Raw genomic sequence first — 57,671 nt, 5'->3', positions numbered from 1 at the left:
CAGGTCGCGATGGCTTTCGACGGCGAGCGCGAGGAGGTTCGCCTGAATCCGGCACTCGAGGGCCTGCTGGGACGCGAGGCCGTCAAGGCGTGGCGCGTCGCAGCCGACGAGGTGCTCGGACGTTCCGCGTTGAAAGCGGCCGACGTGGTCGATGCTTTCGGCCTGCTGGCCGACGTGGAAAGCCGGAAACTCGGTTCGCTACCGTTGCCGACCCTCGACGTGCCCGTCGGCGCGACACGCATCGTCTGCGCCGGCGTGCTCTTTCACGTCGACTTCGCCGGCCAAGCCATCGGCGAGGATCTGCGCCAGCTCAAGCAATTGTCGCCCTCCGGCACGGCGCTCGAATCGATGCTGCGGCTCAAGGACAAATCCGCCTACCAAGCAACCGAGACAGCGCAGACCGAACTCGACCGATTCCTGACAGTGGCAAGCGATCCATCGCAAGAAACAGCGATCCTGCAGGCGCGTCAGGGCCCCGGACTACTGGTCGAAGGGCCGCCCGGTACCGGCAAGAGTCAGACAATCGTCAACATGGTCGCCGACGCGATCGGACAAGGACGCAGCCTGCTGATCGTCTGCCAGAAGCATGCCGCACTGGAAGTCGTTCGCAAGCGTCTCGTCGCGGAAGGCCTCGGCGATCGCATCGTGATGCTCAACGACGTCAACAAGGACCGCGAGCCAACAATCCGAGCAGTCCGCGAGCAACTGGATGCGATCTTTCGAAGCACCGTGTTCGACCACGGATTGATACGCCAGCGTGAACGCATGGCCGCGAGAATCGAGGCCCTCGAGGGCGAACTTGATCGCCGGCATGCAGCACTGCATCGCATCGACGAATCAACCGGTCTCAGCTATCGGGCACTGCTCGGTGAACTGATCCAGCTCGAAGCCGGCACACCGCCCGTCAGCGTGCCGCAATTGCGTACACGGCTTGCCACGCTGGATATTTCGGCGCTGACAACGCTGGAAGAACAATGCGCACCGCTCGCCCGCTACTGGTTACCGTCGAAGTTCGAGGGCAGTGCACTGGTGCAATTGAAGTCCTTCGCGACGGATGCCGCCACGCTCCAAACGTTCAATGCCATGTTCGCGGAGTTCTGCGGGGCAGAGCGCCTGCGAATCGAGACGCTCGCCACGCATCCCGCGCGATTCGATGTCGACGACCCCGCCCCGTATCGGGCGTGGCTCGATGCCAACGCCGGCCGCCTTGTCGCGCTGGACGATACGCAACGCAAGCGGCTTGCACAATGGCTGCCGTTGTTTCGACCGGCCGATCATGCCGATGCTGAAGGCCATCGGTACTACACGGCGCTCGGCGGCCTGCATCGCGATCTGTTGGCCGTCGAGACCAGCGGCTTCGATGCCGTGCTGTCGGATACCGTTGCACGCTTGCCGGATCCGGAGCTCCGCAAGCTCGAGACTCAGGCGGCGTTGGCAACTCGCGCCCCGTCTCTATTGCGTCGCCTTAACCCGGTCACTTATCTGCGGCGTGGTCGCTTGATGAAGTTCGTCGCCGGCTGCGGCGCTCCCGCGACAGACGAGACGCTTCGCAAGCTGCTGGCGGCTAGCCGGCTCGAAAAGGCCTGGAGGCCGCTGCGCGACACATTGAACACGATCAGCCGGGCATTGCATCTAGAGACGGTTGAGCCTACCTGCGGGCCGGCACTCGCCGATGCCTGCCTGACCCGCTTGCGCCAGCTCGAGGAAATCCGCGAACTCGCACAGCATCTTGCAATCGCGCCACGCGGCGACGAGTTCGACTCGGCCGTGATGACTGGAGCTCGAGCACCCGTCGAACAGTTGCTCGACGGTTTCGAAACCGCGTTTGTGCGCCACAATGCGCGCCAACATAGTCTGAGCGCACTGAGGCCGCTCGATGAGTGGCTCTCGACAGAACTCGTCACCGCCTGTCGGCAGGCGATTTCCGACAACATCAGCTATCAGGCGCCGTTGAACCGAATCAGCGATGCGTTGCCGACATTGGCCGCATACCAGCAATTCCGGACCCGAGCACGGCATGTCTCGACCGAAGCGCTCGACGTGTTTGCCATCATGCGCGACCACGAAGACGCTCTGACGCGCCTGCCTCCTGAACACCTCGACGATGCAGTGCGGCGCATGATCAACCGCGAGGCGCGGCTAGGATGGAAGCGGCGCATGGAGCAGGACAATCCCGAGTTGCTGCTCGACCAAAGCGAAACGACCGCAAAGATCGACGCGCTCGCGGCTGCCGATGCGGAAATGCGTCGGCTGAACCGCGAGATGCTTCGCAACGGTATCGATCACGGCAGACTGGGCTCAGCGCGTGACTGGGAAGATGTGACGCGTTTGACCGGCCGGCGCTCCCGGCGCCTGCGCGAATTCATCGAACTCGGTACGGGGTTGGGCCTGATGGCGCTGAGGCCAGTCTGGTTGATGAACCCCGATGTCGCCAGCCGCGTACTGCCTCTGAAATCAGGGCTGTTCGATTCCGTCGTCTACGACGAGGCATCGCAGATGCCGGTGGAATACGCCATTCCGACGCTGTTCCGCGGCAACTTGTCGATCGTCAGCGGCGACGAAAAGCAAATGCCGCCAACTGCGTTCTTTTCGAGCCGAACGGATAGCGACGAAACGGAAATATTCGACGGCGAGCAACCCGACGATGCAGCGACGGAAGACGAGCGTGAGCGCTTCGAAGACACCTGGAACCGACGCGAGATCAAGGACTGTCCCGACCTGCTGCAACTGGCACGAAGCGCACTACCCGTGTCGACGCTGCAGATTCACTATCGTTCGTCGTATCGAGAGTTGATCGGCTATTCAAACGCCGCGTTCTATGAGAACAACCTCAGTGTGCCGGTCCGCCATCCGGATGCCACGGTGCGCGAGGTTAAGCCGATTGAACTCGTCCAGGTGAATGGTCTTTACGAGCAGCAGACCAACAGCGACGAAGCGGATCGCGTGGTCGCCTATCTGGCGCAACTGTGGCAACAGCCCTACGATCAGCGCCCCTCCGTCGGCGTGGTCACGTTCAACCGCAAGCAAGCAGACCTCACACTCGAGCGCCTGGAGCAGCGTGCGGAAGTGGATGAGGCATTCCGCGATGCCTATCGTGAGGAACTCGACCGAACCGATCGTGGCGAGGACATGGCCGTATTCGTGAAGAACGTCGAGAATGTCCAAGGGGACGAACGCGACATCATCGTCTTTTCCACGACCTTCGGGCGAAACGGCCAGGGAACCTTCCGACGCATGTTTGGCGTGCTTGGCCAGAGCGGTGGCGAGCGGCGCCTCAATGTGGCAGTGACGCGTGCCCGCCATAAAGTCGTGCTCATTACGTCGATGCCTATCCGCGAGATCTCCGACATGCTCACGACGCAGCGCAAGCCGGCGATTCCGCGCGATTATCTTCAGGGTTATATGGAATACGCACGCGCAATGTCGAACGGTGAGCTTTCCGCCGGCCGTGCATTGCTTGGCCGCATGAGTAGCGAACGAGCGCATGCGAAGCTGCGGCAGACGGGTGCCGTCGACGGATTCGCGGAAGATGTGCTTGCCTATCTGCAGGGCCTCGGTCTATCACCGGTGTCAGCACAGGAAGGCGATGCTTTCGGGCTTGATTTTGCGATCGCAAATCCGGAAACCGGTCTTTATGCGATCGGCATCGAGTGCGATGCACCGCGTCATCCCTTGCTCGAACATGCACGCGCCCGGGAAATCTGGCGGCCGTCCGTGCTGGGACGAGCCATTCCGACACTGCATCGCGTCTCGTCGCAGGCCTGGTACCACGAACCGGAGTCAGAGAAGGCACGCCTGAAAACAGCCGTAGAGCTAGCCCTTGGCCAGGAGGTAATAGCATGAGCGGCCCGAAAGTAGTCCGGATCGTGACGCGCGAGGAAATCGTCGCGATCTGCGAGGGACATTTGCAGCGCCTTGACCAGACCATCGCCACATGGATTGCCGAAGGCCAACGTATCGGCAAGCTGTCGGACGAAGAGATCGCGACGACCCAGGCTCGCCGTGAAATGCTGGGAGCATTGGTCGCCGCCGACGCGTTTATGGATTTGCAGAAGCAAGTGCCCGACGAGATTGCGTTCCTGAAGACCGATCTCGCCCGGCGTCAACAGGCGGCAATAGACCAGGCCGAGCAGGCAGCGAAACGTCGACGGCAAGGACGGCACAGCGCGACGACATTGCTCGGTACATTGCAAGCGAAAGGCATCGAGATTCCGGCTGAACTCCGTAGTCAGCTTGATCGCTTGCGCTCGGGCAACATACTTGAAGACGCCGATGCCGTGCTAGCGCAAGGGTTCGCCCTTCTCACACCTGCTGTAGGACGAACACTCAACGATGCACAACGGGCGCTAGCGAATCGCCTGATGCCGGAGGAGGCGTCGGCAGACTTCCAGACCTGGAAAACAACGCAACTGGCTACGTCTCGTGATCCGTCGATCGACCGTCTCGATCGACAGATCGGCGAAGCACGGGTATTCCTGGAACCACAAGAGGTCACCCGGTTCTCGTCACGACTGGATGCCCTCGAAGACGAGGAAAGCGACGCGCGAAGAAGCCTGCTGCTCGACAGCCTGATCCTCGACCTGTCGAGTGCAATCGAAGCGGCCCGCGCTCGTCGCACCGCTATCTCGGCACTGGAAGAACTGACGGCGGAGATTCGGGCTTGCAACACGACAGACACGGCGATTTATGTCGAACGCGCTCGACAGTGCGATATCACCACGTCACCTGACGTCGTAGCCGAGCTGACCCGAACCGGGCAGGACCTGATCGAGCGGGTGCGGCAGCAACAAGCAGCGGCGGCTCGGCGCAACGCAATCCTGAGCGGCTTGGCGCGACTCGGCTATGAAGTGCATGAGGGCATGACGACCGCATGGGCGAAGGATGGCCGGGTCGTTGTAAAGAAACCTTCCCTGCCAGGTTACGGTGTCGAAGTCGGCGGCCAGGCCCAAGCCGGTCGCCTGCAGGTTCGAGCCGTATCTCTCGTCGCGAATCGCGACGTTGCCCGCGACAAGGATGTCGAAACGCTCTGGTGTGGCGAATTCGACCGATTGCAGGCGTTGCTGGCACAACATGGCGACGACTTGCTGATCGAACGTGCGATGGGTGTTGGCGAGGTACCGCTCAAGGTTGTTTCCGAAATGGACCATACGTCCGGTACGGAAGCAGCCTTGCGCACACTGAGGTAAATCGTGCTGGAGAGAGTCTTCCAGGCGCGGCGTTCGCCGCGCATCGGGGTCATCGCTGCCGAAGTGAATCTATTTGCCGTCCTCGGGAAGCAAAGGCTTCGAACCTAGCGAACCCACGAACTGGCCGATTCTCTCGCCGTATGCGCGACGCAAGCAATTGAGGTCCTTGCCACATTGGTGCCGAGTAGCGACCCACTCCGACTCGGATTGCCGAAGAGACTCCGGATCCGGGACGGTTCGCAATGCAGCCGCGTACAGCTGAGCCAATCTCCGGTCCATTGCTGCCAAACCTGGGTCATGACAGATCGCCGATTCGTCATCGTACGATGCTCGTGAGCAATCAAAACTGGTCGCAAAAGTATGCGCTTGCACGGCATGATCAACCGGTGCGTCGGAGGCACCGCCGTTCTGTTCAGAAATTTCGATCGATGGACGCCCGGCACTGGACATGCTGGATGCTGACCGATCTGACGGATGAACGTCCGGCAGCAAATTCTCGTTTGTCGGTTTAGCAGCATCGACAGTGGAAAGTCCCCCCGCTACCCGGTCTTCGTGAGTCACTTCGGCGCGAGTCGATTGCATGTCCGTATCCGATATGCGGTTAACCATCAACCCGAATAAAAATAAACCGATACCACACAACAAAATCTTGCCTGACCGGACAAAATTTCTAGAGTCCGGCTCGTTGTTCTTATAACCAGTCTTAAACCTCCGATCTACCTTACGCGTGTCTATAAAGCCACCAATACCGATCAGTGATGCAAGCACCCCTATTCCAACCAGGCTGTTGCCTACTATTGCCATTTGGTTTCCCCGATGCAAATTTCACGTGTATTTTTTTAACGTGACTCCCAGCGGTTGCATCAAGAGTGATTCGGACAGATTCGTGCGGGCCCTCTCAGCCTTTTCCACCCATCTTGTCTTCGTCGCTCTTTAGCTTCCCTACGTTCGATCACGATAGGATTTTATTCCACAGTCACTCGGAAGAGCGCCAAGAAAATATATCGTCGAATTCGCCGATTTTTCTTAGTCACGCGGACAAACCGGCAACGCGCTATCCATTTGGTGATTTCCGGATACCAGTTGAGAATAATCGCCACCGACAGGCCCTCCGAAAACAGTGTCGGATTGTGTCCGCAACTCACACTCCTGCATCCTTCCACCTCGCTCCAGCCACGTGGGCGTTGTTCACGAAGCTGTCCGCTCGCGGCGCTCCGCGCATGTGCGCCGCCTACCGCGCCGCCTGCTGCCGCTGCACCTCCTGCGCTTTCATCTGCAGATACGGGCCGCGCTCGACCTCGTGCAGTTGCTGCGGATACTGCTCGGTTGCGTCGAACCAGCGCGCGAGGCGCTGGTCGAGCGGCTTGTCGAGCGTCGCGAGATACGCGTCGATCGCAAGGTAGTAGCGCATCGTGTTGCGCTCCAGCAGCCCGCGCACGCCGCCCACGTACTGCGGCTGCGCGGCCGATGCGCCACCGACGTTCGTGAAGCCGATCTTGTCGCTGCCGACGGTCGCGAGGTAGGTCTTCATCGCCATGCGGCCGACCGTGCCGAAGCCATACGAATACGTGAGGTGCAGGAACGTGCGCGACGCGCCGACCGGCACGGCCTCCAGCGCGATCCGGTAATCCTTCGTGCCCATCGGGCCGCTGTCGGCGGTCAGGTCGACCTGGAAATAGTCGGGCGATGTGGCTGCCACGCGATAGCGGAACTGCACGCGATAGGTGTCCGACAGCTTCTGCTGGATCTTTCGGCCGAGGTTCACGTCGAGCACCGGGCCGTTGCTGCCGCTCGACGCATGACAATACTTCGTGTTCAGGTGCAGGATCAGCACCGCGCACCAGTTCGCGGGGCCCTGCGCGGGATCGTCGAGCTGGCCGCTCACGACCGCGTACGGATAGTCGACCACCGCGTAGATGTCGCCCTTCAGCGACGACGACGCTTCCGCCGATTCGAGCACCAGCGGCCGGTGAAATGCGTTGTCCTTGAGTTGCGCGCCGAGGCTGCGGTAACGCTCGAGCAGCGTCGCCGCATCGTCCGCGCCGAACGACAGCGCGCTCCAGCCCATACACAGGGCCGCGACGAGCGCGTACCGGGCGCGGCGAGCAAGCCACGTGCCGCGCGGATGTCCGGATGTCTTCATTCTTGTGCTCCCGCCTGGCGCGCGAGGGTCGCGCACATGTGTCACAGAATACGCCTGGCCGCAGCGCAACATTGCACGCGAGAAGGCCGCTATCGGCGCCGCTTCACCGGCACCGGCAACTGCGCGGCGGTGATCCGGATCAGCGCCGACAGCCATTCGCGATCGTCCCAGCGCTCGCCGCCGATGACGAGATGCGGTTTCGCGCCCGGATACGGTGAACCTTCCTCGCACGCGCCGAGAAACGCGCGGCCTTCGGGTGTCGGCTTGACGAACAGCCGATCGTCGCAGACGAGCGCGGCCATCTTGCCGTCGCAATAGATACCGTACTCGCCGAACATCTTGCGCGCCGATACCGTGCCGGCCGCCCCCATCTGCTCGACGATGAAATCGACTGTGCTTTGGCTCGATGCCATCCCTGCTCCTTGTAAAAAGTTTATGACCGTGGGGTATGCCGGACCGTTCCGCCCTATTGGCAGATGCGCTGCGGTACGTCATCCATTCGACAGCGGAACGCGCGTTAAGACACGTGCAGGGGCTTCCCGGTCCACATCGCCCCGCGTCCTGACAATTGCATGACGGCGCGCGCCCGAGCGAGACAATCGCGATCGACGACGTGACGACGCGACAACGCCCGCCTACGAACGCAGCGCCGACGGCGCGACGCCCAGCCAGCGCTGGAAACTGCGCCGCATGTTCTCCGTATCGCCGAAACCGCATTCGTTCGCCACGCGCTGCAGCGACGCCGCCCCGCTTTCAAGCGCGGCGCGCGCGGCTTCCACGCGCAGCTTCTCGACTGCCTTGGCCGGCGTAAGGCCGGTTTCCGTCTGAAACGCCCGCGCGAATTGACGCGGGCTCATGCACGCCTGCTCGGCCAGGTCGCTCACGCGCAAGCGCGCGCCGAGATTGCGGCGAATGTAGTCGAGCAACGGCTTGAAGCGCCCTTGCGCGCTGTCGAGTTCGATCAGTGCCGAGAATTGCGACTGCCCGCCGGGGCGCCGGTAGTACACGACCAGCCGTTTCGCGACGGCCCGCGCCAGCCGCTCGCCGCGATCCTCGCCGATCAGCGCAAGCGTCAGGTCGATGCCGGCCGTGATGCCGGCGCTCGTCCAGAACGGCCCGTCATTCACGTAGATGCGGTCGAGCGCCAGCCGCACCTGCGGAAACGCCTGCGCGAAGCGCTCGCCGCAGCCCCAGTGCGTGGTCGCGAGCCGACCGTCCAGCACACCGGCCGCGGCCAGCAGCAAGCTGCCCGAACAGACGCTCGCCACGCGGATGCCGCCCGCCGCGCAGCGCCGGACGAACGCGCACGTCGCTGCGTCGACCATCGCGGCATCGACGCCGTCGCCGCCCGCGACCAGCAACGTATCGAGGTCCGCCGCATCCGGCAACGGCTCGGCGTGCCAGCTCACGCCCGACGAACTGCGCACCAGCCCCGGCTGCGCCGCGACGATGCAAACCGCGTAATACGGCGCGCGCGCATAGTCGGCCATCTCGAACGCGGAAACGGGCCCGGCGGCATCCAGCACCTGGAAACCGGGATACACGAGCACGGCGACGCGATGGGTCATGGCAGAAAGTGCGGGAGAAATGACATTGCGACGGACAGCGTGCGGCGCGATGCTACAGGCCGCTCATGTCTTCGGGAGTTCGTGATGTCCACCACGCCGTTCATCGTCGTATTCGCATTGTTCGATCATGTCACGCAGCTCGATTTCACCGGGCCGGACGAAGTGTTCTGGCGTCTCCCGGGTGCGCGGATTCACCGGGCCTCGGTGCGCTGCGGATCGATTCGCGCGGACAGCGGCCTGACCCTTGCTGAGGTCGAGCGGCTCGCCGACATCGCGCACGCCGATCTCGTCTGCGTGCCGGGCGGGCTCGGCGTGATCGACGCGCTCGCCGACGAGGCGTTCGTCCGCGAGGTGCGCCGGCTCGCGCTGGGCGCCCGCTATGTTACCTCCGTGTGCAGCGGGTCGCTGGTCCTCGGCGCGGCCGGGTTGCTGCAAGGCCGGCGGGCCGCATGCCATTGGGCGTGGCGCGACCTGCTGCCGCCGTTCGGTGCGATCGTCGACGAAGGCCGCGTGGTACGCGACGGCCCGGTCATCACGGGCGGCGGCGTCACTGCCGGCATCGACATGGCGCTCTCGGTGATGGCCGACCTGGCCGGCCCGGCCTACGCGCAAGCGGTACAGCTCGGCATCGAATATGCGCCCGAGCCGCCGTTCGACTGCGGACGTCCCGAGCGGGCCGCACCGGACATTCTCGCGTCGGTGTCCGCGCTGTTCGAGCGCGTGCGGCCCGATCGTCATGCGGTCGTGGCGCGTGCGGCGCAGCACCTCGCGCACCCCGACGCAAGCCGACAGCCGACATGACGCGCACGCAGCGCCTGCCTCATCGACGCGACGCCGTTACTTGTCCGCCGCAAACGCGCTCGACATCTGCCGCGCCCGCTTCACGTCGTCGCCATGCAGGTAGATCGACGTCGTCGAGATCGACGCATGCCGCAGGTTGTCGCGCACGGTCGTCAACTCCGCGCCGCGCGCCAACGCATGCGTCGCATGCGTATGGCGCATCCAGTGCGGGCTCGCCTGCCGCAGCTTCTGCGCGAGCGCGGGGTTGTCGGCTTCGACCAGATCAGCCGTCTGCGCGAAGAATCGCTGCATCACCTTCCACAGCCGCACGCTCGTGATCGCGGCCGCGCCGTCTTCCGCGAGGCTCGCGATCAGCGGCGTATCGGGCCGCCAGCGCACCGGCGTGACCGGCAGCCGGCGCACAACCAGATAACGGTCGAGCGCCGTGCGCGCGAGCGGCGGCAACGCGACGCGCGCGGCCTTGCTGCCCTTGCCGATCACCTTCAGCCACGCGTCGCCGTGCGCATCGGTCTCGATACCGCCGAGCGTCGCGCCGACCAGCTCGCTCGCGCGCAGCCCGGTCGCATAGCCGAAATCGAGAATGAAGCGCAGCCGTTGCGCGGCGGCCGGTGTCCAGCCCGACTGCGGCGCGGCCGTCGTGCCCTTACGGAACTCGAGCCCGTCGGCGATCGTGCGCACGAGCAGCCACTCGCCTTCGGTGAAGGCGTGCGACGTGTCGAGCGCGTTTGCACCGCGCGTGTCGCGCACCTTGACGCCCGCGAACGGATTCGCGAGCAGGTAGCGCTGCTCGATCAGCCAGCGAAACAGCGCGCCGAGCACCGACAGCGTGTACGCCGCCGAACGCGCGGACAGCGCACCCGAGAACGGCCGCCAGTCGGGCGCGCTGCGCGGCCGCACGGGCCCGACCCAGCGTTCGTGTGGCGTCGGGCGCCGCACGAACGCGCGATACGCGACCGCATCCTCGGTCGTCAGCGACGACAGCGCGCGGCCGCGCTCGACGATCGCCCACAGGATCAAGCGCTCGGCCTCCTTCCGGTACGCACGCCGCGTCGCAGCCGATTCGTGCAGCGAGAGCCAGGCATGCACGGCCGCGTAATCGTTGTCCGCATCGAGCGTGCTGGTCGCGCGCGGCGCGCGGAACGTGCCGGCCGAACCGTCGACCTCGTGCGGCAGCTTCAACTGCTCCCACGGCACGATGCTGCCGCGCGGCGTCGCCGCGATCAGCGCGCGGGCCCGTTCGGTCAGGTCCGGATGCGCGGCGAAAAACGCCTCGATGTGCCGTGCACTGGCCACACCGAGGCCCGCGATCGCACGCCACCACTGGCGCCGGCGCGGAATCCGCACCGTGAGATCGGCGAGCGTCGCGATCCCGTGCGCCCGCAGCGCAACGACCGCACGCGCGGGCAGCCACAGGCCGACGTCGTCGCTGATCTGCGGGACCGGCGCGCGCGCATGACGCAGCAGGCCGATTGCTTCGGCAGCCGCCTTCGCCTCCTGAATACGCTCACCGTCGGGATGACCGAGCCGCTCCGCGAGATCGGGCCGGCCGGCCTGCCGCGCGACGCGCACGAGGCGGCGCCGGATGCCGCCGATCACGCCGCGCGCCGAGCGACCTTCGCCGAGACGATCGGGCAGGTAGCGCTCGACCGCCTGGCGCACGGTCATGCCCGCGTACCACGCGCGCAACGCGGCCAGTTCGTCGGCGTCGGGAAAGCCTGCGGGCGCAGGCGCGGAATCGGAGGAAAGCGGTGAGGCGAGGCGCGGTTTCATGGGCGCCAGTTTGACAGAAGCGCGCGCGGCCGGATACGTCGCGGGCGCGACAGGCGACGATGCGCGACCCCGGATCGTCCCGGCATCGCGCCCACGCGTATCGATCGAAACCCGTCAGCCCGTGACAGGCGTGCGCCGCACTTCCGACAGGTAGATCAGGATCAGCGACACCCACACGATCCCGTACAGGAACATGAAGCAGGTCGTGCGCACGCGCAGCAGGTCGAGCAGCATGCCGAACAGGATCGGCAGCAGGAAGCCGCCGAGCCCGCCCGCGAGCCCGACGATGCCCGTGACGACGCCCATGTTGTCCGCGAAATCGTCGGCGACGTACTTGAAGGTCGACGCCATCCCGAGCGCGAACACCGCGCCGAGCACGAAGGTCAGCGCGACGAAGCCGGCCACCGGCATCGCCACGTTGAGCGTCGCGGTGCCGTCGATCGTGTGGATCACGAAGTCGGTCGCCGGATACGACAGCAGGAACAGTGCGATCCATGCGACCCATAGCCCCCACCACGTGACCGCGTGCGCGCCGAAGCGATCGGACAACGCACCGCCGAGCGCGCGCAGCACCGAGCCCGGCAACGAGAAGCCGGCCGCGAACGCGGACGCCATCACGAGCGACATCCCGTATTCGCTCTTCAGGTACTGCGGAATCCACAGCGACAGCGCGGTGAAGCCGCCAAACGTGATCGAGTAGTACTGGCAGAGCCGCCACACGCGCGGGTCGCGCAACACCTTGAACGAATCGAGCAGCGAACCGCCGCGCTTGCCCGCGCCCGGATCGGGCGCCGACGCGAACCAGAAAATCGCGGCCGTGACGAGCAACGCGACCGCATACACGCGCGGCACGAAGCGCCAGCCGTACGCGTCGAGCAGCAGCGGCGTGACGAACAGGTTGACGGCCGCGCCACACGTGCCCGCGCCGAACACGCCCATCGCGAGTCCGCGCCGCTGCGGCGGGAAGAAACGCGCGACATACGGCGTGCCAACCGCGAACGACGCGCCGACGCAACCGAGAAACAGCCCGATCAGCAGGAACTGCCAGAGCTGCGTCGCGTAGCTGACGATATAGACGGGCACCGCACACACCACGAGCAGCACCGTCATCACGATACGGCCGCCGAAGCGGTCGGTCCACGTGCCGAGCGGCAAGCGCATCAGCGCACCGGTCAGCACGGGCGTCGACGTGAGCAGCCCGAATTCCGTACTGTTCAGCCCGAGATCGGTGCGCAACTGCACGCCGAGCACGCCGAACATCATCCACACGACGAAGCACACCATGAATGCGAGCGTGCTCGCGGCCAGCACCGACCACGCGCGCAGCGGAATCGCCGGCGCGCCGCCGGCCGGCACCACGTTACCTTGTTGTTGAGTTGCCATGCATCACACCCCGTTTCACTGGACCAGCGGCCCGTTCGCGCCGTCGAATGCCACACCTTCGACGCGCGCACCACCCGCGAGAATCGCCACGTACTGCCGCATCGCCCGCTCCCGCACGCGTTCCGACAGGTACGCGGCGATCTGCGCGGCGGCTTCGTCGAACGGCACCGCATCGCCCGGCACGCGGCGCTCGATGCGCACGATGTGGAAACCGAAGCGCGTATTGACGAGTTTCGGCAACACGCCGAGCCCGTCGGTGTCGAACAGCGCGGCCTCGAATTCCGGCACCGTGTCGCCGCGCAGCAGCTGCCCGAGGCTGCCGCCGACTTCCGCCGACGGGCAGTTCGACGATGCGCGCGCGAGTGCTTCGAACGTGTCGGGCGCGGCGACTACATCGGCGAGCGCGGCCTCCGCGCGCTGCCGCAGCGGTGCGAGCGGCACACGATCCGTCATTGCGAACAGCACGTGGCTCGCATAGACGATGTCGTTGCGGCGAAAGCGCGCCGGATGCTGCGCGTAATAGCGCTCGCAAGCCGCGCGATCGGGTTCGGGCAGGTGCGTGAGCTCGCGTTCGAGCAGCGCGTCGACGGCTGCATCGTCGAGCGGTGCATTTTCGTCGAGCAGCGCGAGCGACACCGCGCGCTGCCGCAGCAGCTCGCGCACCGCGAGCGCGCGCCGGGCCGCGTCGAGCGGATCGGGCGCGTCGCCGTGATGCGCAGCCTCGGCCGTAATCGCATCGTCACCGATCGCGACACCGTTGATGCGCAATGCGACAGGTACGTCATCGGAAAGAACGTCGTTCATGCGGCCTCCTCAGCGCTTGCGCACGAGCTGGTACGGGCGGATCAGGTACGCGACCGACGCGATGCCGCTCCAGATGTGCACCATCCGAGTGAACGGCGACACGAGGAAGATCGTGAAGCCGAGCAGGATATGCAGCCGGTACGTCAGCGGCACGCCGACGAGCAGGCTCGCGATGTCCGGCCGGAACGTAACGATGCCCTTCACGTAGTCGGTGAGCTGCTCGAACATCGCGCCGTCCATGTGGCGCGTCGACAGCACGACGGTGCCGAGCCCGAGCGCGAGCTGCACCCACAGCATCAGCACGATCAGGATGTCCGACCGGCGGCTGTTGCGGCGGATGCGTGGGTCGCCCAGGCGGCGCCAGATCAGGATCGTGAGCCCGACGATCGCCGCGACGCCAGCCGCCCCGCCCGCCACCATCGCGACGAGCTGGTGCCCGGACGCCGACAGGAACGGCGACACGAGCCAGTGCGGCGCGAGAAAGCCGCCGAAGTGGCCGAGCACGACGACCAGCACGCCCCAGTGGAACAGGTTGCTGCCGAGCCGCAGCATCCCGTGGCGCAACAGCTGCGACGAATCGCTTTTCCACGTGTACTGCTCGCGGTCGAAGCGGATCAGGCTGCCGAGCAGCAGCACCGCGAGACAGATGTACGGATAGATCCCGAACAGGAATTGATGCAGGTAATCGTTCATGGCTTTCCCCTGTTGGCGCGACGCGACTACGCGCGCCGCGCGGGCCGTTGATCGTAGAAGCGCACCGGTTCCTCCGCCGGCGTGGCCGCGCCGACGAAGCGCACGGCCTCGTCCGCATACGACGCGTCGAGCGCACGATAGTCGGCGGCGCTCGGACGCTCGGCCGCCACGTCGTCGGCGGCCGCGCCCGGTGCGTCGGCCGGTGCGAGGCCGGCCATCGGCAGCAGCGCACCGACGACGAAGCCGTAATGGCTGCCGCGCTGCGCGAGCTGGCCGGCCAGCGCGCGCAGGATCTCGCCGGTTTCGGCGAGCAGCTTGCGGGCATCGGGCGCCGGCAGCCGCGACAGGTATTCGAGGAAAACCGGCAGGTAGTCGGGCAGCTCGCCCTGCTTCAGGAACAGCCCGTGCCGCTCGTACATCTGCAGCAGGTCGACCATCGCCTGCCCGCGGTCGCGCGATTCGCCGTGCACGTGCTCGAACAGATACAGCGACGTCGCACGGCCACGGTCGAACAGCGCGACGTAGTTCTCCTGCAGCGTCAGCAGGTCGCGTTCGCGCACGTACGCGAAGAAGCGGTCGAGACCCGCGCGCACCGTTTTCGGCGCGCGCGCGGGCTCGCGCAGGTGCGCTTCGATCGAGTCGAGCGCGGCGACGAGCGTATCGTCGGGATAGTCGAGCAGCGCCGCGAGCGCCGCGTAGGTCGGATCGGGTGCGGTGCTCATCATCGCGAAGCCTCGTGGATCGGAATCGTCTTGCTGCCCTTCTTCGTGCTGAACAGGCTCGCGTCGGAACGGCCGTCCGAGCAGCCGTTGCCGAACGAGAAGCCGCACGACGCGCGCAGGTCGTACGCGTTCTCCGCATACTCGCGGTGCGTGGTCGGGATCACGAACCGATCCTCGTAGTTCGCGATCGCGAGATAGCGGTACATCTCCTCGACCTGCGCAAGCGACAGCCCGACCTGGTCAAGCACGCCGCGCGCATCGATGCCGTCGACGTGGCGCGCCCGCATGAAGGCACGCATCGCGAGGAGCCGTTCTAGCGCGAGCTTCACGGGTGCCTCGTCGCCCGCCGTCAGCAGGTTCGCGAGATAGCGCAGCGGAATGCGCAGCGATTCGACGTCCGGCAGGTAGCCGTTCATCCCGAGCGCGCCGCTGTTCGCGGCCGCGTTGATCGGCGACAGCGGCGGCACGTACCACACCATCGGCAGCGTCCGGTATTCCGGATGCAGCGGGAACGCGATCTTCCAGTCGATCGCCATCTTGTAGGTCGGCGAACGCCGCGCGGCGTCGATCCACGCGGCCGGCACGCCGTCGCGCTCGGCCTGCGCGATCACGGCCGGGTCGTCCGGGTCGAGGAACAGCGACAGTTGCGCTTCGTACAGGTCTTTCTCGTTCTCGGCGCTGGCCACCTCGCTGATCCGGTCGGCGTCGTACAGCAGCACGCCGAGATAACGAATGCGGCCCACGCAGGTTTCCGAGCACACGGTCGGCTGGCCGGCCTCGATGCGCGGATAGCAGAAGATGCACTTCTCGGCCTTGCCGCTCTTCCAGTTGTAGTAGATCTTCTTGTACGGGCAGCCCGACACGCACATGCGCCAGCCGCGGCACTTGTCCTGGTCGATCAGCACGATGCCGTCTTCCTCGCGCTTGTAGATCGAGCCCGACGGGCACGACGCGACGCACGCCGGATTCAGGCAGTGCTCGCACAGGCGCGGCAGGTACATCATGAAGGTGTTCTCGAACTGCCCGTAGATGTCCTTCTGCACCCCTTCGAAGTTGGTGTCCTTCGCGCGCTTCTCGAACTCGCCGCCGAGGATCTCTTCCCAGTTCGGCCCCCACTCGATCTTCTCGAGGCGCTGGCCGCTGATCACGGAGCGCGGCCGCGCGACCGGCATCGCGCGCGTATTGCCGGCTTCCTGCAGGTGCGCGTAGTCGAACGTGAACGGCTCGTAGTAGTCGTCGATCTCCGGCAGGTGCGGATTCGCGAAGATCTGCGCGAGCAGTCGCCACTTGCCGCCGAGGCGCGGCTCGATCCTGCCGTCCGCGCGCCGCTGCCAGCCGCCGCGCCAGCGGTCCTGGTTCTCCCAGTCCTTCGGGTAGCCGATACCCGGTTTCGTCTCGACGTTGTTGAACCACGCGTATTCCATCCCCTCGCGGCTGGTCCACACGTTCTTGCAGGTCACCGAGCAGGTATGGCAGCCGATGCACTTGTCGAGGTTCAGCACCATCGCGATCTGTGCGCGTACCTTCATGACGTTTCTCCTTCGCGCCCACCCTGTGTCGCCGTTGCGGCTGCTTCACCGTCGAGCCAGTCGATCCGGTTCATCCTGCGTACGATCAGGAATTCGTCGCGATTCGAGCCGACCGTGCCGTAGTAGTTGAAGCCGTACGACAGCTGCGCGTAGCCGCCGATCATGTGGGTCGGCTTCAGTGCGATGCGCGTGACCGAGTTGTGGATGCCGCCGCGCGTGCCGGTGATCTCGGAGCCCGGCGTGTTCACGATCTTCTCCTGCGCGTGGTACATCATCACCATCCCGGACGGAATCCGCTGGCTCACGACGGCCCGCGCGCACAACGCGCCGTTCGAGTTGTAGCACTCGATCCAGTCGTTATCGACCGCGCCGATCGCCTTCGCGTCGTCCTCCGACATCCACACGATCGGGCCGCCGCGCGACAGCGTCAGCATCAGCAGGTTGTCCGTGTAGGTGCTGTGGATCCCCCACTTCTGGTGCGGCGTCAGGAAGTTCAGCACCCGTTCGGGGTTGCCGTTCGAACGCGTGCCGAGCATGTGCGCGTAACTGCCCGTATCGATCGGCGGCTTGTACGCGCACAGCGATTCGCCGAACGCACGCATCCACGCATGATCCTGGTAGAGCTGCTGGCGGCCGGTCATCGTGCGCCACGGCACCAGCTCGTGCACGTTCACGTAGCCGGCGTTGTACGACACGTGCTCGGATTCGATCCCGCTCCAGGTCGGCGACGAGATGATCTTGCGCGGCTGCGCCTGGATGTCGCGGAAGCGGATCTTCTCGTCCGCGCGCGCGGCGGCCAGGTGCGTATGGTCGATGCCCGTGATGCCCGACAGCGCGCGCCACGCCTTCACCGCCACTTCGCCGTTGGTCTCGGGCGCGAGCGCGAGGATCACCTCGGCCGCGTCGAGCGCCGTGTCGATGCGCGGGCGGCCTTGCGCCGTGCCGTCGGCCACCTTGTAGTTCAGCTCGCCGAGCAGCTTCACTTCGTCCTTCGTGTCCCAGCCGATGCCCTTGCCGCCGTTGCCGAGCTTGTCCATCAGCGGCCCGAGCGACGTGAAGCGCGCGTAGGTGTTCGGAAAGTCGCGCTCGACGACGGTCACGTTCGGCATCGTGCGGCCCGGTACCGGCTCGCATTCGCCGCGCTTCCAGTCCTGCACATCGAACGGTTGTGCGAGCTCGCCCGGCGAGTCGTGCGCGATCGGCGCGAGCACCACGTCGCGCTCGACACCCAGATGCCCGTCGCACAGCTCGGAAAAGCGCTTCGCGATCCCCTTGAAGATCTCCCAGTCGCTCTTCGATTCCCACGCGGGATCGACGGCCGCCGACAGCGGATGGATGAACGGGTGCATGTCGGACGTGTTCATGTCGTCCTTCTCGTACCACGTCGCGGTCGGCAGCACGACGTCCGAGTACATGCAGGTGGTCGACATCCTGAAGTCGAGCGTCACGAGCAGGTCGAGCTTGCCGCGCGGCGCTTCGTCGTGCCACGTCACTTCCTCGGGACGCGGGCCGCCCGTCGCGCCGAGATCCTCGCCCTGCACGCCGTGGGTCGTGCCGAGCAGGTGCTTCAGGAAATATTCATGCCCCTTGCCCGACGAGCCGAGCAGGTTCGAGCGCCACACGAACAGGTTGCGCGGGAAGTTCTCCGGCGCATCGGGATCTTCGCTCGCCATCCTCAGCACACCCGACTTCAATTGCTGCGCGATGTCGGCACCGGCCTGCGCGGGATCGGCGAGCGCCGCGCCGACCTTCAGCGGATTCACCGCGAGCTGCGGCGCGGACGGCAGCCAGCCCATCCGTTCCGCGCGCACGTTGTAGTCGATCGGCGCGCCGTGGAACTGCGACTTGTCCGCGAGCGGCGACAGCAGCGTGGCCGGATCCATCAGGTCGTAGCGCCACTGGTCGGTATGGGCGTAGAAGAACGACGTCGCGTTCATCTGGCGCGGTGGGCGGTTCCAGTCGAGCGCCGCCGACAGCGCCGTCCAGCCCGTCTGAGGCCGCAGCTTCTCCTGGCCCACGTAGTGCGACCAGCCGCCGCCCGGCTTGCCGATGCAGCCGCACATGATCAGCATGTTGATGATCGCGCGGTACGACATGTCCATGTGGAACCAGTGGTTGATCCCCGCGCCGATGATCACCATCGACTTGCCCTGCGTCTTGTGCGCGTTCTCCGCGAACTGCCGCGCGACCGAGATCACGTCCGCGCGCTTCACGCCGGTGATGGCTTCCTGCCAGGCCGGCGTGTACGGCAGGTCGTCGTCGTAGCTCGCGGCCACGTCGCGGCCGCCGAGACCCTGGTCAAGCCCGTAGTTCGCGACGAACAGGTCGTAGACGGTCGCGACCAGCAGGTCGCCGTTGTGCGTCGCGATGCGCCGCACGCCGATCCGGCGCGACAGCGTGGACGCATGCTGCGTCGAATTGAAATGCGCGTGCGGCTGGTTGCCGAAGTACGGAAACAGCACGTCGACGACTTCGTCGTGCACGGCCGTACACGACAGCCGTGGCGACAGCGCCGCGCCCTTCGACGTCTCGCCGCGCAGGTTCCACTTGCCCTTGTCGGCTTCATCCTGCTGCCCCCAGCGGAACCCCACCGAGCCGACCGGTACGACGAACTCGCCGTTCGCGTCGTCGATCATCACGGTCTTCCAGTCCGGATGCGCGGCCTCGTCGAGCGCATCGTCGAAGTCGGACGCGCGCACGAGGCGCTCGGGCACGTAGCCGTCGCCGTGCGGCACGAGACGCACGAGGCACGGCATATCGGTATAGCGCTTGCAGTAGGCGGCGAAGTAGTCGCTCTTCCCCGCCAAATGGAATTCCTTGAGGATCACGTGCCCCATCGCGAGCGCGAGCGCCGCGTCGGTGCCCTGCTTCGGATGCAGCCACAGGTCGCCGAACTTCGCGCCTTCCGAGTAATCGGGGAACACCGACACGACCTTGGTGCCGCGATAGCGCGCCTCGACGAGGAAGTGCGCGTCCGGCGTGCGCGTCTGCGGGACATTGGAGCCCCACATCATGATGAACGTCGAGTTGTACCAGTCGGCCGATTCCGGCACGTCGGTCTGCTCGCCCCACGTTTGCGGCGACGCGGGCGGCAGGTCGCAATACCAGTCGTAGAAGCTCAGGCACACGCCGCCGATCAGCGACAGATAGCGCGAACCTGCCGCGTACGACACCATCGACATCGCCGGAATCGGCGAGAAGCCGACCACGCGATCGGGGCCGTGCCGCTCGACGGTGTGCACGTTGGCCGCCGCGACGATCTCGTTGACCTCGTCCCAGCTTGCGCGCACGAAGCCGCCGAGGCCGCGGCGGCTCTGGTACGAACGGCGTGCCGCATCGTCTTCGACGATCGAGCGCCACGCGTCGACCGGCCCGAGCGTGCGGCGGCGTTCGCGCCACAGCTTCACGAGCGCGCTGCGCACCATCGGGTGCTTCAGGCGGTTCGCGCTATACAGGTACCAGGAGTAGGACGCCCCGCGCGAGCAGCCGCGCGGCTCGTGATTCGGCATGTCCGGGCGCGTGCGCGGATAGTCGGTCTGCTGGGTTTCCCAGGTGACGATCCCGCCTTTCACGTAAACCTTCCACGAGCACGAGCCCGTGCAGTTCACGCCATGGGTCGAGCGGACGATCTTGTCGTGCTGCCAGCGCATCCGGTAGCCGTCTTCCCATTTTCGGTCTTCGTCCGTGACGGCGCCGTGTCCGTCGGAGAAGCGCGGCCTCGTGGTGGAGAAATAACGCAATCTGTCCAGGAAATGGCTCATGGGGATCTCGTTTTTCCGGTCTTTTGGCAGACCCTGATTATTCAAGGAGGTGAAATAGCAGATGTATAGAACGACCGAATTTCGATCGTTGTTTCCTTCTCACCGTGATCAAACCCATTGTCGGACGGATAGACGTATCACGACTTGATACAAATCACGCTATCGTTGATCGGCTCGAAACAGCGAAAGCAAATGGGGCGCGAGCAACACGGCCTGCTATGCTGCGCACTGCATTCGCGCGCGATCCGCCTGCCGCTTCCTCGCCTCACGCTGCGGCGGGCGAGATCCGCATCGAATTGCGCTGGACGTTCCGGCCATCCGTATCGGTATTCGCAGCGGGTTATCGAAAGGCGCGCAGGTCGTTCGGTGCATTTCCGGCCGTCGGTCAATAACACCTTTACCAACAAGAACCGCAATTTCATGACATCCCGCCTTCTCGCCGCGCTCGTTGCCGCGGCCTTGAGCTGCACCGCCCTGCCCGCCGCCCATGCGCGTACCTACGTCGCACCGACGGCATCGTTCGGAAAAGGGGCTTACGTTCACCAGTTCGTGCTGCGTGACCCCGCCACGCACCAGCCGCTGCCGAATGCGCGCTACCGGCTGTTCCTGCCCGGTCAGGTCATCGCAGGGGTGCCCGTCAAGCCGGAACAGCATGACAGCGTGATCTTCGGCACGACCGACGCGGCCGGGCGGACCGTCCGGATCCGGCTGCCGAAACTGCATCCGGAGAAGCAATGGGTGTTCAACTCCATCATCGGCGACGGCGATCTGGGCGAATCGTTCCGGCTGGTCGATCCGGGCGGCACGGCACCGCTCGGCCATTTCCCGTACGTGCTGGACGTGGAGAACGAATATCTGGCGTGCGGCTATTCGGATGCGAACGGCTACACCTACTACGCGCAATCGCGCACGCCGCGCAACGTCAATCTTTACGTCGGCATGCTGGCCGGGTCGGCCGACACCGACTGGTGCGCGGGCCCGGGCGTGACCATCGCGAACAGCGTGAACGCCCCGGGCGCACCTGACCTGTACACGCAGTACCTCGGCAGCCTGGTCGCCAACGGCGACCGGATCAGCAGCGAATTGCGGCAGCAGATCGCCGCCAAGCTGCTGTCGCTCGCGATCGCCGAACGCGACGAGGGCCGCGTCACCGCCGCGCTCGATCTCGACAGGATTCCGGACGATCGCCTGAACGACCTCGGCTATCGGCTCGCCGATGCCGGCGTCGCGGTCGAGCGCGGGCTCGCGATGATCGACGCGCATCTCGCGCAATCACCAGACGATGCGTATGCGCTCGACAGCAAGGGCTGGGCGCTTTATCGCCTCGGTCGCAACGACGAAGCGCTCACGTGGTTCGACCGGTCGATCGCGATCTTCGCGAAGGACGGCGATGAGGACAAGGGCGCAAGCGAAGCCTATGCAACCGGGCTGACGCACAAGGGTGAGGTGCTGTGGAAACTGGGGCGCCAGGATGAAGCGCGCGATGCGTTCGCGCAGGCGCGGAAGGTTCAGCCGAAGAACGCGGAGCTTGAGGAAACGTTGAAGCGGCTGGAGATACAGGTCGGGCAGGACGGCGCGAAGGCGCCGGGTACGGCAAGCGAGTAAACGGAGCAACGGCGCGGCATGGCCGCGCCAAGCAATGAGGCGGGCGCGGCGGCTATCGCCGGCCTTTCGGAAAGCGGTTTCCGACCACTTCCGGCACCGTCGGCCAAAAGAAACCGGCCATGCCCGCGCGCGTCACGCCTCGCCTTTCGCACCCGGATTGAGCATCACGACGAAGGCGGCCACGCCGACGACCAGCGCGATCGCGCCGCCGCGCAGCGCCATCGCGTTGTCGAACAGCAGGCCCGACACGACGGCCATCATCCCCGCGAGCGACACGAACACGGCGATCGCCGCGACGACGATCCTGGACTGGCGGCGTATCATCGCGCGCCCGCCGCGTCAGGCAGCCGCAGCAGCGGCCGCGACATCGTCATCGTCGCCGCGAATCAGCAGCACCGGGCACTTCGAGCCGCGCACGAAGCGCTCGGCGACACTGCCGAGCAGCACGCGCCGGATGCCGCGCCGCCCGTGCGTGCCGACCACCGCGAGATCGATCCCGCCTTCCTTCACGTAGCGCTGCAGGCGTTCCGCGATGTCCTCGCCGATGCTCTCGGTCTCGACGAGTTCGGCCTCGCCGTTCGCGCCGGCCAGCGCGATGATCTGTTCGGCTTCGCGCAGCACCTTGCGCCCGTCGTCGCGGATTTCCTCGACGAGCGCGTGCGGATCAAAACGGCCCGCGTAGGTGAACAGCACCGACTTGTCCACCACATACACGGCACTGAGATGCGCGTCGCCGGCCAGCGCGACCTTTACCGCCTCGGCAAGCGCCTGTTTCGACGAACCGCTGCCGTCGACGGCCACCATGATCTTCTTGTACATGCGAACCTCGCTGGGGTGAATTGCCGCGCGTCTGATCGCGCGCGGCCTTGTCACCATCATCGGCGGATGGCGAGTTCGAATGTTGACGACGATCAAGCGGGCGCCCATGCCGGCTGCGACCGGCCGACGCAGGGCGCCGCGCGGGCAGCACACACCGCCGTGCGCCGGCGCCCTGTTGCGTCATCGCGTATGCGGCGCGCGGTACTTGTGCTTGTCGAACCCGCTGGCACGCGACCATTCGCCGGCGACCGCGTCCACGTCCTGCCCCGCGAACGGCAGGACCGTGTCGGGCTCGGCGCCGTGACGATAGTTCGGCCCGGTAAATTCGGGATCCGCCGCATAACCGAAGTACGCGTTGCCGCTCCACACGATGTTCGCGTAGCTGCCTTGCGAGTTCTTCGTGCGGAAGATCGCGCCGCTGTCGGATGCGTTGTAGAAGCGGTTGCCCGTCACCTGGAACGCGTTCGCGTAGCTGAGGTTTTCGACGATCGGCGTGACCAGCCCCGGCGTGCGGGTGATCACGACGTTGTCGCGCACGACGGAATCGGCCGAGCCCGCGGCGGACACGATCCGCCGCTTGTCGTTCAGGCTCAGGTTGTTCTCGACGATCGCGCCGGTTTCCTGCGCGACGTGGCCCAGTCCGTCCGAACCGCATCCGCAGAACAGCATCAGTCCGCCGTCGTTGTCGTGGCTGAAGTTCGCGGCCACGCGCGTGTTGCGCGTGCCGAGATCGGCGTCGAACGCCATCCCGTCGCCGGCTTCGATATTGTTCTGCAGCCGCACGCCGTTGACTTCGTTGTACTGGAACAGCGCATCGTCGGTGTTGATCGCCCATGCACCGGCGCTGTTGCCCGGCGCACGCATCCAGATGTCGTACAGGTGATTCGACTCGACCTTCGGCGCGGTTGCCGTGCGCACGATGATGCCGTCGCCGCCGACGTTGTGAATCAGGTTGTTGCGGAGTACGACACGCGTCATCGGGAAATAGTCCGACGATGCCTGGGTGGCCGGATTCGTGAGGTAGGCCGGATTGCCCTTGTACGGCGGATAGTCGCCGCACGGCGCGCCGCCCTCCCGGCACATCCATGCGGATCGGGTCGACAGCGCAACCGCGTCGACGTTGTAGATCTCGCTGTTCTCGACCGCGATGTCGTCGAAGCCGGTCCGTTTCTCCTTCGTCCCGACGACTTCGTTGTCGCGCGTCACCTCGAACAGCATCCCGCCGGTCGTCTTGTACGAGCCGACCGTATTGCCGGCGACGTCCTTCAGATAGCCGCGCACGTGATGCACGTACACGTCGTCTACGCGATAGTGGCTGCCCGTGCCGTAATCCTCGAGCCGCACATACAGCCCGAGGCGCCCGCCGGGCGTCGTCGCATCGTTGGTCAGCTCCAGCGAACGAATCTCCCAGTATTGCGTGTTGGTCAGATAGATCGCCGCACGGTTCACGGTGGGATTATCTGATTTGCACAGCGAGTAATAGCCGCTGAACCCGCCCGGCGTCTTGTGCTGCTCGGTGATCGACTGGTCGGGGTCGGCCGTCGCATCGGTGCAACCGGCCGCGATGACGGGGCGCGGCGCCTTCGGGTCGCCGTATGCGTCGACGACGATGGGCGCACCGTCCGCGCCGGTACTGCCCGGTGCGGGCGTAAAGCTGCCGTTGCAGGTCGTGCCGCGCTTGAAGCGCACGTGCATGCCGGGCGTGAGCACGATCCGGTTCAGCGTCGCGAGATCGTGGATCGGATTCGCGGCGGAGCCGGGCGTCGCGGGCGAGCCCGTTCCGTTCGATCCGAGCGAGCAGTCGACGTGCAGCGTACCGGGTACCTCATCGGCCGCCTGTCCGGCAACGGGCGCGGCGGCAAGCTGCTGCCCGGCCGCCACGCCGTCCGCCGATTCCCCGCCGCCGCATGCTGCGAGCGCGCTGATCAGCGGCGCTGCGACAATCTTCCAGTGTTTCAAAGTCAGTCTCCCGAAATATTGCATTCGTGATCCGGCACCGGGTCGACCGCAGGTCGATCCGTGCGCCGGCCGCCCATTCCGGCAGCCGGTTCGTCGATACGAACCGGCGCCCCCTCCTCGCTTGCCGCGGGCAGCAGCCCCGCCCGCTCGGCCAGCACCCACAGGCCGGCTGCCGCCGCGCCGTCGATCGTGTCGACGGGCGACCAGCCGAACAGCGATGCCGCATGCCGGTAACGCGCGCACAGCGCGGCGTCGCCGATCAGCATCGGTTGCAGCGCGTCGTCGCGGGCCGTACCGCCCGGGCCGCCGTCTTCGGCGGCCAGCCCCGCGAGCTCATGGCCGATCAGCACGCCGGACAGGTAGTCGGCCTGTTCGTCAGGCGCCAGGTCGCCGGCCAGCAGCCGCGCGCGGCTGCCGAAGATCGTCGCGAGCAGCCCCATCGCATGGCCGGCCTGCGCGGCGCGCACGCCGCGCTCGAATGCGTCGCGCGCGAACCCGGCCGACGGCTGCATCGTGCGGCCGAGCAGGCTGTGCGTACACAGCAGCGCATACAGTTCGCCCGTCATGAACGTACGGAACCGCTCGATGCGCGAGCCGCGCACGGCGACCCACTTCGAATGCGTGCCCGGCAGCCCGATCCACCGCACCGACGCCGAACCGTGCGTCGCACCGCCCGCCAGCAGCGCACCGACGATCTGCGTCTCCTCGCCACGCATCACGTTCGCGAGCTCGCCGCGCTGGATCAGCCCCGGCACGATGTGCACGGTCACGCCGCGCCGCGCGCGCACCGCCTGCAGCGATGCGCCGAGCCGCGCCGCATCGATCGGCACGTCCGCATACGGCGCCTCGCGCCAGCCCTGCGTGCTGCCGACCATGCCGGCCGCGACGACCGGCAGCGCCGGCCATGCATCGAGCCATCCGCCGCACACGTCCTCGAACGCCGCATCGCATGCGTGAGCGATCGCGATACCCGCGCCGCCCAGCTGCATCACGCCCTTCGGCGCGGTACGCTCGTCGAGCACGGTCCGCGCATCCGCCATCAGGTACGCGCGCAGCGATGTGGTGCCCCAGTCGAGTGCGATCAGGCGCGGCACCGGCGCCTCGTCGTCGGGTCGTTGCATTGCATCTTGCATAGGATTCCTCTGTTTGACGGTTGCGGCTCGCTACTTCGTCATGCCGATATCAGAAGAGCGTCTCGATACCCGCGTAGACCCCCGTCTGCCCGCGCCCCGGCATCGGCGACGCACCGAGCCCGTTGCCGTTGCCGAGCCCCGGCGACTGCGGGTTCACACCCAGGTTCGCCCCCGCGCTGTTGAACACGTGTGCGGCCGTCGCATACAGGAACGTCCGCTTCGACAGGTCGTACATCGCGCCGAGGCCGATGATCGTCGAGCGCCCTTCGCCGCTGTGGTCGGCGCTCCATTGGCCCGCGTCGATCTTCATCGAATAGACGGCGCTCTGCAGATGCAGGAACGGCGTCGCGTCGTACGTCACGCCGCCCCAGTAGTAGTTCGCGGTGCGCGACAGGCCGGCCGGCGTGTCGGGCGCGCTGTAGCGCGTGTAGCCGAGCTGTACCAGCGCGGGGCCGAAGCGGTCGCGCACGCCGATGAACGCTTCCTGCGACGCGGTGAACAGGTTGTCTTCGCGGCCGTACTGGTTGCGGATCTCGTTCCAGATGGCGCGCACCTCGAAGTCGCCGTGCGTGTAAGCGAGCGTCGCGCCGTCGGACAGGCCCGTCGCGTTCACGTTGTTCGGCGAGCCGCGCAGCCAGCCGTTCGAGCTGTTGCCGAGGTTCGCCTGCAGCGCGAACGAGAAGCCGCCGAACTTCGGCGATTCGTAGCGGATCCCGTTCGACAGCTTCGGGCCGTTGCGGTACGACGTCAGCGACTCGACCGAGTAGTTTTCCTCGAGCAGCGGATCGTACGACCAGATATAGCTGTTGATGAACGAGCCCTGCCCGAGCCGCAGGAAGCCGTAGCGTTCGTTCTTGAAACCGATCCAGGCACCGCGCTGGAACAGCACGCCGCCGCCGTAGTTGCCGTTCGCCGCGTTGATCGACGATTCGAGCCAGAACACGGCCTGGTTGCCGCCGCCGAGATCCTCTTTTCCGGTGATGCCGAGGATGCTCGTCCCCCAGTCGTTGCCTTCCGAGAAGCGCGAGCCCGTCGAATGCGGGCCGTTCTGCACGCCGCTCAGGTACTGCACGTCGCCGCCCACCCGCCCCCACACCGTGACGCTCGATTCGGCCTGCGCCGCCGCCGGCACCGCCAATGCCAGCGCCGCGATCCACCCATACTGTCGCATCAAGATCTCCTCCTGCTTTTCGTTGACGTTTCGTCTGATTTGGGAAAACGCTTTCCCTCGACAGCAAAAAAATTTCGCGGCGGTTGTCGTGTACCGTTTTCCGTTACGTTTCGAACGGAAGGCACGCGTGCTATGCTCGCGAATTGGGAAAGCGTTTTCATTGTCGATGCGCGATTGCGCTTTTTCAAGAAAATTCTGGCCCTCCAAGGGATACTACCGAGTCCGACCGCGCGGCATTCACGCGATGCCGCCGCGCGGTCGCCACCGCCGGCGCGCATGCTATGCTCGCCGGCAAAATGCACTGACACTCACTTTCATCGTGGCCAAGATCAACGAAGTCGCCGCCGCAGCAGGCGTCTCCATCGGTACCGTCTCGAAGTTCATCAACAAGACGAAGCGCTTCTCGCCCGACGTCGAGCGCCGCATTGCCGAGGCGATAGAGCAGCTCGGCTACGAGTCGAACCCGCTCGCACGCTCGATGGCCACCGGCCAGACGGGCGCGGTCGGCGTCGTGATCCAGGACATCCTGAACCCGTACTTCACCGCGATGGTCAAGGGCGTGAACCGGATCGCGCAGCGCAACGATTTCGTCGTCCTGATCGTCGATGCCGACGAAAACCGCAAGGGCGAACGGCCGGCGCTGACGAAACTGAGCCGGCGCGTCGACGGGCTGATCCTGAACACCAGCATGCCCGACGACGACCTTCGCTGGACCGCGAGCCTCGGCAAGCCGGTGGTCGCGGTCGGCTCCGCGCCGCGCGACGGCTTGCTCACGCTCCATTCCGACCCGGTCCGCGCGGGCGAAATGCTCGGCCAGCATCTGTTGATGGAGAAGTACCAGCGCTTCGCGTACATCAGCCTGCCCAACGCGCGCGGCGACGACGAACGCCGCGCCGGCGCCGAGCAGGTGCTGGCGCGCGCCGGCTTGCCGCTGCGCACCTTCAGCGTGCCGCGCGCGACGGTGGCAGACGGCGAGCGTGTGTGCGCATCGGTGATGCTGTCGGCCGAGCCGCCCGATGCGGTGATCTGCTACAACGACATGATCGCGGCCGGCTTCATCAAGGAAGCCGAACGGCTCGGCATCGCGATCCCGCACGACGTCGCCGTGTGCGGCTTCGACAACCTCGAACTCGGCAAGCTCACGTCACCCACGCTGACGTCGATCGATACCGAAACCGAACGCGCGGGCGAGGTTGCGATGACGACACTGCTCGACGCGCTCGCAGGCAAGTCGCCCGACCCGCATACGATGCTCGAAGCACGGCTCGTCGTGCGCGAATCGACGGTGCGGCCGCGCGACGCGCGCCGCCGCTGACCGCTCGCCACACTCAACCCGCTCACTTCGCTCACCCGGTCAACGCGGCGCGGCCGCGACCGCTTCGCCGAGCCACGTACGCGCGACACAGTGCTGTTCGAGCCCGGCCACGCCCGGGCGCGTCTCGAACAGGCTGCCCGCGAGCGGCCCGCGCAGCAATCCGTCCGCACTCACGTTGACCGACGCGGAGGTCACGAACAGCGTCGCGCGATCGGCGCCGCCGAACGCGACGCTGGTCGGCCGCTGCACCGGCATCTCGACGACCCTGTCGAGCGCGCCGTCCGGCGCATAGCGATGCAGCCGCCAGCCGTCCCAGATCGCCGACCACACGCCGCCTTCCGCATCGACCGCGAGCCCGTCCGGCACGCCGCGCGCGTCGCCGAATGTCGCGAACGGCCGTGCATTCGACAAGCGCCCGGCGTCGATGTCGAAGTCGTACGCAAAGATCGTGCGGCGGCCGGAATCGGTCACATACATCGTCGTGCCATCCGGGCTCCAGCCCATTCCATTCGCACACGCGAAGCCGGCCACCGCGACGCGCGACGCACGCGCATGTTCGAAGCAATGCAGGTCGCCCGGGCCGTCGCCGTCGTCGGCCATCGTGCCGACCCAGAAGCGGCCGCGCGCGTCGACCGCGCCGTCGTTGTAGCGCAGCGACGGCCGCGCATGCGCGGCGTCGGCCAGCCGCTCGAGCGTGCCGTGTGCGGGGTCGAACAGGTGCAGGCCGCTCTTGAGCGCGACGAGCAGCCGCCCGTCGTCCACGCCCGCGACGCAGCCGGCCAGCTCAGGCAGCAGCCAGAAGCCCGTCTGCCCATGACCGGGCGTGTAGCGGTAAAGCGCGGTGCGCTTGATGTCGATCCAGTAGAGCGACGCCGAGCGTTCGCACCAGAGCGGGCCCTCTCCCAGGATCGCGTTCGCGCCCTGTACCAGTTTTACTGTCGTCATCGAAATTCTGTTTTATGCATGCGTTCGGCCGCCCGCCGCAGCGGCGGGCGGAACCTGCCGGCCAGGCCGGACTCAGAGCGCGCGGCCCGCGTCGTCGAAGAAGTGCGCGTGCCGCATGTCGATGCGCACGCCGACCGGCTGCCCCGAAGCGACCGTGTACGCGTCGCGGTTCTGCCGCACCGACAGCAGCCGGTCGTGGCCCGCGAGCTCGACATAGACGATCGTCGCGTCGCCCAGATGCTCGGCGTGCGTGACGCGGCCGTCGAGCCCCGTGCCGGGCGCGCCGACCGTGAGGTTCTCCGGCCGGATGCCGAGCTGCAGCGAGCCCGACGGCCACGTGCGCAACGCGTCCGGCGCCGCGGCGAGCGAGCCGCCCGGCACGTCGAAGCGCGGTGCATCGGCGCCGCCGTGCGCGCGGCACGGCAGGAAGTTCATCGACGGCGAACCGAGGAACGACGCGACGAAATGGTTCGCCGGCTGCTCGTACAGCGAAAGCGGCGAGCCGACCTGCTCGATGCGCCCGCCGTTGAACACCGCGATGCGATCCCCGAGCGTCATTGCCTCGACCTGGTCGTGCGTCACGTAGATCATCGTGCTGCCGAGTTCGCGATGCAGCCGCGCGAGTTCGAGCCGCATCCCGCCGCGCAGCGCGGCGTCGAGGTTCGACAGCGGTTCGTCGAACAGGAACACGCCCGGCTTGCGCACGATCGCGCGGCCGATCGCGACGCGCTGCCGCTGGCCGCCCGACAGCGCCTTCGGCTTGCGATCCAGCAATGCGGACAGCCGCAGCGCCTCGGCCGCCTGCCCGACGCGCGTGCGCGTCTCGGCCGCATCGACGCCCGCGAGCTTCAGCCCGAACGCCATGTTCTCGAACACCGTCATGTGCGGATACAGCGCGTAGTTCTGGAACACCATCGCGAGCCCGCGCTTCGCAGCCGGCACGTCGTTGACGCGGCGGCCGTCGATCAGCAGATCGCCCGACGTGATCTCCTCGAGCCCCGCGAGCATCCGCAACATCGTCGACTTGCCGCAGCCCGACGGGCCGACGAACACCATGAATTCGCCATCCTCGATGTCGAGGCTGACGTCCTTGATCACCTCCGCGCCGTCGTCGTAACGCTTGCGGATCTGCTTGAGCGACACACTTGCCATGATTGGGTTTCTCCTCGTCCGTTCGTGCCGCTTACCATTCGGCGACCGAGCCATCCTCGCGACGCCACACCGGGTTGCGCCAGCGGTGCCCCATCGCGGCGGCTTCCCTCACCTTCGCCTCGTCGATCTCGACGCCGAGCCCCGGCGCGCCCGGGCGCGCGACGTAGCCCGCGTCGAACGCGAACGGGATGCCGCGCGTGTACGCGTACATCGCGTTGTCGTCGTGATAGGCCACATTGGTCGACTGCTCCTGGATGAACGCGTTCGGCGTGCAGAAATCGATCTGCAGCGACGCCGCGAGCGTCAACGGCCCGAGCGGGCAATGCGGCGCGACCGCGACGTCGTACGCCTCGGCCATCGCCGCGATCTTGCGCAGCTCCCAGATCCCGCCCGTGTGGCTCACGTCGGGCTGCACGATGTCGACGACGCCTTCCTGCAGCAGCTCCTTGAACTGCCAGCGCGTGAACAGCCGTTCGCCGGTCGCGAGCGGCACCGCGCAGTCGCGTGCGACTTCGCGCAGCGCATCGTTGTGCTCGGGCAGCAGCAATTCCTCGTAGAACATCGGGTCGAACGGCGCGAGCGCTTTTGCTAGCGCCTTCGCGACGGGGCGGCGCACGCGGCCGTGGAAATCGATACCGAGCCCGACCTCCTTGCCGATCGCATCGCGCACCGTACCGAAGCGCGCGACCGCGCGGTCGATCGCAGCAGGCGACTCGATCCAGTCGGTCGCGTTGACCACGCCCATCTTCAACGCGGTATAGCCGGCCTCGACGAGCTGCCGCGCGTTCGCGGCCATCTCTTCCGGCGTATCGCCCTTCACGTGCGCATACACGCGTGCCTTCTCGCGCACCGGGCCGCCGAGCAGGTCGTAGACGGGTACGCCGAGCGCGCGCGCCTTGATGTCCCACAGTGCCTGCTCGATGCCCGAGATCGCGCTCGTCAGGATCGGGCCGCCGCGATAGAAGCCGCCGCGATACATGACCTGGAACAGGTCCTCGATGTGGCGCGGGTCGCGGCCGATCAGGTAGTCGGCGAGTTCGTGCACGGCGGCGGCCGTGGTGGCCGCGCGCCCTTCGACGATCGGCTCGCCCCAGCCGGCCAGGCCCTCGTCGGTGCTGACCTTCACGAACTGCCAGCGCGGCGCGACCGCGAATGTTTCGATTTCGGTGATCTTCATGTGGAGGAACGGGTGCGGTTGAACAGCAGCGCCGACATACCGTTGTCGGCGACAAGATCCGCGCCGGCGATGCCGATCGCCGCGTCCGACAGCAGGAACGCGGCGATGCGGCCGATATCGGCCGGCTCGTTGATGCGCTGCGCGGGATGCAGCGCGCGATACGCGTCGAGCAGCGCGGGATCGCGCTCGAGCGCCGCGCCGATCGGCGCGTTCAGCGTGAAACCGGGGCTCAGCGTGTTGACGCGGATGCGCTGCGGCGCGAGGCTCGTCGCCATCGCACGCGACATCGCGACGATGCCGCCCTTGGTCGCCGCATACATCTCGAAGCCGGGCACGCTCGCGCCCGCATGATTCGACGCGATGTTGACGATCGCGCCGCCGCCCGCGCGCGCGATGCGCGGCGCCGCGAGCTGCGCGCACTGGAACATCGCGCGCAGGTTGGTGCGGTACAGGCGGTCGCAGTCGTCGAGCGAGAACGCGTCGAACGGGCCGTGCAGCGTGATGCCCGCGTTGTTCACGAGCCCGTCGAGCCGGCCGTGATGCGCATCGACGCGTTCGAACAGCGCGGTCACGCTCGCCGGGTCGGCCACATCGGTTTCGACGAACAGCGCGTCGCGGCCGCCGAGCCGTTCGCGCACCGCATCGGCGCGCGCGGCGTTCTTCTCCGCGACGACCACCTGCGCGCCGCATGACGCAAGCACTTCGACGATGCCGAGGCCGATGCCGTCGCCGCCGCCGGTGACGACGACCACGCGGCCGTCGAGCGATTCGAATGGATTCATGAGGTCACCCCTTGACCGCGCCGGCCGTGATGCCTGCGACGATCCTGCGCTGGAGAATGAAGAACAGCACGAGCAGCGGCAGCGTGCCCATCACGGCTGCCGGGAACAGCTTGGTCGGATCGATGTCGTTGGTGCCGATGAAGCGGAACACCGCGACCGTGATCGTGAACTTCGACGAGTCGGTCAGGAACAGCAGCGGATAGACGAGGTCGTTCCACACCGACAGCGTGACGAACATCGCGAGCGTGCCCGTGATCGGCCGCAGCAGAGGCAGCACGATGTACCAGTACACCTGCAGCGGGCTGCAGCCGTCCATCACCGCGGCCTCCTCGAGTTCGAGCGGGATGCGCTTCAGGAAGCTCGTGTAGAAGAACACGCCGAGCGGCAGGCTCTGCACGGTGTACGCGAGCACGACGCCGAGATACGTGTTGAGCAGGTGGAGATCGCGGAACAGCACGTACAGCGGCGTCAGGCTCACGAACATCGGGATCGTCAGGCCGAGCGTCAGCACGATGTAGACCGCATTCGACAGCCGGCCCTTCACGCGTGCCAGCGGATAGGCCGCGAGCGACGACAGCAGCGCGACGAGAAACGTGACCGCGAGCGTGATGCCGATCGTGTTCGCGACGCTGCGCCAGTAGTTCATCTGCGTGAACACGGCCGCGTAGTTGCCGAAGAACACATGATCGGGCAGCCCGAGCGGTCGCGCGATGATGTCGTCGCCGGTGCGCAGCGACATCAGCACCATGTAGATCGTCGGCAGCAGCACGATCGCGACGATCGCGATCGCGGCGACGAGCCGTGCGAACCCCGGCATGCGGTGCAGCAGCGCGCTCGCGCGCAGCCCGCCGCCCGACGTGCCGGCGGACGGACGGTCCGCATGAAAGCGTTGACGGATGACGTTCACAGGTTGTCCTCCCGGCGGCGCAGGATCGTGTTCTGCGTGGTGGCGACCACCACGACGATCGCGAGCATGATCATCGACAGCGCGCTCGCGAAGCCGAACTTGTAGTCGTTGAACAGGCTGTGGAAGATCTGCAGCCCGAGCGTGGTCGTCGCGCCGTCCGGCCCGCCGTTGGTGAGCACGAGCGGCAGCTCGAAGGTCTTCAGCGTGCCGATCGTGCTCAGCGTGATGTTCACGGTGAACGCCGGCGCGAGCAGCGGCAGGTCGATGCGCGTGAAGCGCACCCACGCATTCGCGCCGTCGAGCTTCGCCGCGTCGTGCAGCTCCGTCGGAATGTTCAGGTAGCCGGCCAGGAAGATCGCCGTCGAATAACCGACGTACATCCACACATGCACGGCCGTGACGGCCGGCAGCGTGACCGACGGATCGCCGAGCCACACCTGTTGCAGCGCGTCGAGATGCACGAGATGCAGCAGTTCGTTGATGCCGCCGCCGAGCGGCGAGTACAGGTACTCCCACACGAACCCGGCGATCACCGCTGAGAACATGCTCGGCACGAGCAGCCCGACGCGCAACGCGCCGCGCAACCGCGGCAGCGAGAACAACAACGCCGCGAACAGCAGCCCGAGCCCGTTCTGCACGATCACGACGATCGCCGCGTACGCGAACGTGACGACGAGCGTATGCAAGCTCGCGGGATCGCGAAACGCCGCCGCGTAGTTCGCGAGCCCGATCCAGTGCGCATCGCCCACCCCGGAGAAATCCGTCAGGCTCATCCGCGCGGCCTTGAACAGCGGATACAGGCTCAGCAGCGCGTATAGCGCGAGCGCCGGCACGGCGCACCACAGCAAGGTCCGGTTGCGCTTCATCGCGCGCCTCCTTCGTCAAACCGTGCCGTGCGCGATCGCGCGGCACGGGAAATGTCAGCGGACGGGCGGTTCATCGCGCGGCCGCATCCCAACGGGCGAGCAGCTTCGCCGGGTCCTGACTGATGTCGAGGAAATACGCGGACATCGAATTCCAGATCGCCGTGAACAGCGAGCCGGCCCACACGCCCTTCGGATACAGCACGACGTGCCCGTTCTTCTGCGCGGCCGCATACGGCTGCGCCTGCGGCGGCATCGCGTCGGTGCCGCCCTCGAACGGGCTGAACCCGGCTTCCGCGTCAAGGAACTGGCGGTCGTTGTCGGGGCGCGCCCAGAACGCGAGCCACTTCTTCGCGGCGTCGGCCTGGTGCGACGCCGCGTTGATCGCCCACGCGGTGCCGAGCATGTCGAGCGCGACGGGCCCGTTGCCGGGCACGAGCGCCGGCAGCGGCGCGAACTGGAACGTGAGCCCCTTCGTCGCACTGAACTTCGCGATATTCCATGCGCCCTGCGGCATCATCGCGACGCGGCCGGCCTGGAACTCGGTGAGCCCCGTGCTCCATGCGCTCACGCCATTGTTCAGGCGCGGCACGAAGCACTTCGCGTCCGCGAGCACCTTCAGCGCGGCCATCGACTGCTTGAACGCCGGATCGGCCGCGAAGCGCGCACTGCCCGCGCCGACGAACGACTCGGCGCGCGCATCCGCGTCGCCGCCGCCGGCTGCAAGCCCCGACGCGATCACGAGCGCCGCGGGCGCCCAGCCTTCCTTCGCGGGCAGCAGCATCGGCGTGATGCCGGCCGCCGCGAGCTTCCCGCACGCCGCCTTCAACTGATCGACATCGGTCGGCACCGTCGCGATGCCCGCGCGCTTGAACAGGTCGAGGTTCGCGAACAGGCCGATGCCGACCAGTTCCATCGGCAGCATGTAGGTCTTCCCGCCGATCTGCGTGTGGTTACGCACGCCGCGCCAGATCGTCGGCACCCACTTCTCGCCGCTGAGGTCCAGCAACTGGTGCGCGCCCTGCCACTGCCGCATCAGCTCGCGGTCGACCATCAACACGTCGGGCCCGTTGCCGCCCTGCAGCCGCGACGACACGACCGTCGTCGTGTCGTTGCGCGACATGTATTCGAACTTGACCTTGATGTCGGGGTTTTCCTTCTCGAACTTCGCGATCAGCGCCGCCATGTTGGCGGGCTCGGCGCCGCCGCCCTTCCAGCCCGTCACGTCGAGCGTGACCGGCGCGGCGCACACCTGCGCCGCCAGCACTGAAAGGACTGCGAAAGTTACCGCCCGAAGCCTGTTGAACATCTGCTGTCTCCACGTTGTTGTCGAATCGTTGCGCACGGCCGATGGCGTGTGCCCAGCGACGTGCGGCCGCCGGGCCGTGCGGCATGGGAACCGGCTGCGATCCCTCGCGCCGGAAACCAGCGTTTCCCCGTCGTTCGATTCATCTGGGAAAGCGCTTTCCCTATTGTGTCGTACAACCTGCCCGACTTGCAAGCGCCGGGGCGAATCGATCGTCTAGGGGATATCCCGGGGCGTGTCGCGACCGCGGTGAGCCGTCCGTGCGCACCAGGATCGAGCGATCATCGCGCCGAAGGCGCTATCATCGGATGTGCGACTTTCGTCCGGCCCTTATTTGCCGGCCCACTTTCAACTCGCTCAACCGACATGACAACGACTACCGAACGCGTGGACGGCGCCGCCCAGCATCTCGTCGCCGCCCGCCATGCCGGCTCGCCCGGCCCGCTGCTGCCCGATGCGCTGCGTCCCGAGAACGTCGAGACCGCGCTCGCGATCCAGCAGCGCGTGGCCGACCTGCTCGGCGAACCCGTCGGCGGATGGAAATGCGCGCTGCCGCCGCCCGACCGCGTGATCCTCGCGCCGATCTTCGCGTCGACGATCCGCGAGGCCGATGCGCCGTACCGCGTCGTCGGCGGCCCGATCGTGCGGATCGAACCGGAAATCGCGTTCGTGCTCGATCGCGACCTGCCCGCGCGCGATCAGCCGTACGACGAACAGGCCGTGCGCGACGCGATCCGCGAAGTGCGCATCGTGCTCGAGGTGCTCGGCTGCCGCTATGCGGAGCCCACGCGCGCGTCGAAGTTCGAACTGCTGGCCGACGGGCAGTTCAACCAGGGGCTGTGCGTCGGCCCGGTCGTGCCCGACGGGCTGAACGTGCCGCTCGAGACGCTGGCGCTGTCGTTCGAAGGCGCGCTGAACCGCGCGATCGACGGCCGCCATCCGGACGGCGATCCGCTGAAGCCGCTGGTGTGGCTCGTCAACTTCCTCGCGTCGCGGGGCGACCCCGTGCGCGCCGGGCAGATCGTGACGACCGGTTCGTATGCGGGCGCGATCGACGTGCCGCTCGGCGATGCGCTGACGGTCCGTTTCGACGAGCTCGGCAGTTTGTCGGTGACGTTGACGGCGTGATGCGCGCGGCACGCGGGCGCGGCTGATCGCGCCGGTCGCTGATCGCTGATCGCTGATCGCTGATCGCTGATCGCCGGTCGCCGGTCGCCGGTCGCCGGTCGCCGGTCGCCGGTCGCCGGTCGCCGGTCGCCGGTCGCTGATCGCTGATCGCAGCGCGACGGCCGCGACCGTTGCGCGGCCGGCTTCGTGGCAGGAGTCAGGTGCGTGGCTGCGCGCGCTGTCGCGACGGCAACGTCATCGCGGCCACACCCGCGACGACGCAAGCGAGCCCCCGCCACGCCGATGCCGACAGCGATTCCCCGAGCAGCGCCATGCTGATGCCGACACCGATCGGCACACGCAGATAGGCCTGCGCCGTCGTGCCGACCGAACCGAGCGTCTGCACGAGCCGGAAGTAGATGACGAACGCGAGCGCGGTCGAGAAGACCGCGAGCGCCGCCAGCGCGATCAGCGATTGCGGTGATGGATGAAGCGTCCACGGATGGTCGACGGCGAGGCTGGCAGGCACCAGCACGATCGCGCCGACGATCAGCGAGCCGGCGGCGGGCGCTGCGGGCGACAATCCGCTGAAGCCCCGGCCGTAGATCGCTGCGCCCGCGTAGCAGACGGTGGCCGCGACGATCGCCAGTTGCGGCACGAGTTGTCGCCCGAGTCCCTCGAACGCGCTGACGCCGACCACCAGCGAGATGCCGACGAGCCCGGCGACGACGCCGAACAGCTTCCTCGGCGTCAGCGGTTCATGGCGGGTAATCAGCCAGGTGCCGACGAACGCGAGAACGGGTGACGCGGAATTGAGGATCGTCGCGAGACCGGCTTCGACCGAACGTTCGGCCCACGCGATCAGCGTGAACGGTACGACGCTATTCAACAGCGCCTGCACGAAGAAGCGACGCCAGACCGCGAGATCGCGCGGCATCGGAATGCGCGTGACGCGCATCCACAGCAGCAGCACCGAGCCTGCGATCAAGGTCCGCGCGGCGATCAGCGTCAGCGGCGGAATGGTCGCGACGCCGATCCGGATGAACGTGTAGGACGCGCCCCATAACGTCGAAAGCGTGACGAGCAGGAGCAGGTCCGCGATGGCGGGGTGGCTGCGGGGCATGACGGGCTGCAGCATGTCGGGAGGTTCGCGTTCGCAGTCCATGACGAGGTTGGGATCGGCCCGCTCGGCACGGGTCGCATAAGCAGATGATGCCGCCGGTCTGGCGCGAACGCTTCAGCGTGACGCGAAATGTGGATTGCCGGTTGAATGGCCGCACCGATCGCAGGTCGCCGGTCGACGCCGTCCGACCGTTCAACTATCCTTGGACGACGTGACATCCAGGACAAACCGCGACAACGGCAACGGAGTGACTTCAATGGATGAACCCACGGGCCCGATCAAAGGCGCCACCCGCTACCGGACGGCGAACGGGCACGATGTCGACGCGCTCGTTCAACTGATCAATTCAGCCTACCGCCCGGCAGCGACTGCAGCAGGATGGACACACGAAGCATCGCTCGTCGACGGCCCGCGGATTGCGTCGTCACAGCTCGTCGATACGTTGCGCGCACCGGATTCCGCCCTGCTGGTCGCCGACGTGGAAGGGCAGATCGCCGGCTGCGTCGAAGTCAGGAAAGACGGCAACGTTGCCTATATCGGCACGCTGGCCGTTTCCCCGTCAATGCAGGATCGCGGGCTCGGCAAGGCGTTGCTTAACGAAGCCGAACAATTCGCCAGCCGGCGCTGGCAGATCGGAAAGGCCGTCATGGTCGTCCTGTCGGCACGCCACGAACTGATCGACTTCTACTTGCGCCGCGGCTATACGCGAACCGGGGAACGGTCGGGCTACCCGTTCGACGCCGGCGTGGGCACACCGCGCGACCGCACCCTGACCATCGAGACGCTGACCAAAGACATCGCGCGGGACTGACGCCGCGTGCGATCGCGCCCTGCGCCGCCGCGACGGCCCTGCCATCCGTCCATTCGGCCGCGCCGTGATAACGTTGCACATCATCACGCGCACGGGACCGCCCGCTGCGCATGCGAACCGCTTTCACGCCCCTGCCCGCCATGTCGCTGACACCGCTGCCCGCCCTGTTCGACGAAACCCTGCGCATCGTCGCTCGTCGTTACCGGCTGCCGCCGCTCGACAGCGCGTCGTCATTGACCGACGCCGCGAATCCGGCCACCGCCCTTGCGATCGTGATCGAGGAAGCGTGCCGGATGCGGACAGACGGCCAGTCTCCCGGCACGGCACTGCGGCAGCGCTTCATCGACGCCCTCGCGCAAATGATCCGCGACGCGATGGATCCTCAGTCCGGCGATCCCGCCTTTCAGGCCGCGGTGCTGCGGCACGATGCGCCGAGCGTGCGCGAATACGCGTCGTTGTCCGCGCACGCGGAGCAGGACCGGCGCGCGCTGTACTCGGCCGTCAATGCGATCGCGCACCCGGCCAAACTCGAACGCAGTGCGCAGACGTGGCAACGCGACGGGCTCGCGCGACTGCATGCGGCCGTGACCTCCGCGTCGTGGGCCGATCTTCACGCAACGCTGCAGCAGCTGCTCGCACTGCCCGACATGACGACCGATGCCGCGTTCGAGCAGGACATCGTCAAGCTGAAAGACAGCCCCGCGCTCGAACGCATGCTGCGTGTCGACGCACTGGCATCGGACGAGCACGTGCGCCGCTACCGTGCGCTCTGGGTCCGCCAGGGGCCGCTCGAAGGCAGCACGATCGCCGTTGCGCAGGGCGTCGCGTCGCAGCAGCGCGGCGCAGCCGTCGAAGCGCTGGCCGCGCAGGCGCTCGACGCGCTGGCCCGCAGGCTCGAAGCGGTAGACGAGCAGCGTACCTACCGGGTGGTCACGTCGATGCGGGTGCCGTCATCGATACCGGGCCGGCACGACCGCGCGAAAACCGAATGGGACGCGATCCTGCTCGAACGCACGCGCGGCGATGACCCGGCGCCAGCATGGAACGTGCGCTTCCTCGTCGAAGCGAAAGCGTCCGCGGATGCCGCGACGACTGATCTGCCGCGCCTGCTGCGCGGCCTGAACCTGCTCGCGCAGGCCGACCCCGACACGATCTATTCGTTCGAGACGCACCAGGGCACGGTGCGCGTGTACGGCGCGTCGCTGCGGGCGCTGACGACCGACGAAGCGACGCTGCAACAGGAAGTGCTCTATTGCTGCGATGCGTCCGCAGACGCGACGCCGCGCCTGCTGGGCGCCGCAAGCCGGATGCAGTTGCTGTCGGCGCAAGCCAGCCTGGAGTACGCGAGCGCGTTCGCGCAGCGGCCGGATGCCGATCCTGATGGCCTCGGCGTCGTCTGGCACGCGCTGCTGACGTTGCCGCAATGGCATGCGGTGCTGCACCAGTACCCGTCGTTGCGGCAGGTCCGCGAGCTGATGGTGGCGATCGACGACTTGCGGGCCGCGATCGACGATGCAGATGACGGGGACGTCGCAAGCAGCGTGTGCGCGTGATGCGCGAGCGGCATCGCGCGCTCAGTTGTTGAGCATGCCGAACGGCAATGCCTATCCCGCCGGCCGGCCACCGTCCGCAGATCGCTGCGTCTGCACTGTGTGGACTTCCCTTTCGCCGGCCCGCATTCGACGCGACTGCCCGCCTGCGCGCGCTCGCGACCAGGCCGGCCGGTGCGGTACGATACGCGCCGGGGCGAAATGCCTCACCTGAGAGACCCGGCCGCTGCGGCCCCACACCCGGCACAAGAAAAAATGCCTAAAAGCCCATTGCTGCACCGAAACCTGTTCGCCGCGCTGGCGGCCGGCCTGTTCTGGATTCCGGCCGCCCATGCCAGCGGGGACGACGGCTGCTATGCGCCAACCACGCTCCGGCAGACCGCCTACTCCTGCGCCAACCTGCCGATGCTGAGCCCCGCCAACGACACGCGCATCAACGCGATGCTGATGATGGTCGACAGCGCCAAGGTCGCACAGGCGTTTCCGGACCCGAAGACGATCCCGGCGAAAGACCGGATCAACCAGATCATCGTGCCGTTTCCGATGGACTTCTCCGGGTGGATCTACATCGGGCAGAAGGAGTCCGACAACGCAGCGGATGCCGACGCGCAGTCGAACCGGTACGCCGACGGCGAAGGCAGCATCTGCCGCAGCATGAACTCGGGCGCCGACGCGTTCAACGACGCACTGGGCGCCGCCGGCGGCCTCCCCGCCGACGAAGCCGCGCGCCTGCGCGCGGCGCGCGCCGACATCGCGCAGAAGACCTGCGCCACCGGCGGCGCGAGCGCCGCGTGGACCAAACCGCCGGTCAAGTCGCCGCTCGGCCAGCAGTTCGCCGCTTACCTCGACGGCACGAACGCGTTCTACCGCGCCGATTTCCTCACCGCGACCCGGGCCTTCTCGAACGCGTCGCACAGCGCGAACCCGTGGCTGAAGGAAACCGGCCTCTACATGGCCGGGCGCGCGCAGCTGAACGCCGCGCAGGCCAACGTGTTCGACAACGATAACCCCACGCCGTCGCTCGGCCGCGTGACGAAGGTGTCGCTCGACGCCGCGAATACGGTGTTTCGCACCTACCTGAAGGTGTATCCGCAGGGACGCTATGCGACCTCCGCGAACGGGCTGTTGCGGCGGGTCGCGTGGCTCGGCGGCAACGTCACGCAGCAGGCTGACCTGTACGGCCATGCGCTCGCGCGCTGGTCGACGGCGACGTCGAACGTGCCGCTGATCCAGCTGGCGAACGAACTCGACAGCAAGCTGCTGTTCGGGTCGGAATTCGACGCACGTCAGATCCAGTCGCCGACCGTGCTCGCGACCGTCGACCTGCTGCGCATGCGCACGTCGGACAACAGCGATTCGAGCCGCAACAAGCCGCTGACCCTGGACGAACTGCAGGCGCAGAAGCCGCGCTTCGCGAACGCGCCCGCGCTGTACGACTACCTGCTCGCAACCTGGTACGTCCAGATCGGGCACAAGCCGGACGCCGCGCTCGCCTTGCTGCCGCAGACACCCGCCGAGCCGCTCGACTACTTCGGCCTGAGCCAGCAGGCGCTGCGCGGGTTCGCGCTGGAGGATAGCGGCCAGTCCGACAAGGCGCGCCAGCTGTGGCGCGACCTGATCCCGCTCGCGAAATTCCGCTTCCAGCGCGAGGCGCTGGAACTCGCGCTCGCGATCAACCTGGAACAGGCCGGGCTCGTCAACGACGCGTTTGCCGACGATTCGCCCGTGCAGAACGCCGCGATCCGCGCAGTGCTGCTGCGACGCGCGGCCAATGCGGACCTGCTGCGCGCGCAGGCACAAAACCAGGCGACCGGCGGCGCACTGCGCGACACCGCGCTGTACGCGCTGCTGTACAAGGAACTCACGCGTTCGCACTACGCCGAGTTCATCGCCGATGCCGCGCTGGTGTCCGGCACGCCGGCCGATCCGTTGAAACCGTTCATCGCGCCCGGTGCGAAAAACGAAGACGGCTACGTGTGCCCGTCCGCGCGCGACATCGCGGCGACGCTCCAGCAGAATCCGGCCGACCCGAAAGGGTTGAACTGCCTCGCCGATTTCGTGCGCGTCAACCCGCTCACGGCCAACCTCGAAGGCGACGCGGTGCCCCCGTGGATGCGCAACGCGTCAGCGGCGAGCGCCACACGCGTGCCGCCGACGCTCGGCGCGGCGCCGTCGCAGTTCGCGGGCAAGCCTTACGAGCGGATGTCGAGCTACGTGACGGTGATGGCCGATGCGCAGGCGAACCCGAACGACCGCGCCTACGCGTACTACCGCGCGATCAAGTGCTATGCGCCGGCGGGCTCCAATGAATGCGGCGGCAAGGACGTGCCGAAGAACGTGCGCAAGCGCTGGTTCGATACGCTGAAAGCCAGCTACGCGGGCAGCCCGTGGGCGCAGAAACTTCGCTACTACTGGTAAGCGCCGCGTGAAGCGTGTCGCGTGTATTGCGCTGTTGCTGGCCGGACGCGTCGCGCTGGCCGGCACCGTCGATGCCGCGCGGTACGACACGTTCTGGCTGTGGGCGGGCGTGAAGCCGCAGGCGGTCGTGCGCGGCGCACGCACCGTCTACGTGCTGCAAGGGCAGATCGAGGCATCGCCGCGGGACGAGTCGCAGGTTCGCGTGATCGCGCAGGGCGTCGCGCTGCCGCCCGCGCCGCATGCGCGCGTGTGGCTGGTCTATCGTGCGCATACGCTGCGCTGGACGCCCCGCGTCACGCAGATCATGCTCGCGCAGCTCGAGCGCTGGCGCGCGTCGGGCCGCACGATCACGGGTATCCAGATCGACTTCGATGCACGCACGCGCCACCTGCAGGATTACCTCGAATTCCTGCGGACGCTGCGCGAGACCCTGCCCGCCGATTGCCGGCTGAGCATCACGGGGCTGCTCGACTGGAGCAGCCGCATCGATACCGACCAGGTCAACCAGTTGCGAGGGATCGTCGACGAAGTCGTCGTGCAGACCTACCAGGGCCGCCGCACGATCCCCGACTATGCAGACTACCTGCCGCGCATCGCGCGGCTGCAGTTGCCGTTTCGCATCGGCATCATCCAGGGCGGCGAATGGGACGCGCCGCCTTACCTCGCGACGAACCCGTGGTTCCGCGGCTACGTCGTGTTCCTGCGCAACGATTAGCGGGAAGAACGCGACGACGTCGAGCGTTCCCGTGCGCCGGATTCATTCCGGGCGCGGTGAGCTCGCATCCACGTACACCCACGCGGCGACGCCCGATTCAAGCACCACACGATCGCGGCGATACGCGTCGACTTCGTAGTCGTCCGCGTGCTGCAGTTCTTCACGCGTGATCGCAAACACGGTGCCTGTTACGCGATCGCCCGATTGGCCGGTATAGGCCACCACCGGATGATGCGTCTTCCCGCTCGTCGCGACCACCTCCGGGTCGTCGATCTTCAGCATCGTCATCGCGTAACCGGGCATTGCATCTTCACGACCGTCGAGCTTGCGGCCGAAGGTGGCGAGCTGCACCGGTTCGAGTTGCAGCGTGCCATAGGAAAAGAGCTGCTCGGAGTAAGTCGGGGCGGTGCTGGACATGATTGAACTCGATAAAAAAAGACAAACGAAGCGTATCGCAGATCGCCGATTGGCTTATGCAGCACCTGCAATCGCACCGCCGAGCCCGGCGAGCGCAATCACGAGCAGCGCGAGCGCCGACGAGGCCGTGATCCATCGTTGCTTGCCATGAATCAGCGGATGGTTGATCGCGGCCATGTAGCCGGTCATGATCGTGAAATCGACCGCGATCCACAGCGCGGCCAGGATCGCCAGGCTCACGCGCGAATCCGGCGTGATGGCAACGAACTGCGGAAAGAACGCGACGAAGAACAGCAGATCCTTCGGGTTCGCGATGCCGACGAGAAAGCCGCGCACCACACCCGGCAAACGCCGCGCCTGCGACGCCGGTTCGCCTTGCGCGGCGCCGCTGCCCTCGCGCATACGGCCGGCGCGCCATTCGCCGAGCAGCGTCCGGACGGCCAGCACCGCGATGAAGATGCAACCCGCCACGTGCAACCCCGTGAGCAGGCGATCGCTGACGAGCACGACGCCGAATACCATCAGCATCGCCCCCGCGATCATCACGAGGCTCGCGGCATTCGCGCCCACCGCGGTCAGCATGCCCTGGCGGAAACCGCGCCGCGCGACGGTGCCGACCACGAGCATGACGACAGGGCCGGGCGTCGCGATGAGCAGCACGATCGCGGCGAAATAGGCGAACAGCAGCGGGTAATGGAGTGCCATGACAAAAAGTTGTTGGATGGATTGGCGCGCGTGCCCGCTACGATGGCATCATCGGGATTCAGCAAAGCAGATTGCGCGGTTTTATGAAGTATTGCGTGCCTGGCCCGCTGCTGAAAAACGGAAAATCCTGTCGAATGACATGAGTTCTATTCATACTCGAACCCCGTGAAGGCCAAACCGCTCCCCCCTGTCTACGCGTTGCGCGCATTCGAAAGCGCCGCGCGCACCGGCTCGTTTACGCTTGCCGCCGAGGAACTGAGCCTGACGCAGAGCGCGGTGAGCAAGCACGTCCGGACGCTCGAGGCCTACTTCGGCCGGAAACTGTTCGTCCGGCGCGGCCCAAAAATGACGGTGACGGCGGAAGCGCACATCTTTGCGTCGGGCCTGCGGCGAGGTTTCCGGCAGATCGAGGAAGCCTGCATGCTGTTCCAGTCGCAACGCGACGTGCTGCGACTCAAGGCGCCGTCCACGCTCACGATGCGCTGGCTGCTCGACGCGCTGGCCGCGTTTCGCAACACGCGGCCAGCGTTCGAGGTGCAGATCGCGAGCGTGTGGATGGATGTCGATACCGTCGATTTCTTCAGCGAATCCTACGATTGCGCGATCCTGCTCGGCGCAGGCAAGTTCGGCGAGGCCACGCAGTGCGTGAAGCTGTTCGACGAATGGCTGATTCCGGTGTGCTCGCGGGCGACCGCGACGGTCGCACGCACGAATCCGGCGGCATGCGAGCTGATCCATCCGTCGCCCGACCGGCGCGACTGGCGCCGCTGGCTCAAGGGCAGCGGCCATGATCTCGAGGTGGACATCACGCGCGGGCAGGTGTTCGACATGCTCGAACAGGGGATCGCGGCGGCGATAGCCGGCCACGGCATCTCGATTGGCGATCTCGCACTGTGTGCGACGGCCATCGACGAGAAGCAGCTCGTGCTGCCGTTCAAGACAGCCGTCAATACCGGCGACGCGTACTACCTCGTGTGGCCGGAAGACTCCGGCAAAGCCGCGCAGGTGCGCGAACTGCTCGCGTTTCTGGAAAGCCGGATGCCGCGCCTGACGTTTCCGGGCATCCGCTTCAACGGCCCGGGCTGAACCCTGCGGCCGGCGAACCGGCCGCCTTGTCGACGGTGCTACCGGACGCTACGAAGCGCCACCACACACCCGCCAGCCTGCGACGACGGCGCAGCCCGCCGAAGCGGGCCTGCGCCGACCGTCACCGTTACGCCTGCACGAAAGCCAGCAGGTCGGCGTTGAGGATGTCCGCGTTGACCGTCAGCATCCCGTGCGAATAGCCCGGGTACGTCTTCAGCGTGCCGTTCTTCAGCAGCTTGATCGACTTCAGCGCGGCATCCGCGATCGGCACGATCTGGTCGTCCTCGCCATGCAGCACGAGCGTCGGGACGGAGATCGACTTCAGGTCTTCGGTCTGGTCCGTTTCCGAAAACGCCTTGATGCCTTCGTAATGCGCTTTGGCGCTGCCTTCCATCCCCTGCCGCCACCAGTTGCGGATCACGCCCTGATGCACGGTTGCACCTTCGCGGTTGAACCCGTAGAACGGACCGCTCGGCACATCGAGGAAGAATTGCGCGCGATTGTCGGCGAGCGCCTTCCGGAAACCGTCGAACACCTCGATCGGCAAGCCTTCGGGGTTCGATTCGGTTTTCAGCATCAGCGGCGGCACCGCGCTGACCAGCACCGCCTTCGCGACACGGCCGGCCGGCTCTCCGTGCTTCGCGACGTAGCGGGCCACTTCGCCGCCGCCGGTCGAGTGACCGATGTGCACCGCATTACGCAGGTCGAGCGCTTCGACGACCGCGAAGGCATCGGCCGCGTAGTGATCCATGTCGTGGCCGTCCGACACCTGGGCAGACCGACCGTGGCCGCGCCGGTCGTGCGCGATCACGCGATAGCCCTTCTGGACGAAGAAGAGCATCTGCGCATCCCAGTCGTCGCCGGACAGCGGCCAGCCATGGTGGAACATGACCGGCTGCGCGTCCTTCGGGCCCCAGTCCTTGTAGAAAATCTCGACGTGATCCTTCGTTGTGACGTATGGCATCGCGATGGACTCCTGTAAGGTGGATTGAACGTGGCGCAGTGGCCGGGGGACATTATCGGACAGTATTGTTAAACGATGATGCTGCGATGCAAGCGGTCGTAAACAATCTGGCCAACGTGGACGAACCGCCGAAGGGCGAACGATCGGGCTGCGTCGCTGTATAAGGCTCGACTAGACCGGACAGACAGCGGCAGATCGGCTGACTCAGTTCGGCCACAAGCGGTCATATGGTCATGAGAGATTGATGCCGTTCGAACGGCAAATAGTTCCGAAGCCGACTGACAAACGCCAAAAGCTGCAAGCGGCGCCAAAAAAGGGACTGTGAAACCCGCGATTACATATCAAACAGCGGAATCGCCGCGAAGTATCGGGTTTGGCGCGAATGATAGTCCGATCTTTTGATATTCCTGCGGTTGTGTTGTGGCGCGCCGTAGTGGTCACGGTTATTCCCATTTGCAAAATTCTTGTCGATATACGTTTCAATTGTTCGATAAATAGACAGGAAAAAATTTTCCAACGCACTGATTTCTGCCCCGTCCATACCTTCAAAAAAATAGGACGTATATCCCATCTGATCCCGCTCTGTTATAACACCATCTTTTTTAAGATGAAACGATGGGTTTATTCCTGTTATTTCGTCCGGAAGCCAGTGAAACGTATCGTGATCGAACTGTTGGTACGTCCCCGGATGTTTGTAGTTATGAAAATATTCGCTCAAAAGACTTATGCTAGCGGATTTGAACATAAAAAGATAAGTTTTTATATTCAAAAATTCCTTGAAGTCGGCAAAGTACTCGATGACTTCATGGAAGGATTTTTTCGTAATTGATGTTTTCACCTCGACTATCGCTAGCACCGACTCTTCCGGCACCACAATCACATCATTTATTCTATAGAACGGGGCATAAAACATGCAATCGTAAATAATAATATCGCATTGCCTGGACAATTCGCCATTTTTTCTGATAATGAAACCTTGCTCAACACTAACGACTTTTGGCAAGTGTGTCCGCAAAAAATCTCGCAATATCTCTTCCGTTAGAAGTCCAATGGTGGGGTTGTGCCTCTTTACAAATGCCTTCACTTGATTAAGCTTTTGCAATAATTCATTGGTGACAAAATCGAAGTATTCGCTCACGTATGCTCCCTCATTGAGACGACAGCTTAAAAAAGGTAAGTATGACGGGCTGCCACGGAAAGAGCTAGACTGCACCGACTAGATGCGCGGCCGCAAATAGACGCGCGCCGACGACCATCGACGGACATCGGTCGGCGCATGCCAGAGGCCATACAAGGGCAGCCTCGCCCTGAAAGCGTTCGTATGGTCGCGAAAGGTCCAACGATCTGAAGGGTTGACGAGAGCCGACCGCAGGGCGGGCGGAGCCAATTTCGACTGCAACACTAAAGCGTAGCTGCGAATTCGCCGTTATCCAGTCGAGATTGCGTTGGTCCCTACAGAGCGTGAAGCGAACGTCAACCAGCTTGGACGCCGTTGTGCGTCTAGATCGAACAAACAAATGCAATGAACCTTCTTTACATCGTTGAACCGGAGGATGTTCCGCCGTATCGCCCCAACTTTACGATGCCTGGATTCAAGTCCGATCCGGGAGTCGAAGTAAACCCCGGCGATTCTCGTGGCGCAATTGCCGCCGGATTGGGTGCCGCTGCCGCAGCAGGGGCAGCAGCAGGCGCCGTCAAAATCGTCGCCGGCGCGTTGGGTGGTCCTCTGCTTGGGCTTCCAGCGTCGCTGCTCATATCTGCAGCGGCATCCAGCCCTGCAGTCGCTCGTATTTTCACAAAAGACAAAGAGCAGTTGCCTAAGGAATTAGATAGTCAAGAGCAAGAGGCGATCGGAGCATTCATGCGCAGGCACGCATATTCCATTCAGATGGCAAAGGACGCTGGCTTCAAATTTCCGCCGGGCCACCCCCAAGTCGGGCAGGTCTACAAGCAGCATCCGCTAGCCGACGTTCCAGCCGCAGGAAAAGCTGACATCTATATCCCTTCCGACAAGTATGATGAGCTGTTACTCCAGGAAAGAGAAGCTGAACTCTTGAAGCTGCTGGTGCATCTCGGGGCGACTAAGGTCGTCATCTCAAAGAAGCACAACGCCTCATCATCTCGAAAGATGGATGGCTCTGTTACTGGCGGGTCGAAAAATATCGGGGAGGCCGAAATCGGTGCTTCCTTCGCTGCCAGAACCGGTACCGTCGACCTCGACACCCGAGAATTTGAATTGGACGGACGCGAGTGGAAAGAAGGCGATAAGTTAGACGTAACGCGTTTCGCATGGGTACATTTCGAGCCATCTTGGAACGCGCTCATTGATGCACGCGAAATTGGCGGCTGCACAAGGGCTGCCTTGGAAGTGCGCGAAAACACCGCGTTTTCTTCGGACCGCGGTCTAGCAATGAAGGTTAAATCAAAGCTTTATGGCGCAGCTGTATCCGCCAATGCGGCCACAGAAATGGAGGAAGAGAAAGCGTTTCTCGTCAAAGCAGAGTTCGGAAAGATAAAGCGTAGCCCCGACTCTTGATCGAATTACGGAACAACTTACCCAGCCCTTGTGCGTGGTCAAAAGGAAACTATTTTGTTCATCTGCATCGCATGACTAATGCCCGCGTAGCTAAGGTCGCATGCCGCAGTGGAGCGCTACTGTCCACTAAGACGCGCGGCAGCGCGCGTGCGTCCTTGCCACGGCAGGCCCGCTCACCTCTCACCGCAGATTCGCGAGCGTCCGCTGTTCAGCCGGCTGCGGTCGGCCAGGGCGAATAAGTTCGTCGACCGCTTCGGGTCGATCTGCGCCGGTCGAGCGTCACAGGGCGGCGGCCGGCCGCCGGCCGCATTTGGCCATAAGCGGTCCTTGATCACGGGTGTATGTCGGACATTCGAATGTCGGCTTCGCTCAGCTTTGAGCCCATCGCAGAGCGACGTTGCATGTCGCATCATCGGCCGAAACCGTTATCGCTTCCATTGCCTTTGCATCTTCATAAACGTCTATTACTGGACAAAACTTTTACTTGACTCAAAGGGAAAACCCCAATTTTCGAACCCCGATGAGCAGGCATGATCAACGGACAATATCCGTCGCTACCGGGGAGCGGAGATGAACGCTGAAAAGAAGGTTAACCATCTAACGGTATTTCTGATTAAAAAACAATACGACACATGCGATAAGGTTATTTGCACGGAATCCTGCGAGACGCCATTCTTTGTAACTTTCTCCGGGTACGGTGAAGGGCAGCTTTACATTAAGCGCGTGCCGCCTTTTCTGCCAAAATGGACGACATTATTCCGCGGCCATGTTGATTTGAGTTCGTATGCTGTTCCAGGAATATCGGCTGCATTTTTTCTAAAAGTAAATGGTAGATGTTTTGTTCTTACTTTTGGGCAAGGCGGGCGATTTTTATTAAGAGATGAAGTTTTTGAAGAGCGATTCGGATTGCTTTGCGCTCTCAACTCGGTTGACAAAAACAGTTTTCGATGCGTCGACGTGCAATCATTAGATGCAATTCAGAGTCACACCCGAATTCAGTCTGGTCAAGAAACGAGCGCCGATCAATTCGGTCTGGATGTAGAGCAGGATATGCTCAAGGCTATCGTGGGTGCTCCAATCGATCACGCACTTGGTAATCGTATGGCCGGAAGTGATTCGCTGGCAGTTTCAGTCAAGATGGATTTGTCTGATCTTCCATTTCTATTGGATGAGTATAGAAAGAAGTTCGAATCTGACCTGAGCGCCGAGGATTACCTGTGGGTCAACAACATATCAATGGTGAGAAACTCGGAACTGGTGAGCCGCCTCGAAGTAGAGATTGATAAACTCCTGGGAAAAAATCAATTTGACAATATTTGGCTATCAATCCCGGAGATCATCGACTGGGCTACTGTCAAGGGGTTCATGTACGTACACGGTAAAAGGGAGGTTTATCCAGACATAAATTTCAGTGGATTCCTGAAGACCCTGAAAAATGGGGAAAAAATTAATCTTGAATTGTTGCGATCAAGAGAGGTGCATTGCGCCGACGCAGATCACCAAAAGACTTTTAAATCGTGGAAAATATTCAAATGCCTTTATGCTGAAATTGATCTATCGGATAATAAATATATCCTGAACGACGGGAAGTGGTTCAGGGTTGAAAAGGATTTTGTTAAAAGAACAAACGAGGAGTTTGCCAAGACTCCACTGTCAAGTCTGAAGTTGCCGGAATATAGCGGAGGTGGTGAGGGGGCGTACAATTCGTTGGTCGCCATAAACGAGCCGGCAGTCTATGCGCTTTTGGATGACAAGAAGAAGATCATGCATGGTGGTGGACACGGTCAGGTCGAAGTGTGTGATCTATTTTCAATTAATCGAGAGCTTATCCATGTTAAGATATATAGCAAATCGAGCGTACTGAGCCATCTCTTTGCGCAAGGATTTGTTTCCGGGCAGCTCATCCAAATTGATACATCGTTCCGTACGAAAGTTCGTGAAAAATTGCCGCCAGCATATCGAGATCTTATGCCGGCCGAAAAAAAGCCAGCTCAAGACGAATTTACTATCGTATACGCCATCATCAGCGATGCGGCAGGGGATCAGTTGCATCTCCCATTTTTTTCGAGAGTTAACCTTAACAATATGCGAAAAATTCTGATCGGATATGGATATAAGGTGGAATTATTGAAAATATTTGCGAATGATATTTTCTCAAAGACGATCACGGATCCCCCAAAATTTAAATGAAAAGTATGTGAATGGCGTGGTGAGAATTTGAATGATAATTGGACGCTCGCGATAGATTGGAAGCGCTGATTAATCTCTGATCAAGTCAATAGGGCGAGTGACAGCGTCCCTTGGAAGCGGCCGCTGCCGAGGCCCCGAGTTCAAACGGCGGTTTAGGGTCAATCACCGCCCTTGATAAAGCGACGGCGAAACAATCCCAGACCTGAACTGACGCTAACCGACAGATCAGGTCTCGACTTACGCTCGTCAACCATCGGTCGACACCGTCACAGCCTCCCACGCCTGGATTTCCTCCTCCAGCGCCGCCAGCTTGCCGCGCACCAGCCGCAGCGCATCGCTGCCGAGCAGCAGATGCGCGGGCGGATGTTCCGCCGCGATTGCCGCGAGCATCGCCCGTGCGGCCTTCGCGGGATCGCCCAGCTGCTTGCCGCTCTTCTCTTCGCGCGCCTGGCGAATCGGATCGAAAATCGCGTCGTAATCCGCGATCGAGCGCGGCGTGCGCAACATCGAGCGGCCGGCCCAGTCGGTGCGGAACGAACCTGGCGCCACCGCCGTCACGGCGATGCCGAACGGCTCCAGCTCCTTGCCGACCGATTCGGAAATGCCTTCCAGCGCGAACTTGCTGCCGCAGTAGTAGGCGATGCCCGGCATCGTGATGTGCCCGCCCATCGACGTGATGTTCAGGATGCGGCCGCGCCGCCGTTCACGCATGAACGGCACGACCGCCTTCATCATCGCGACCGCACCGAATACGTTCACGTCGAATTGCCGGCGCATCTCCTCAAGCGGCGCTTCTTCCATGATCCCTTCGTGCCCGTAGCCGGCGTTGTTCACCAGAACGTCGACGGGCCCGACGTTCGCCTCGATTTCCGCAACGACCCCGTCGATGCGATCGAAGTCGGTCACGTCGAGCACCCGCGCGAACGCCTGCGCGGACAGTGCTTCAAACGCCTGCGCCGCCTGCGCGCTTCTCACGGTGCCGACCACCGTGTGACCTGCCGCGAGCGCCTCCTGCGCGAGCGCGCGGCCGAAGCCACTGCTGACGCCGGTGATGAGCATGAGGGTGCCGGATGCCATTTGAGCTTCTCCCGAATGTCGATTGGAGCGTGCATACTAGTCTGACGAACCGCGTCGAATAAGCCCGATTCCGCTGATTTTCTTGCACAAAACTATGAGCACCGAGCCAACCTCCGCCCGCCCCCCGTCGCTGTCGCCGCGTGACCGGAAGCGTCTGGTGACGCTGCTGCGCGCGCTGGCGCCCGACGAAGGCTACAACCTGACGGCGCTGCCGAGCGTGCGCATCCTGCGCTCGAACCGCGCGCTGTCGCGCACGCCGGTACTGTACGACCCGGGCATCGTGATCGTGTGCCAGGGCTGCAAGCGCGGCTACTTCGGCGGCGAGCGCTATCTGTACGACGAACATCACTACCTGGCCGTGTCCGTGCCCGTACCGTTCAGCATGGAAACCGACGCCACGCCCGAGCGCCCGCTGCTCGCGCTGTATCTGCACCTCGATTTCACGATGGCCGCCGAGCTCGCGGCGCAGATCGACCGCGAGGGCATCGCGGAGCCCGTGCAGGCGCCCAGGAGCATGATGTCGACGCCGATGGATGAAACGATGCACGCGTCGGTGCTGCGTTTCGTCGAGGCGATGCGCCGGCCGCTCGACGCCGCGGTGCTCGGCCCGGCGCTGCTGCGCGAGCTGTATTTCCGCGTGCTCACCGGCGCACAGGGCAGCGCGATGCGCAGCGCGCTGGCGATGCGCGGGCAGTTCGGCCGGATCGGCCGGTCGCTGCGCGTGATCCACGCCGATTACGCGCAGCCGCTCGACGTGCCGCAACTGGCCGACGAAGCCGGCATGAGCGTGCCGAGCTTTCACAGCCACTTCAAGGCGATCACGCAGGTCTCGCCGATGCAGTACCTGAAGTCGACACGGCTGCATCAGGCGCGCTTGCTGATGGTGCGTGAGGACCTGACAGCGGAGGCGGCCGGCTATGCGGTCGGTTATGCGAGCCCGTCGCAGTTCAGCCGCGAATTCAAGCGCCTGTTCGGTCTGACGCCGGCAAAGGAAACGCAACGCATGCGCGAAAGTTTCGCCATTCCGGCGGCATTCGAGGATGCGGTGTTCGTGTCGTCGCATTGAATCGGGCACCGCGCCGAGCCCGCGTATCGATGCCCGTCAGCCGTATCTCGCCGCGCTACCGGTAGATGTGCACGGCATCGCGTGCCAGATCGGCGAGCGACTTCAGGATGAAGGCCGTCACGCCCCAGATGTCCTGCGCCTGCTCCGCCCAGTACCACGCGCCCGTGCGTTCGCCGTCCGTGTATTGACGCGGCAGATCCGGATTCAGCAGCGCGGCGAACGGAAACTCGAAGATCTCCGCGACTTCCGCGGGCGCCGCCTCCCATTGCGCCGTTTCCGGCACGATGCCGACCACGGGAAAGATCGCGTGATTGCGCTTCCTGGTTTTATGGATCGGCAAGCTGCCGACCACGTGAACCGCCTCAGGCACGAGACGGATTTCCTCGAACGCCTCGCGCAACGCGGTCGCGCCGATATCGCGGTCGGACGCCGCCGGGCGTCCGCCCGGAAAACTCACCTGCGACGAGTATTCACTGAGATCCGACGCGCGCTTGGTCAACAGGATCGTCGGCTCGCGCCGCGCGACGATCGCGACCAGCACCGCCGAGAATTTCCACTGCCTTTCGTTGTCCGCGAGATAGCGCTCCGCGCTCGGCCAATCGGTGCCGGCAGGAATGCCGTGACTTTCGACGCCGCGCACGAGCGCGGCCAGGGCGGCCTGCGGCGCAAGCCCGCCGCCGGTATTCGGAACGCTTTCGTCGAGTTTCATGTCCTCTGCCAGATCAATGTCGAAGAACATCCATCGAGATCAAAGTACCCTCCAGCCAATCAGCAGCTTACCTCATCGATTCGTCCGATTCACGCGGGCGCTCCTTCCGAACGCCTGAAAAGTGAAACGGTCCGGGCGGCACGTTGTGGCGCGAGCATGCACACACGGCCGGGACGACCGGCGCGACGGCCCGACTTCGGGATGTGTCTTCACCGGCGTCGCGAGAAACGGGATTTTTCCCGGCGCTCCAACGCGAGCGAAATGTCGAGGAGATCGCTTGCGAGCATTTGCGCCTGTTCCGCTTGCTCGGCGTGACGCTTGAGCCCTTCCAACGGCGAACCCGGGTGATTCTTCTCCATTCCGCCCAGGAACATCAGGACAGCGGCGTCGGCATGGGCACGGGCGCGCACGGCGTGGAGCCGGGCTTTCCGGACACGCGAGCCGATCAGGTCGATGCGGGCACGAACGCTCGGAAAATACGCGGTCGCCAGTCGCCGGTGCCGACCTTCCAGACTTTCGAGTTCGGAGACACTGGCTTCCGCCCTGACGGCGGACAGGGTCGCTGCGAGCACAACATCGGCCCCGCCCGGATCCGCGACAAGCGCGCTCGGCGATTGAAGGCCGGCCGACTTGCGGCACGCTGCCGGAATGCAACGCCAAACCGATGCACGAATGCGCTCCCATGCAACACGAATTCGGTTAGGCGACAATGATCTGGACATGGTATGCCATAAGCTCGCATGAACCGGGCCCGCGTTCGGATGCCGACCACCGCGTTCCGGATGGTGCGTGACGTCGGACGAAGGCACGGCGGTCAACCCGGCGCTTCGCTTGCCCGCTATGCCGCCCGCTCCGCGATCTCATGCGCCTCGTGGATCAGGAACTGGTCCCTTTCGCGGCCGGCGATCCACCGGGGCTCTCGTCCCCGTCCGCTCCATTGCGCACCGGATTCCGGATCGCGATACTTTACGGCGGCGGGACCACGACGCTTGACGGGGCGCGGCCTGAGCTTCGGCCTGGAGAACACATCCTCGGGCCTCAGATCGAATTCGGCAATCAACCTTTGTACTTCCTTGATCGCGCTCGCCAGTTCCTGAGTACGCGCAAGTTCAGCCTGCGTCTGGAGTTTCTGGATCTGGTCTTTCAAATCTCGGTAGCTCTGCATATCGTATTCTCGAAACGAAGAAAATCAATCGTCTGTTTTTCGCGGCATCCGCAATAATTAAATATAGGTGTCCGAACCGTATCAGGTTGATGCACCACGCCGCATCGATTAAAAGGCGCGATCGAGAGAAGCGATCGCGAACCGCCCGTGCCGAAAGCCTGCCAATCACCGAACACGGACGGGCGGCGACCGAGGCTGCGTGTCTTCGCCGGAATGAAATGGCGCATCGGGAAAGTGACGGCTCGAACTCCGTCCGGACCCATGCAGACACCGCGCCCCAGCGCGCAAGATCACGCCGGCGACTGCATACCGGCTCGGCGGCCCCGTGTTCGGCCGCCGCCGGGGACGACGATCGCATCGGGTGATGCGTGCAGTGGCGGCGCCCGGCTCCACCGCTGCACGCGCGAATCGCTCATCCGGCAGGTCATCGACGTCCGGCGCGATTCATTGATTGCTCTTCAGCTTCAGCCAGACCTTGTTACGCAGTTGAATCGCCGCGGGCGAGCACATCTTGTAAGGCTTGAGCCGCGCCTTGTACTGCTCCGGCGTCTTGATCGCGGGATTGTCGAGCAGCGCGGGATCGATGTAGCGTTCCGATCCGACGATCTCGTTGCTGTACCGGAGCGCGTTCGTCACCAGCGCGATGTTCTCGGGCCGCATCATCCAGTCCAGGAACTTGTAGGCCGAATCGACGTTTCGCGCTTTTGCCGGAACCAGCAAGCTGTCCATGAACAACCGGACGCCCTCTTTCGGATACACGAACCGGATCGTCGGCAAGCGGTCCTGTGCCCGTGCAGCGGCGCCGTTCCAGACGTGCTGAAGGATGATCTGCCTGGTCGCGAGACGATCGACCGTTCCGTCGTTGCTATACGTCTTCACGAACGGCTTCTGCTTCTGCAGCACATCGAGGACGCGTTTCGCGTCCTCGGGACGCTCGGTGCATTCATCCTGTCCCAGATACCAGCTCGCGGCCATGTACAGTTCCTCCTCGACGTCCAGATCGCCGACCTGGCCGCGCAGCGCCTCCGGGGGCTCGAAGAACGACTTCCAGCTATCGTCGAGCCGGCCGCCCGGCACGCGCGCGCTGTCGTAGGCAAACCCGGTCAGGACGACCGTAAACGGCATCGCGTAATCCCGCTGCGGATCGAACGACGGATGACGGTACTCGGGCTTGATGTTGGCGATATTGGGCAGCTTGCTCTTGTCCAGCTTGAGCAGAAGGCCAGACTTCACGAGTACCGGAACGTAGTAGTCGCCGCCCACCACGACGTCGTATCCCCCTCCTCCCGCCTGAAGCTTCTGGGTCAACGCTGCATCACTCGCATAGGTGTCGAGCGTCGTCTCGATGCCGGTATCGGCCTGGAACTTCTTGAGCAAGTTGACAGGCAGGATGTTCGGCCAGCTTCCGATATGTAACTCGGCGGCCTGGGTCGTGACGGCGGCAAGAAGCAACATCGCACCGATTGTTTTTTTCATGCTGTTCCTATTGCGTGGAGATTGGCGTGGTGTAACTCGGACTGCTGGGTCCTGGATCTTCTTTTGCCTCGGGCACCGACGATCCAGACCGCCATCAGTTGCAGCGTCGAGAGTCCGATGATGACGGTCGACACGGCACTGATCTTCGGCGTGATTCCGATCTTTAACGCGCCGAAGACGTACATCGGCAAGGTGGTCATGCCCGCGCCGGCGAGAAAGTAGCTGGTGACGTAATCGTTCATCGACGCGACGAAGGACAGCAGCGCCCCCGCGACGATGCCGGATAGCGCCAGAGGCAGGGTAATTTGCCTGAATGTGGCCCAGGGCGTGGCCGACAGGTCCGCGGCTGCCTCAAGCAGCGTGCGATCGATCGTCGCGAGTCTCGCCTTGATCGGCAGGTAGGCAAGCGGCACGCAAAACACCACGTGAGCAAACAGAACGGCACCGAAACCCAGTTCCGTCTCGAACATCGAGAACAGCATCATGGTCGCAATTGCCAGCACGATCTCGGGTATCACGAGCGGCAGCGCAATGACGAGTCCCGCGGAGTCGAAACCGCGCCGGTCGCCTCTCGACCACCACGCGACTGCCGCGCCCGTCGCGAGCGTGGTGGAGAGCACCATCGACGCCAGCGCCAGCAAGAGCGAATTCTTCGCGGCGCGGACCAGTGTCGGATCAGCCCAGGCATCAACGTAAGCTTGCATCCCGAACCCGTCCCATATGAGGGCGGACGGCCCGGTGTTGAAGCTCATCCCGATCACGGTCAGCATGGGCAGATAGAGGAACGCCAGCACCGCGCATGCGATCGCCGCAGTCAGTGGAAACCGGCGCAGTTCAGGCGAAATCATGCATACGCTCCTGCCGTCGGAACAACGAACCCAGGCGAGACGCGAGCATCGCCAGAAGCACCATGGCGAGCAAGGCGAACGACATGGCGGCGCCCAACGGCCAATCCCGTCCCCCGGCAAACTGGAAGTCGATCAGGTTGCCGATCATGAAAGCATGGTTGCCGCCGAGCAGACCCGGGATCGTATAGGAACCCAGTGCCGGAACGAAGACGAG

General features: G+C 64.8%; 49 protein-coding genes (2 of these 49 cut by a window edge). 14 read left to right on the top strand and 35 right to left on the bottom strand.

The features are described from left to right. Both HAV18_RS21370 and HAV18_RS21365 read left to right on the top strand, forming a co-directional pair. Positions 1 to 3,843: the 3' portion of an AAA domain-containing protein gene (locus HAV18_RS21370; protein ID WP_166959794.1), read on the top strand. The gene continues 2,472 nt to the left of window position 1, outside the view; the window shows 3,843 of its 6,315 coding nt (coding positions 2,473-6,315); its start codon lies off the left edge, out of view; the stop codon is at positions 3,841 to 3,843. Further along, positions 3,840 to 5,186: a hypothetical protein gene (locus HAV18_RS21365; protein WP_166959411.1), complete on the top strand. Its 1,347-nt coding sequence runs from the start codon at positions 3,840 to 3,842 to the stop codon at positions 5,184 to 5,186. Before HAV18_RS21370 ends, HAV18_RS21365 begins: the two co-directional genes overlap by 4 nt. A gap of 69 nt (positions 5,187 to 5,255) precedes the next feature. Here the strand turns inward: HAV18_RS21365 and HAV18_RS21360 are convergent, their stop codons facing one another. The 4 genes from HAV18_RS21360 to HAV18_RS21345 all read right to left on the bottom strand — a co-directional run bounded on the left by HAV18_RS21360 (position 5,256) and on the right by HAV18_RS21345 (position 8,897). Then, positions 5,256 to 5,990: a lysozyme inhibitor LprI family protein gene (locus HAV18_RS21360; protein ID WP_166959408.1), complete on the bottom strand. Its 735-nt coding sequence runs from the start codon at positions 5,988 to 5,990 to the stop codon at positions 5,256 to 5,258. Between the two features lie 427 nt (positions 5,991 to 6,417). Continuing rightward, positions 6,418 to 7,329 carry a hypothetical protein gene (locus HAV18_RS21355; RefSeq protein ID WP_166959405.1) on the bottom strand — a complete coding sequence of 304 codons (912 nt, stop codon included), beginning with the start codon at positions 7,327 to 7,329 and terminating at the stop codon, positions 6,418 to 6,420. Positions 7,330 to 7,418: 89 nt separating this feature from the next. Continuing rightward, entirely contained in the window at positions 7,419 to 7,742 is a 324-nt protein-coding gene (locus HAV18_RS21350; protein WP_166959402.1) for a TfoX/Sxy family protein, read from the bottom strand. 222 nt (positions 7,743 to 7,964) lie between these two features. Further along, positions 7,965 to 8,897 (bottom strand): GlxA family transcriptional regulator, encoded by a 933-nt coding sequence (locus HAV18_RS21345; protein WP_166959400.1) that lies wholly within the window; start codon positions 8,895 to 8,897, stop codon positions 7,965 to 7,967. An 84-nt stretch (positions 8,898 to 8,981) separates the two neighbouring features. Here HAV18_RS21345 and HAV18_RS21340 point away from each other — a divergent pair, with 84 nt between their 5' ends. Continuing rightward, on the top strand, positions 8,982 to 9,698 hold the full coding sequence (locus HAV18_RS21340) for a DJ-1/PfpI family protein (RefSeq protein WP_166959397.1): 717 nt from the start codon (positions 8,982 to 8,984) through the stop codon (positions 9,696 to 9,698). A gap of 36 nt (positions 9,699 to 9,734) precedes the next feature. Here HAV18_RS21340 and HAV18_RS21335 read toward each other — a convergent pair whose 3' ends face one another. The 7 genes from HAV18_RS21335 to HAV18_RS21305 form a co-directional block, all read right to left on the bottom strand. Next, positions 9,735 to 11,468 (bottom strand): site-specific integrase, encoded by a 1,734-nt coding sequence (locus tag HAV18_RS21335; RefSeq protein WP_166959395.1) that lies wholly within the window; start codon positions 11,466 to 11,468, stop codon positions 9,735 to 9,737. A gap of 114 nt (positions 11,469 to 11,582) precedes the next feature. Beyond that, positions 11,583 to 12,851, bottom strand: a complete 1,269-nt coding sequence (locus tag HAV18_RS21330) for a nitrate/nitrite transporter (RefSeq protein ID WP_166959392.1) — start codon at positions 12,849 to 12,851, stop codon at positions 11,583 to 11,585. Positions 12,852 to 12,866: 15 nt separating this feature from the next. Beyond that, the gene (locus tag HAV18_RS21325) at positions 12,867 to 13,655 is read right to left on the bottom strand and encodes a peptidylprolyl isomerase (RefSeq protein WP_166959390.1); all 789 of its coding nucleotides are present in this window, start codon (positions 13,653 to 13,655) and stop codon (positions 12,867 to 12,869) included. A 9-nt stretch (positions 13,656 to 13,664) separates the two neighbouring features. After that, positions 13,665 to 14,348, bottom strand: a complete 684-nt coding sequence (narI, locus tag HAV18_RS21320) for a respiratory nitrate reductase subunit gamma (protein WP_166959387.1) — start codon at positions 14,346 to 14,348, stop codon at positions 13,665 to 13,667. A 26-nt stretch (positions 14,349 to 14,374) separates the two neighbouring features. After that, on the bottom strand, positions 14,375 to 15,070 hold the full coding sequence (gene narJ, locus HAV18_RS21315) for a nitrate reductase molybdenum cofactor assembly chaperone (RefSeq protein ID WP_166959791.1): 696 nt from the start codon (positions 15,068 to 15,070) through the stop codon (positions 14,375 to 14,377). Then, positions 15,070 to 16,599: a nitrate reductase subunit beta gene (gene narH, locus HAV18_RS21310; protein ID WP_166959385.1), complete on the bottom strand. Its 1,530-nt coding sequence runs from the start codon at positions 16,597 to 16,599 to the stop codon at positions 15,070 to 15,072. Before narH ends, narJ begins: the two co-directional genes overlap by 1 nt. Then, positions 16,596 to 20,360: a nitrate reductase subunit alpha gene (locus HAV18_RS21305; RefSeq protein ID WP_166959382.1), complete on the bottom strand. Its 3,765-nt coding sequence runs from the start codon at positions 20,358 to 20,360 to the stop codon at positions 16,596 to 16,598. Before HAV18_RS21305 ends, narH begins: the two co-directional genes overlap by 4 nt. Positions 20,361 to 20,780: 420 nt before the next feature. Between HAV18_RS21305 and HAV18_RS21300 the strand changes: the two genes are divergently transcribed. Beyond that, positions 20,781 to 21,965: a tetratricopeptide repeat protein gene (locus HAV18_RS21300; RefSeq protein WP_166959381.1), complete on the top strand. Its 1,185-nt coding sequence runs from the start codon at positions 20,781 to 20,783 to the stop codon at positions 21,963 to 21,965. 132 nt (positions 21,966 to 22,097) lie between these two features. Here the strand turns inward: HAV18_RS21300 and HAV18_RS21295 are convergent, their stop codons facing one another. From HAV18_RS21295 to HAV18_RS21275, 5 genes are all read right to left on the bottom strand, one after another. After that, positions 22,098 to 22,289 carry a DUF2964 family protein gene (locus tag HAV18_RS21295; protein ID WP_166959378.1) on the bottom strand — a complete coding sequence of 64 codons (192 nt, stop codon included), beginning with the start codon at positions 22,287 to 22,289 and terminating at the stop codon, positions 22,098 to 22,100. 15 nt (positions 22,290 to 22,304) lie between these two features. After that, positions 22,305 to 22,784 (bottom strand): universal stress protein, encoded by a 480-nt coding sequence (locus HAV18_RS21290; protein ID WP_166959376.1) that lies wholly within the window; start codon positions 22,782 to 22,784, stop codon positions 22,305 to 22,307. Positions 22,785 to 22,964: 180 nt separating this feature from the next. After that, complete coding sequence (locus HAV18_RS21285) at positions 22,965 to 24,743, bottom strand: hypothetical protein (RefSeq protein WP_166959373.1); 1,779 nt, start codon at positions 24,741 to 24,743, stop codon at positions 22,965 to 22,967. Between the two features lie 2 nt (positions 24,744 to 24,745). After that, entirely contained in the window at positions 24,746 to 25,864 is a 1,119-nt protein-coding gene (locus tag HAV18_RS21280; protein ID WP_166959371.1) for a 2-dehydro-3-deoxygalactonokinase, read from the bottom strand. A 61-nt stretch (positions 25,865 to 25,925) separates the two neighbouring features. Then, positions 25,926 to 27,047 carry a porin gene (locus HAV18_RS21275; protein WP_166959369.1) on the bottom strand — a complete coding sequence of 374 codons (1,122 nt, stop codon included), beginning with the start codon at positions 27,045 to 27,047 and terminating at the stop codon, positions 25,926 to 25,928. Between the two features lie 319 nt (positions 27,048 to 27,366). Between HAV18_RS21275 and HAV18_RS21270 the strand changes: the two genes are divergently transcribed. Beyond that, positions 27,367 to 28,362 carry a LacI family DNA-binding transcriptional regulator gene (locus HAV18_RS21270; RefSeq protein WP_319022359.1) on the top strand — a complete coding sequence of 332 codons (996 nt, stop codon included), beginning with the start codon at positions 27,367 to 27,369 and terminating at the stop codon, positions 28,360 to 28,362. A 39-nt stretch (positions 28,363 to 28,401) separates the two neighbouring features. On the opposite strand, the gene HAV18_RS21265 is transcribed toward HAV18_RS21270, so the two are convergent. From HAV18_RS21265 to HAV18_RS21235, 7 genes are all read right to left on the bottom strand, one after another. Beyond that, entirely contained in the window at positions 28,402 to 29,307 is a 906-nt protein-coding gene (locus HAV18_RS21265; protein WP_166959366.1) for an SMP-30/gluconolactonase/LRE family protein, read from the bottom strand. Between the two features lie 72 nt (positions 29,308 to 29,379). Further along, positions 29,380 to 30,459, bottom strand: coding sequence for an ABC transporter ATP-binding protein (locus tag HAV18_RS21260; RefSeq protein ID WP_166959364.1), 1,080 nt, complete (start codon positions 30,457 to 30,459; stop codon positions 29,380 to 29,382). Positions 30,460 to 30,490: 31 nt separating this feature from the next. Further along, on the bottom strand, positions 30,491 to 31,636 hold the full coding sequence (dgoD, locus tag HAV18_RS21255) for a galactonate dehydratase (protein ID WP_166959362.1): 1,146 nt from the start codon (positions 31,634 to 31,636) through the stop codon (positions 30,491 to 30,493). Then, positions 31,633 to 32,418 carry an SDR family NAD(P)-dependent oxidoreductase gene (locus tag HAV18_RS21250; protein ID WP_166959359.1) on the bottom strand — a complete coding sequence of 262 codons (786 nt, stop codon included), beginning with the start codon at positions 32,416 to 32,418 and terminating at the stop codon, positions 31,633 to 31,635. The genes dgoD and HAV18_RS21250 overlap by 4 nt, the downstream gene beginning before the upstream one ends. A gap of 4 nt (positions 32,419 to 32,422) precedes the next feature. Continuing rightward, on the bottom strand, positions 32,423 to 33,325 hold the full coding sequence (locus HAV18_RS21245) for a carbohydrate ABC transporter permease (protein WP_166959357.1): 903 nt from the start codon (positions 33,323 to 33,325) through the stop codon (positions 32,423 to 32,425). After that, positions 33,322 to 34,191: a carbohydrate ABC transporter permease gene (locus HAV18_RS21240; protein WP_166959355.1), complete on the bottom strand. Its 870-nt coding sequence runs from the start codon at positions 34,189 to 34,191 to the stop codon at positions 33,322 to 33,324. The genes HAV18_RS21245 and HAV18_RS21240 overlap by 4 nt, the downstream gene beginning before the upstream one ends. Before the next feature lie 70 nt (positions 34,192 to 34,261). Continuing rightward, the gene (locus HAV18_RS21235; protein WP_166959352.1) at positions 34,262 to 35,497 is read right to left on the bottom strand and encodes an ABC transporter substrate-binding protein; all 1,236 of its coding nucleotides are present in this window, start codon (positions 35,495 to 35,497) and stop codon (positions 34,262 to 34,264) included. Positions 35,498 to 35,860: 363 nt separating this feature from the next. Here HAV18_RS21235 and HAV18_RS21230 point away from each other — a divergent pair, with 363 nt between their 5' ends. Further along, the gene (locus HAV18_RS21230; RefSeq protein WP_166959349.1) at positions 35,861 to 36,622 is read left to right on the top strand and encodes a 2-keto-4-pentenoate hydratase; all 762 of its coding nucleotides are present in this window, start codon (positions 35,861 to 35,863) and stop codon (positions 36,620 to 36,622) included. A gap of 196 nt (positions 36,623 to 36,818) precedes the next feature. Here HAV18_RS21230 and HAV18_RS21225 read toward each other — a convergent pair whose 3' ends face one another. Further along, positions 36,819 to 37,724 (bottom strand): DMT family transporter, encoded by a 906-nt coding sequence (locus tag HAV18_RS21225; protein WP_166959346.1) that lies wholly within the window; start codon positions 37,722 to 37,724, stop codon positions 36,819 to 36,821. A 256-nt stretch (positions 37,725 to 37,980) separates the two neighbouring features. On the opposite strand from HAV18_RS21225, the gene HAV18_RS21220 reads away from it, so the two are divergent. The 4 genes from HAV18_RS21220 (at position 37,981) to HAV18_RS21205 (ending at position 43,218) form a co-directional block, all read left to right on the top strand. Further along, positions 37,981 to 38,535 carry a GNAT family N-acetyltransferase gene (locus HAV18_RS21220; RefSeq protein WP_166959343.1) on the top strand — a complete coding sequence of 185 codons (555 nt, stop codon included), beginning with the start codon at positions 37,981 to 37,983 and terminating at the stop codon, positions 38,533 to 38,535. A 140-nt stretch (positions 38,536 to 38,675) separates the two neighbouring features. Next, a complete protein-coding gene (locus HAV18_RS21215) occupies positions 38,676 to 40,088 on the top strand; it encodes a 3-deoxy-D-arabino-heptulosonate 7-phosphate synthase (RefSeq protein ID WP_166959785.1) in 1,413 nt (470 codons plus the stop codon). Between the two features lie 252 nt (positions 40,089 to 40,340). Continuing rightward, the gene (locus HAV18_RS21210; protein ID WP_166959340.1) at positions 40,341 to 42,503 is read left to right on the top strand and encodes a hypothetical protein; all 2,163 of its coding nucleotides are present in this window, start codon (positions 40,341 to 40,343) and stop codon (positions 42,501 to 42,503) included. Between the two features lie 7 nt (positions 42,504 to 42,510). After that, complete coding sequence (locus HAV18_RS21205) at positions 42,511 to 43,218, top strand: DUF3142 domain-containing protein (protein WP_166959335.1); 708 nt, start codon at positions 42,511 to 42,513, stop codon at positions 43,216 to 43,218. 42 nt (positions 43,219 to 43,260) lie between these two features. Here HAV18_RS21205 and HAV18_RS21200 read toward each other — a convergent pair whose 3' ends face one another. Together HAV18_RS21200 and HAV18_RS21195 are read right to left on the bottom strand one after the other, a co-directional pair. Continuing rightward, entirely contained in the window at positions 43,261 to 43,635 is a 375-nt protein-coding gene (locus tag HAV18_RS21200) for a gamma-glutamylcyclotransferase family protein (RefSeq protein WP_166959332.1), read from the bottom strand. Positions 43,636 to 43,689: 54 nt separating this feature from the next. Continuing rightward, complete coding sequence (locus HAV18_RS21195; RefSeq protein ID WP_166959329.1) at positions 43,690 to 44,340, bottom strand: LysE family translocator; 651 nt, start codon at positions 44,338 to 44,340, stop codon at positions 43,690 to 43,692. 165 nt (positions 44,341 to 44,505) lie between these two features. Here HAV18_RS21195 and HAV18_RS21190 point away from each other — a divergent pair, with 165 nt between their 5' ends. Further along, positions 44,506 to 45,426: a LysR substrate-binding domain-containing protein gene (locus HAV18_RS21190; protein ID WP_166959327.1), complete on the top strand. Its 921-nt coding sequence runs from the start codon at positions 44,506 to 44,508 to the stop codon at positions 45,424 to 45,426. A 127-nt stretch (positions 45,427 to 45,553) separates the two neighbouring features. Here the strand turns inward: HAV18_RS21190 and HAV18_RS21185 are convergent, their stop codons facing one another. After that, positions 45,554 to 46,390, bottom strand: coding sequence for an alpha/beta fold hydrolase (locus HAV18_RS21185; RefSeq protein WP_166959325.1), 837 nt, complete (start codon positions 46,388 to 46,390; stop codon positions 45,554 to 45,556). Positions 46,391 to 46,724: 334 nt separating this feature from the next. Then, on the bottom strand, positions 46,725 to 47,528 hold the full coding sequence (locus HAV18_RS21180; protein WP_208102054.1) for a DUF6602 domain-containing protein: 804 nt from the start codon (positions 47,526 to 47,528) through the stop codon (positions 46,725 to 46,727). Positions 47,529 to 47,912: 384 nt separating this feature from the next. On the opposite strand from HAV18_RS21180, the gene HAV18_RS21175 reads away from it, so the two are divergent. Both HAV18_RS21175 and HAV18_RS21170 read left to right on the top strand, forming a co-directional pair. Beyond that, entirely contained in the window at positions 47,913 to 48,926 is a 1,014-nt protein-coding gene (locus HAV18_RS21175; RefSeq protein ID WP_166959323.1) for a hypothetical protein, read from the top strand. Between the two features lie 570 nt (positions 48,927 to 49,496). Next, entirely contained in the window at positions 49,497 to 51,116 is a 1,620-nt protein-coding gene (locus HAV18_RS21170) for a TIGR04141 family sporadically distributed protein (protein ID WP_166959321.1), read from the top strand. A gap of 246 nt (positions 51,117 to 51,362) precedes the next feature. Here the strand turns inward: HAV18_RS21170 and HAV18_RS21165 are convergent, their stop codons facing one another. Beyond that, a complete protein-coding gene (locus tag HAV18_RS21165) occupies positions 51,363 to 52,193 on the bottom strand; it encodes an oxidoreductase (protein ID WP_166959319.1) in 831 nt (276 codons plus the stop codon). Positions 52,194 to 52,287: 94 nt separating this feature from the next. On the opposite strand from HAV18_RS21165, the gene HAV18_RS21160 reads away from it, so the two are divergent. Next, positions 52,288 to 53,259, top strand: a complete 972-nt coding sequence (locus HAV18_RS21160) for an AraC family transcriptional regulator (RefSeq protein ID WP_166959317.1) — start codon at positions 52,288 to 52,290, stop codon at positions 53,257 to 53,259. A 55-nt stretch (positions 53,260 to 53,314) separates the two neighbouring features. Here HAV18_RS21160 and HAV18_RS21155 read toward each other — a convergent pair whose 3' ends face one another. The 6 genes from HAV18_RS21155 to HAV18_RS21130 form a co-directional block, all read right to left on the bottom strand. Further along, positions 53,315 to 53,968, bottom strand: coding sequence for a CoA pyrophosphatase (locus HAV18_RS21155; RefSeq protein WP_166959315.1), 654 nt, complete (start codon positions 53,966 to 53,968; stop codon positions 53,315 to 53,317). A gap of 209 nt (positions 53,969 to 54,177) precedes the next feature. Beyond that, on the bottom strand, positions 54,178 to 54,690 hold the full coding sequence (locus HAV18_RS21150; RefSeq protein WP_166959313.1) for a hypothetical protein: 513 nt from the start codon (positions 54,688 to 54,690) through the stop codon (positions 54,178 to 54,180). A gap of 116 nt (positions 54,691 to 54,806) precedes the next feature. Then, positions 54,807 to 55,133 carry an H-NS family nucleoid-associated regulatory protein gene (locus HAV18_RS21145; RefSeq protein WP_166959312.1) on the bottom strand — a complete coding sequence of 109 codons (327 nt, stop codon included), beginning with the start codon at positions 55,131 to 55,133 and terminating at the stop codon, positions 54,807 to 54,809. A 444-nt stretch (positions 55,134 to 55,577) separates the two neighbouring features. Continuing rightward, on the bottom strand, positions 55,578 to 56,609 hold the full coding sequence (locus tag HAV18_RS21140; RefSeq protein WP_166959310.1) for an extracellular solute-binding protein: 1,032 nt from the start codon (positions 56,607 to 56,609) through the stop codon (positions 55,578 to 55,580). Then, complete coding sequence (locus HAV18_RS21135; RefSeq protein ID WP_166959308.1) at positions 56,606 to 57,457, bottom strand: ABC transporter permease; 852 nt, start codon at positions 57,455 to 57,457, stop codon at positions 56,606 to 56,608. The genes HAV18_RS21140 and HAV18_RS21135 overlap by 4 nt, the downstream gene beginning before the upstream one ends. Further along, positions 57,444 to 57,671, bottom strand: the end of a protein-coding gene (locus HAV18_RS21130) for an ABC transporter permease (RefSeq protein ID WP_166959782.1). Its footprint extends 618 nt past the window's final position; only the last 228 of its 846 coding nucleotides appear in the window; the start codon falls outside the window, past its right edge; the stop codon is at positions 57,444 to 57,446. Before HAV18_RS21130 ends, HAV18_RS21135 begins: the two co-directional genes overlap by 14 nt.

The sequence above is a fragment of the Burkholderia sp. D-99 genome, assembly GCF_011605345.1.
Classification (GTDB): Bacteria; Pseudomonadota; Gammaproteobacteria; order Burkholderiales; family Burkholderiaceae; genus Burkholderia.
Note: the sequence above shows the minus strand (reverse complement) of the source record. Positions and strands in the feature narration are given on the sequence as shown.

Excerpts from the sequence above, each read along its gene's own strand:
- HAV18_RS21365 (WP_166959411.1), top strand. The coding sequence starts at position 3,840 with ATGAGCGGCCCGAAAGTAGTCCGGATCGTGACGCGCGAGGAAATCGTC.
- HAV18_RS21360 (WP_166959408.1), bottom strand. The coding sequence starts at position 5,990 with ATGGCAATAGTAGGCAACAGCCTGGTTGGAATAGGGGTGCTTGCATCA.
- HAV18_RS21355 (WP_166959405.1), bottom strand. The coding sequence starts at position 7,329 with ATGAAGACATCCGGACATCCGCGCGGCACGTGGCTTGCTCGCCGCGCC.
- HAV18_RS21350 (WP_166959402.1), bottom strand. The coding sequence starts at position 7,742 with ATGGCATCGAGCCAAAGCACAGTCGATTTCATCGTCGAGCAGATGGGG.
- HAV18_RS21345 (WP_166959400.1), bottom strand. The coding sequence starts at position 8,897 with ATGACCCATCGCGTCGCCGTGCTCGTGTATCCCGGTTTCCAGGTGCTG.
- HAV18_RS21340 (WP_166959397.1), top strand. The coding sequence starts at position 8,982 with ATGTCCACCACGCCGTTCATCGTCGTATTCGCATTGTTCGATCATGTC.
- HAV18_RS21335 (WP_166959395.1), bottom strand. The coding sequence starts at position 11,468 with ATGAAACCGCGCCTCGCCTCACCGCTTTCCTCCGATTCCGCGCCTGCG.
- HAV18_RS21330 (WP_166959392.1), bottom strand. The coding sequence starts at position 12,851 with ATGGCAACTCAACAACAAGGTAACGTGGTGCCGGCCGGCGGCGCGCCG.
- HAV18_RS21325 (WP_166959390.1), bottom strand. The coding sequence starts at position 13,655 with ATGAACGACGTTCTTTCCGATGACGTACCTGTCGCATTGCGCATCAAC.
- narI (WP_166959387.1), bottom strand. The coding sequence starts at position 14,348 with ATGAACGATTACCTGCATCAATTCCTGTTCGGGATCTATCCGTACATC.
- narJ (WP_166959791.1), bottom strand. The coding sequence starts at position 15,070 with ATGAGCACCGCACCCGATCCGACCTACGCGGCGCTCGCGGCGCTGCTC.
- narH (WP_166959385.1), bottom strand. The coding sequence starts at position 16,599 with ATGAAGGTACGCGCACAGATCGCGATGGTGCTGAACCTCGACAAGTGC.
- HAV18_RS21305 (WP_166959382.1), bottom strand. The coding sequence starts at position 20,360 with ATGAGCCATTTCCTGGACAGATTGCGTTATTTCTCCACCACGAGGCCG.
- HAV18_RS21300 (WP_166959381.1), top strand. The coding sequence starts at position 20,781 with ATGACATCCCGCCTTCTCGCCGCGCTCGTTGCCGCGGCCTTGAGCTGC.
- HAV18_RS21295 (WP_166959378.1), bottom strand. The coding sequence starts at position 22,289 with ATGATACGCCGCCAGTCCAGGATCGTCGTCGCGGCGATCGCCGTGTTC.
- HAV18_RS21290 (WP_166959376.1), bottom strand. The coding sequence starts at position 22,784 with ATGTACAAGAAGATCATGGTGGCCGTCGACGGCAGCGGTTCGTCGAAA.
- HAV18_RS21280 (WP_166959371.1), bottom strand. The coding sequence starts at position 25,864 with ATGCAACGACCCGACGACGAGGCGCCGGTGCCGCGCCTGATCGCACTC.
- HAV18_RS21275 (WP_166959369.1), bottom strand. The coding sequence starts at position 27,047 with ATGCGACAGTATGGGTGGATCGCGGCGCTGGCATTGGCGGTGCCGGCG.
- HAV18_RS21265 (WP_166959366.1), bottom strand. The coding sequence starts at position 29,307 with ATGACGACAGTAAAACTGGTACAGGGCGCGAACGCGATCCTGGGAGAG.
- HAV18_RS21260 (WP_166959364.1), bottom strand. The coding sequence starts at position 30,459 with ATGGCAAGTGTGTCGCTCAAGCAGATCCGCAAGCGTTACGACGACGGC.
- dgoD (WP_166959362.1), bottom strand. The coding sequence starts at position 31,636 with ATGAAGATCACCGAAATCGAAACATTCGCGGTCGCGCCGCGCTGGCAG.
- HAV18_RS21250 (WP_166959359.1), bottom strand. The coding sequence starts at position 32,418 with ATGAATCCATTCGAATCGCTCGACGGCCGCGTGGTCGTCGTCACCGGC.
- HAV18_RS21240 (WP_166959355.1), bottom strand. The coding sequence starts at position 34,191 with ATGAAGCGCAACCGGACCTTGCTGTGGTGCGCCGTGCCGGCGCTCGCG.
- HAV18_RS21235 (WP_166959352.1), bottom strand. The coding sequence starts at position 35,497 with ATGTTCAACAGGCTTCGGGCGGTAACTTTCGCAGTCCTTTCAGTGCTG.
- HAV18_RS21230 (WP_166959349.1), top strand. The coding sequence starts at position 35,861 with ATGACAACGACTACCGAACGCGTGGACGGCGCCGCCCAGCATCTCGTC.
- HAV18_RS21225 (WP_166959346.1), bottom strand. The coding sequence starts at position 37,724 with ATGCCCCGCAGCCACCCCGCCATCGCGGACCTGCTCCTGCTCGTCACG.
- HAV18_RS21220 (WP_166959343.1), top strand. The coding sequence starts at position 37,981 with ATGGATGAACCCACGGGCCCGATCAAAGGCGCCACCCGCTACCGGACG.
- HAV18_RS21215 (WP_166959785.1), top strand. The coding sequence starts at position 38,676 with ATGTCGCTGACACCGCTGCCCGCCCTGTTCGACGAAACCCTGCGCATC.
- HAV18_RS21210 (WP_166959340.1), top strand. The coding sequence starts at position 40,341 with ATGCCTAAAAGCCCATTGCTGCACCGAAACCTGTTCGCCGCGCTGGCG.
- HAV18_RS21200 (WP_166959332.1), bottom strand. The coding sequence starts at position 43,635 with ATGTCCAGCACCGCCCCGACTTACTCCGAGCAGCTCTTTTCCTATGGC.
- HAV18_RS21195 (WP_166959329.1), bottom strand. The coding sequence starts at position 44,340 with ATGGCACTCCATTACCCGCTGCTGTTCGCCTATTTCGCCGCGATCGTG.
- HAV18_RS21185 (WP_166959325.1), bottom strand. The coding sequence starts at position 46,390 with ATGCCATACGTCACAACGAAGGATCACGTCGAGATTTTCTACAAGGAC.
- HAV18_RS21175 (WP_166959323.1), top strand. The coding sequence starts at position 47,913 with ATGAACCTTCTTTACATCGTTGAACCGGAGGATGTTCCGCCGTATCGC.
- HAV18_RS21170 (WP_166959321.1), top strand. The coding sequence starts at position 49,497 with ATGAACGCTGAAAAGAAGGTTAACCATCTAACGGTATTTCTGATTAAA.
- HAV18_RS21165 (WP_166959319.1), bottom strand. The coding sequence starts at position 52,193 with ATGGCATCCGGCACCCTCATGCTCATCACCGGCGTCAGCAGTGGCTTC.
- HAV18_RS21160 (WP_166959317.1), top strand. The coding sequence starts at position 52,288 with ATGAGCACCGAGCCAACCTCCGCCCGCCCCCCGTCGCTGTCGCCGCGT.
- HAV18_RS21155 (WP_166959315.1), bottom strand. The coding sequence starts at position 53,968 with ATGAAACTCGACGAAAGCGTTCCGAATACCGGCGGCGGGCTTGCGCCG.
- HAV18_RS21150 (WP_166959313.1), bottom strand. The coding sequence starts at position 54,690 with ATGTCCAGATCATTGTCGCCTAACCGAATTCGTGTTGCATGGGAGCGC.
- HAV18_RS21145 (WP_166959312.1), bottom strand. The coding sequence starts at position 55,133 with ATGCAGAGCTACCGAGATTTGAAAGACCAGATCCAGAAACTCCAGACG.
- HAV18_RS21140 (WP_166959310.1), bottom strand. The coding sequence starts at position 56,609 with ATGAAAAAAACAATCGGTGCGATGTTGCTTCTTGCCGCCGTCACGACC.
- HAV18_RS21135 (WP_166959308.1), bottom strand. The coding sequence starts at position 57,457 with ATGATTTCGCCTGAACTGCGCCGGTTTCCACTGACTGCGGCGATCGCA.